This window comes from Amycolatopsis sp. NPDC059027, assembly GCF_042739735.1.
In the GTDB taxonomy this organism is placed as follows: Bacteria; Actinomycetota; Actinomycetes; order Mycobacteriales; family Pseudonocardiaceae; genus Amycolatopsis.
In genome coordinates, this window is the sequence record NZ_JBHYIK010000073.1 from 2,934 (window position 1) to 47,890 (window position 44,957).

Sequence of the window (44,957 nt, forward strand, 5' to 3'; positions counted from 1 at the left end):
GGGGGCGCGCACAGGACGTCGGTGTGGTCGTGGGCGTGCCGGTCGTGCTCGTCGTGGCAGTCACCCGGATGCTCGGTACCGGCCACGGCGGCTACGGCGGACGCCGGGCCCGATTCGCTCAAGCAGCACAGGGAGACGTGGAGCCCGAGGTAGCCGAGCAGCACCAGGAACGCCGCCGTGATCACGAGACCACGGCTTCGCGTCGGGGCTGCCGGTCGCATCCTCATCGTGATCGAATACTACCAGCGGAATCCACGCGCACACGGACAGTCGCCATCTGGTGGGTTACGCGCCGATGAGGTCAAAATGGACGGCGATGAGCGCGATCAAGGCATGGGCGTCGGCACTGGCGGAGTGGGCGATCCCACCGGAAATCCTGGCCAGGGCCGCCGAGACGCCCTGGGTACTGCCTCGCGAGGTGTTCCGCCGCCGTGCGCGCGAACAGCTCGCCGCACCGATCGGCGCGACGTACCGGGAAGCCCTCGCGGCACTGGCGGAACCGGGGACGGTACTGGACGTCGGCGCCGCCGCGGGAGCGACGAGCCTGCCGCTGGCCGCGACGGGCCAGGTCTCCACGATCACCGCCGTGGACGGTGATGCCGCCCTGCTGGAGGAGTTCACGCGCAACGCCGGCGACCTCGGGGTGCCCGTCACGGTGGTGCCCGGTCACTGGCCCGAGGTCGCGCCGCGTACCGGGATCGCCGACGTCGTCGTCTGCGGCAACGTCCTCTACAACGTGCCCGACCTCGAACCGTTCGTGACCGCGTTGACCGGTCACGCGCGCCGCCGGGTGGTCGCCGAGCTGGCGGCCCGGCATCCGCTCACCGAACTGAATCCACTGTGGACACACTTCCACGGGATCGCCCGCCCCGAAGGCCCCACCGCCGAAGACTGCGTCGCGGCCTTGCGCGAACTCGGCGTCGAGCCCGAGGTGAGCCGCTGGCGCCGCCCGCCCGAGCCGGAACACGCGAAGTTCCCCGAACTCGTCGAGGTGACCCGGCGACGGCTCTGCCTGCCGCTCTCGGCCTCGGACGAGGTCCGGCAGGCGCTGCTCGACCTCGGCCACCGTCCGGACGTCCCGCCCGATCTCGGGTCGTCCGGACGTGAGCTGGTCACGCTCGCCTGGGACGCGTGAGCCCGCTCGGGTGCCTCACCACGGGACGGACTCGCCGTGGCGGTCCAGGAACTGCAGGCCGAGTGCGCCTGCCTGCGCTTCGAGGACGTCGGCGACGGCCGGGATGCTCTCCTCGGGGGTCAGCGGCGCGTCGGGCCCGCCGAGTCGCGTCTTGTTGTGGCCGGGGTCGATGAGCAGCTTGGTCTGCCCATCGCCGGCGTAGCGGGTGGCGTAGCTGCGCATCAGCTGGTTGAGCGCGGCCTTGCTGGCCTTGTACAGCTCGTAGCCGTCCTCGGTGTTCTGCGAGATGCTGCCCTGCTCCGAGGACATGACCGCGACGGTTCCGCTGGGCACGACGAGGTCGCGAAGGGCCTCGAGCACACGCAGCGGGCTCAGCGCGTTGGTGATCATCACCTCGGTGAACATGTCGGTCGGGACCTCGCTGATCGGCAGGTCGCCCCGGTCGATCGCGCCGTTGACGAAGAGCAGGTCGAACCGGTGGCCGGACAGCCGCTCGCGCAGCGCGGCCAGCTGCCCGGCGCTGGTCATCTCCAGCGATTCGACCGTCAGCCTGCCGTTCGACGCGTCGGCGTCCGCTTGCAGCTCGCCGCCGCTGGTGCGCGTGGTGGCGGTGACCTGCCAGCCGCGCTGGGCGAGTTCGTTGACGAGGACGAGCCCCAGGCCTCGCGAGGCGCCGATGACGAGAGCTTGACGGGGGGACGTGGTGGACACGGGTGCTCCTTCGTGCGGAAACTCTGTTTAGACGAGACGTTGCGTCTAGACAGTAGCACGCCGCCACGGCCGGGTCACGACTCCGCCGCCGGGTATGGTGATCCGCATGCCCGAGGTGAACTCCCAGCCGCGCCGGACGCGTTCCGGCAACCGGCGCGACGAGGCCGCGCGTCAGGCTGTGCTGCACGCCGCGGACGATCTGCTCGTCGAGAACGGCTTCGGCGGGCTGACCGTCGAATCGATCGCACGTCGCGCCGGCGTCGCCAAGCAGACGATCTATCGCTGGTGGCCCTCGAAGGTCGAGATCCTCCTCGACACGCTCATCGAGGACAGCGAAAAGCGGTTCCCCGTCCCGGTGGACAAGCCCACCGCGGAAAGCATTCGCGGCTACCTGCGGAGCTACGCGCGATTCCTCACCCGCGACCCCGCGGGCAAGGTCCTGCTCGCGCTCATCGCCGAGGCGCAGCACAATCCCGTGACCGCCAAAAGCTTCCACGAGCGTTATCTCGGTCCACGCCGTGACCGGGAACGCGACCTGCTCGCGCGCGCGGCCGACGACGGCGAGATCTCGCCCGAACTCGGCCTCGACGCCGCGCTCGACGCGCTGGTCGGCCCGATCGTCTACTGTGCACTGACCGGGTCGGGCATTCCGCGTGGTCTGGTGAGCACCCTGGTCGAGAACCTGCTCAAGCCCCGGCCCGCCTGACGACCCGGGTCAGACCATCCTGATGTCGTCGAGGCGCCACTGCCCGTCCTGCTTGAGCACCGTCAGCTGCATCCGGTTGCGTTCGACGCGGGGCTGGGGGCTGTTGGTGTTGGTGATCGTCTGATCGACGGCGAGCAGCAGCACCGCGCGGCCGGTGCTCGCGTCGACGACGCCGGACTGCACGAGCTTGCTCTGCGACACCGCCTTGTACTGGGTCAGCACCCCGGTCAGGTTGCTCGTGATCGTCTGGTACTGCTGGGAAAACCCGGGGGTCGAGTTCGCGGCGACGGTCTTGAAGTTCTGGTCGATCTTCGTGTAGTCGTAGGTCGTCAAATCCAGCGCGAACTTCCCGGCGGCCGTGGTCGCGTCGGCTCGCGCCGTCTCCAGTTCCCCGTGCCGGTACCACTGCCAGCCGGTGAACGCGGTGGCCGCCACGAGCAGGACGATGACCACGCCGAGCACTATCCTTTTCGGACTCAATGCCGCGTGTAGCCGCTTGCGCCGGGACGGTTTGTGGTCGGATTCCTCTTGCACCACAGGAGCATCCGGCTCTGCTTCTTCGGGTACGGCGTCCTCCGGCTTCGCTTCGTCGGACACGACGTCGGCAGGTTCGCGTGGCTTCGGTGACGGAACAGGGCGGGGCGGCGTCTTCGTACCCGCCACGGTCACGCGGCGTTTGATCGTCTTCGTCGAACTCTTCATCAGCGTGCTCCTTGCAGATACAGCGAGGGCCAGGAAGCCGTGCCGGGCGGTGGTTCCCGCGGCGGACTCCCGGGAGCGGCCACCGGCGCGGGCGTGCCGGGCGGACGGGGAGCGTTCGCGGCGCCACGGACGCCGAGGCCGCCGGTCTGCCCGCCGGTGCAGTGGAAGTCGAGCGCGGGATCGCGTGGTGTGGTGTCGGTCGGGGGGCGTCGTTCGGCGGGGTAGTAGCAGATTCCGCCCTGTGCCAGCACGAGCGTCATCGCGGCGTGATCGCCCCGGCCCGCCTTGGCGAGATCGCCGAGTCCCTTCGGGACGTCGGTGAGCATGCCTGCCAGCGCGGGGGTGCGGACCGCGATCACGTCCGAAGCGGACACCAGATTCGCCAGCAGGACCGGCAGTCCCGGCGCGTTGGCCTGCACCAGCGGGATGACCTGCTCGACGAGTCCGGGTGCCTTGTCGAGCAGCGGAGCGGCCTGGGGTTCGAGATCGCGCAGCTCCCGTGTCATCCGGCTCAGTGAGTCGACCAGTTTCGGCAGCCGCGCCGAGGTGCCCTCGCCGAGGAAGTCCTTGGCGTCGCCCAGCAACGTCGTGACGGACGGCCGCATGCGGTTCAGTGCCTCGATGATCTCGCTGCCCTTGCCGGTCAGGTTCTCCAGCTGCGGCGCGGTGCCGTCGAGCCCGGCGGACAGTTCGTCGGCGATCGTGGACACGTCGTCGAGGTTGACGCTGTCGGTCACCTTCATGAGGTTCACCAGCACCGTCTGCAGCGGCACCGGCGCGGACGTCTGTCCGGAATGGATGGTCGAGCCGTCGGTGAGGTAGGGTGGGGAATCGGTGCCGGGCCGCAGATCGAGGTGCTTGAGTGCGACGGCGGTGTCCTGCGCGATGACGACTTCGGCGCTCGCCGGGATCTTCAACGCCCCGTCCACGCTGAGGACCGCGTCGACGCCCTGCCCGTCGGCTCGCAGCCGCACCGCATCGACAGACCCGGCACGTACACCGTGATAGGTGACCGGTGCGCCAGGGGAGATGCCGCCCGCGTCGGGGAGTTCGACGGTGACGTGGGTGGCGGCGCGGAACTCGGCAGGGCCGACCGCGGTGACGGCGAGGTAGATCGTGCAGAAGGCGCCGATCGCCACGAACACCAGCAACTGCACCAGGGGAAGGCGACGGCTGAAACGCGTCCTCATCGCGTTCCTCCCAGCAGCAGCTGCCCGAGACCGCCGGGCAGCGGGATGGCCGGGGCGCCGTCCGGCGGAGGCGCGCTGACGATCGGGCTGAACAGCGAGATCAGCGATTTGGGCACGTCGAGGGTGAGGTTCAGGTCGAGGTAGTCGCCGGGGATCGCCTTGCCCGCCAAGGCGGTCACGGATTTGAGCGTGCCCAGCGTGGCACCGAGACTGCCGCTGAACCCGCTGAGCCGGTCGAGGACCGGTCCGAGGTCGCGCGCGATGCCGCCGAGCGTGTCCTTGGTCCGCCCGAGGGTTTCGTCGGCGGACTTCGCGAGCGGTGGCAGGCTCGCCAGCATCGCGGTCAGCGAGTCCTGCTGGCTGCGCAGCAGGTTCACCGCGGGTGTGATGCGGGCGAACGCGGTGTCCAGGAGTTCCTTGTTGTCCGAAGCCACCTTGCTGAGCCGGTTCAGCGAGTCCAGCGTGCGCTTGAAGTCCGCGGTGCGATTGTCCAAAGTGGTCAGGATCGTGGTGGACCTGGCCAGCAGGTCGCGGATCTTGTCCTCGCGCCCGCCGAGGATCGTGTTCAGCTCGGTGATGATCGTGCGTGCCTGGTCGAGTCCGCTGTTGTTCAGCACGGTGCCGAGCACCGCGAGGGTGTTCTCGATGTCCGGGCCGCGCGCGGTGTCGGCGACGGGGATGACTGCGCCCGCGGCCAGGATGTCCGGCCCGGGTTTCGGCGGCGGCTGAAGGTCGACGTACTGATCGCCCAGCGCGGTGCTCAGCTTCAGCTCGGCACGGGTGCCTTTCGGCAACCGGACGTCGTCGCGGAGCCGCAGCACCACGTGGGCCTGGAAGTTCTCCGACCTCGCGGACACGACCCGGCCGACCGCCGTCGGCCCGAGCTTCACCTGCCCGCCGATCGGCAGCCCGGACACGTCGCCGAACACGGCGGTCAGCTCGTACGACGGCCCGTCGACGTCCCGGCCGACGTCGAGGTTCTGCAGGCTGACCCCGCAGCCCGCCAGGAGCGTCGCGGTCAGCGCGAAGCCGAGCCCGGCCTGGAGACGGCGCATCACTTACCTCCCGGCGCGGGCGCGGGCAGGCCGAGCGGATCGGGCACGGAAGGCGGGAAGGCGATCGGGTTGATCAGCCCGGCGCCCGAGCACAGCGGGATCGGGAACTTCTCGCACAGCTGCCGTCCCGCCGCGAACTGGCTGAGGTTGGTGGACACGTCCAGCCGGACGCGCAGCCGGTCGTCGGGCGAGATCGCCTTGCTCAGGTTCTGGCCCGCCAACGGCAGCGTGTCGAGGATTTCCGCCAGTTCTCCCTGCCGTTTCGCGATGTCCCCGGCGACGGTCCCGAGCTGGGAGACGTCCTTGGTGAGCGTGGTTCCGTGCTCCTTCAGCAGTTTCGCGACGTCGTCGAGCACCACCGACAGGTTCTGGATCGTGCCGGTGATGGTTCCCTGCTGCTTGCCGAACTCGTCGGCGGCGACGCGGACCGAGCCGGTCACCCGGTCCACTGTGGCCTTGTTCTTGTCCAAAGTGGAGACAAGGGTGCCGAGCGTGGTCAGCAGGGCCTCGACGTCGGGAAGCTGCCCGGCGAGGAACCCGCTGGCCTGGCTCACGCCGGTGACGGCGCCGCGGAAGTCCTTGCCGTGCCCGCTCAGCAGCTTCGCCGCCGAGTCCAGCAGCTCGCCGATCGGGGCGCCGGACTTCCCGTCCCCCGGCGCGAACGTGGCGAGCAGCCGGTTCAGCGAGTTCATCAGGTCGTCCCATTTCACCGGTGCGTGGCTGCGCCCGAGCGGGATGACGCCGCCGTCGGGGAGCGTTTCGCCGCCGGTGTAGGCCGGGGTCAGCTCGACGTACTGGTCGCTGATCACCGCCGGCGAGAAGACCCACGCCTGCGCTGCGGCGGGAACCTTCGTCCCGGCGGGCAGGGAGAGGGTGACGCGCACCCCGGTGCCGTGCGGGTCGACGGCGGTCACCTCGCCGATCGGCACGCCGAGGATGGCGGTCTTGCTGCCGGGATGGATGCCCTCGGCCTGCGCGAATTCGGCGACCACGGTGGTCTTCGGCTCGGGCCGCAGGTACAGGATCGCCCCGGCCACCAGCAGACCGGCGACGCACAGCAGGGCCACGAGACGGGTGGTCATCGGCATCCCTTCACGAGTCCGGCCAGGCACAGCAGGTTGTCGGGGAGCGGGCCCGCCGGGCCGGTGACGTCGAGCCAGGGACCGTTGCCGCTCGCGTTGGCGAGGTAGCGCCCGGTGGGGGCGAGCATCGTGACCACACGGTCGAGTTCGGCCCGGTGCGCGGTCAGTCCACTCACGACGGTGTCGAGCCGTTGCAGCATCGGGCCGATCAGCGGCCGGTTGGTGTCCACAATGGACCTGATGCGGGCGGCGATGTCCGCCACCTCGGCGATGAGCGTGTTCAGGGTGTTCTTGCGCTGCACGAGCGCGCTGGTGACCAGATCGGTGTCGCCGAGCAGCTTGACGAGGCTGTCCTGCTGGCTCACCAGGCTCCCGGTCACCTGCTGGGCCCCCTTGAGCAGCGCCTGCAGTTGTTCGCGGTACTTGTCGAACACGGCGGTCGCGGTCCCGACGCCTTGCAGTGCCTGGGCCGCCAGCTTCGCGTCGGGGGCGTTGTCCTGCAACGTGGTGATCATCCGGCGCAGCCCGGCGAGGTCGAGCTGCTGGGTGGCGCTCGCCGCGTTGCGGCCGAGATCGTCGAGCGAATACGGCACCGACGTCCTGGCGAGCGGGATCGTGCCGCCACCCGCGAGCCGCCCGGTGCCGCCGGGATGGACGTCGAGATACCGCTTTCCGAGGATGGTCTGGATCTTGACCCCGGCGGTGGTGGCCTCGCCGAGCGGCTGCCCGCCGTCGAGCCGGAAGGCCACGCGCACCCGGTCACCGGCGAGGGTGATCGCGCGGACCCGCCCGGCCGGGACGCCGGCGACGAAGACCTGGTCGTCCGGCCGGAGCCCGGCGGCGTTGGCGAGTTCGGCGGTGTAATCGGTGGTGCGGGTGTAGAACACGACCTGCGGCAGGCCGATCGCGAGCGCGGCCAGCAGCGCGAGCACGAGCGTCCCGGCCAGCGCGAGCTTGAGCGGGTCGCGTTCGCGGAACGGCCGCCTCATCGGCACACCTCCGAATGCGGTCCGGCGCCGAGGTCGACCGTGAGCCCGCCGATCTTGATGCCGAGGGTGCAGAAGTAGACGTTCGTCCAGCTGCCGTAGCTGTGCATGGCGTCGACCTTGCCGAGCAGGTTCGGCAGGTCCTTCAACGCTTCGGTGATCGGCTTTTCGTTCCGTACCAAGCCGTGTGCGACTTCGTTCAGTGCCGAAAGGTCGTGGTTCACCGACGGCTGAACCTGGCGCACGAGGTCGGCGACGGTGCCCGCGAGCCGCGTTCCGCTGTCGAGGGCGTCCATGATGAGCTGCCGGTTCCCGGCCAGCCCGTCGGCCAGCACGCCGAGCCCGGCGATGAGGTCCTTGAAGTCCTGCGCGTGCCCGATCACGCTGTCCAGCACCGGCCGGAGATTCGCCAGCACCTCGCCGATCAGCTTGTCCTGCCCGGAAAATGTGGTAGTCAGCGAGACCACTTTGGACAGCAGCGCGTTGATCGTCGGGCCCTCGCCCTGGAACACCGCGACGATCTCCTTCGCCAGCTGGTTGACGTCGTCCGGGCGCAGCACCTCGAAGATCGGCTTGAACCCGTTGAACAGCACGGTGAGATCGAGGGCGGGTTTGGTGCGGGACAACGGGATCGTCGCTCCCGGCGCGAGCGGGCCGACGGCACCGCCGCCCGGCGAGAGGGCGACGTAACGTGCGCCGAGAAGGTCGGCGTACCGGATCACGGCGGTGGTGTCCGCGGGGAGTTTCTGGTCGTCGGTCACTTCGAACGACACCGAAGCCGTGCCGTCGCGCAGGCTGACGGCGTTCACCTTGCCGACACGGACACCGGCGACACGCACTTCGCTGCCAGGCTTGACACCGAGCGCGTCGGCGAACACCGCGGTGAACCCGGTCGTGGGCCTGCCGAACGGCCGGTGCAGCGTGTTGGCCACGAGCGCGGTGCACAGCAGGCAGAGCGCGGCGAACACACCGAACTTGACCAGGGGCGGGAACACCGCACGGAACGTCCTCACGGCAGCTTCACCTCGCTGCCTCGCAGGATCGGGCCCGCCAGCAGGGAAAGCACGCCCTGGCGGATGCTCTGGCGCAGATCGGGCAGCTCGGGCGCGCCGGGGAGGCGGCTCGCGAACTTCTCCAGCGCGGCGGCTTCCTGCGCGCTGCCGACCGGCCCGGACGTCCCGCCGAACGTGGGCGGCTCGGGCGGGGGAGCGGCCTTCGGGGCGGCAACACAGTTCGGGCCGGTGAGCGAGCCGTAGCGCGGGCACTCGGCGCCGGTGTAGGGGGTGTTCCGGTCGAGGGTGACGTCGAGGTTCACCGGCAGCCGCCCGGTGCGCAGTGTCCCCTGCAGTCCATTGAGGAGTGTGCCGAAGCTGTCGTAGAGGCCGCTGAGCCCGTTCGCGTTGTCCGCCGTGACATCGAGGATCCGGCCGCCGTTGCCGACGAGGTGGATGAGCCGGTCCTTGTTGTCGCCGAGGATTTGCCTGGCCTGGTCGGACAGCGTCAGTCCGCCGCTGAGCAGGGCTTCGAGCTGACCGCGCCGGTTCACCAGATCCTGGCTCAGCGCGGTGGCGTCCTTGAGCGCTTGCACGCCCTGCGGCGCGACGGCGGTGAGCTGGCCCGAGAGGTCGGCGAGGAAGCCGAGCGTGTCGCCGAACGTGGTCAGTAGCGCCGGTGCGCTGTCGGTGAGGTCGTGGACCTGGTCGATCATCCGGCCGAGCCGCTCGCCGTGTCCGGAAAGCGCCTTGCTCACCGCGGACAGCGCGGCGTCGATCTTGGCGGGCCGGACCTTGGTCAGGACGTCGAAAAGGCGTTTGTACGCCGTGTACAGCTCGATGGTCTCGCCGGAGGTGTCCGCGGGGATCGGCGTGGACACGTCCAGGCGCGCGCCGGTCGATTGTGCGGGCGGGACGAGGTCGACGTACTGGTCGCCGAACAGCGTCCGCGGCAGCACCCGGCTGCGCACCCCGGCGGGGATGTTCGTCAGCTGCTCCGGTGCCATGCGCAGGCCGAGCCGCGTGCGCCGCGCGTCGCTGTGCACGGATTCGACGGTGCCGACAACGACCCCGCGATACTCCACAGTGGACCGTTCGGCGACGCCGACGCTCTGCGGCGGGATGTCGGAGGTCAGCTCCGGGTCGCCGCTCAGCGCGCCGCTGCCGTACGCGACGACCGTGACGATCAGCGCGACACTCGCGGCGAACGCCAGGACTCCGCGCAGTACCAACGTGGTGTGGCGGCTCATCGAGCCACCCCCATCCCGGGCAGCTCCGGATAGACACCCCAGAGCGCGAACGTCACCAGGATGTCCGCGATCATGATCAGCACGATGCTGGTGCGCAGCGCCCGCCCCGCCGCCTTGCCGACGCCTTCCGGTCCGCCGGTGGCGGTGTAGCCGTAGTAGCAGTGGACCATCGTCACGATCATCGCCAGGACGAGGGCTTTGACCAGCGAGAGCACGATGTCCTGCGGCGGCAGGACGAGGTGGAAGTAGTAGTCGTAGGTCCCGCCGGACTGGCCGTTCGCGGTCACCACGATGAGCCGGGTCGCCACGTACGAGCCGAACAGCCCGACCAGGTAGAGCGGGATGACCGCGAAGAAGGCGGCGATCATCCGCGTGGTCACCAGGAACCGCAGCGAGCGGATGGACATCGCGTCGAGCGCGTCGATCTCCTCGGCGATCCGCATCGCGCCGAGCTGCGCGGTGAACCCGGTGCCGACCTTGGCGGCCAGCGCGATCCCGGCCACCACGGGAGCCAGTTCGCGGGTGTTCACCAGTCCCGACATCGCCCCGGACAGTGGTGAAAGCCCGACGAGATCCAGGCCGCGGAAGCCCTCCAGCCCGATCTGGGACCCGGTCACGAAGCTCATCGCGAAGACCACGCCGATGCTCCCGCCCCCGGCGAGCAGTGTGGCCGAGCCGAAACTGATCTGCGCGATCAGCCGCAGGATGTGCCGCCAGTGCTTCACCAGCGCGTACGGGATGTCGGTGATGACCCGGAGGTAGAAAGTGAACTGCGCCCCGGCTTCGGCGAAGCCGCGCAGGCTCCGGCGCAGCCGGGGACGGAGGCGCTGGGTGAGCGAGCCGATGACGGGGACGGCCATCAGAAACCTCCGTCCGGCGGCACGGCGAGCGCGTACAACTCGCCGATCCCGACGTTCGCGAAGAACACGAGCAGGAACGCCAGCACGACGGCTTCGTTGACCGCGTTGCCGACGCCGTCGGGGCCGCCCTTCGCGGTGATGCCCTTGAAACAGGCGACGGACGCGGCGAGCAACGCGAACACCGCCGACTTGAGCTGCGAGACCAGGAAGTCCGACAGATGGGCGAAATCGGTGAGGGTGCCGAGGAAACTCCCGGCGGGCACCCCCTGCACCACGACCTGGAACAGGAAGCTCGCGGTGATCCCGACGGCCATCACGAGGCTGTCCATCAGCATCGTGACGACCACCGCCGCGACGATCCGCGGCAGCACCAGCCGCTCCAGCACCGGCAGGCCCATGACCTCCAGCGCGTCGGTCTCCTCGCGGATCGTGCGGGCGCCGAGGTCCGCGCACATCGCCGAACCGCCGACCCCGGCGATCATCAGGGCGCAGACCAGGGGAGCGGCCTGGCCGACGACGAGCAGGCCGACGACCGCGCCGCTGTAGCTCTGCGCGCCGATCTGCCCGGTCAGCGCGCCGACCTGCGCGGCCACCACCACGCCGAACGGGATCATCACCAGGATCGCCGGGACCGCGGTGACCCCGGCCAGGAACCACATCTGCTCCAGCGCCTCGCGCCAGGCGAACCGGCGCCGGGACAGGGTCCGCCAGCCCGCGACCGCGGTGTCGGCGGCGAATCCGAACAGCACCCCGACCTCGGCCACCGATCCCGATCGCCCGCGTCCGGCTGCCGTCATGAGGCCCCCTTGCCTTCGGTCAGCTACCTACTGTGCAGTAAGAACGAGCGTTACGCAACGCTGGTTACGCAACATTCGTTACGTAAGTAGACTGCGGGGGTGGCACGCAGGACCCGAGACCCCGAATGCCGCCGCCGGCTCACCGCCGGGGCGTGGCGGCTGGTCGCCCGGCACGGCGTCGAAGCGACGACCGTGCGCGCGATCGCGGCCGAGGCCGGTGTTTCGACCGGCTCGGTCACCCACTACTTCGAGGACAAGGCCGAGCTGATGTCCTCGGTCCTGCGCTACAACAACAGGCTGGCCACCGAGCAGGTGCTGGCCGCGGTGAGCGACGCGACCGGGCTGGAGGCGGTGCGCCGCGGCGTCGAGGCACTGCTCCCGCTCGACGAGGCCCGGCTCCGGACGTGGACGGTCTGGCTCGCCTTCTGGGGCGACCGCGCCGCGCACGAGTTGACCGCGAAGGAGGGCGGCGGGGCGGGGTACGGCGCGTTGACCGGGTGGCTGACCCAGGTCTTCGCCGACGCCGTCGCCGCCGGTGAACTGCCGTCCACTGTGGACCCGCGGCACGAGACCGACCGGATGCTGGTGCTGCTCGGCGGCCTCGGCCTGCTCACCGGCGGATCACCCGCCCTGCTCGGCCAGGTCGCGCGGCTTTCCCAGCGGATGCTGGCCGACCATCTGGCCCAGCTGTCGCCCGCTTACGTGGCCGGGTGAGCCGGGAGCCGACCTCGGGGGGCGGTGTTGCCCGGAATGTGCGTAAAGTCGGGATCATGTCAGGGGATGAACGGCTGCTGATCCAGGACGTCGAGCGGGGACTGACCGCGGCCGAGGTGGCCGAGCGAGTCGCCAACGGGCGGACCAACGACGTTCCGGCACGGGCCAGCCGCAGCACGTGGGACGTGGTGCGGTCCAACGTGTTCACCCGGATCAACGCGATCTTCGCGGTGCTCGCGGTGATCATCTTCTCGACCGGGTACCTGCTGGACGGCCTGTTCGCCGGGCTGATCGTGGCCAACAGCGTCATCGGCATCATCCAGGAACTCCGCGCGAAGCGCACCTTGGACAAGCTCGCCATCGTCGGCCAGGTCCGGCCGCGGGTGCGCCGCGACGGGAAGACCGCCGAGGTGGCGCCGAACGAGGTCGTCGCCGACGACGTCATCGAGATCGGTCCCGGCGACCAGATCGTGGTGGACGGCGAGGCCCTCGCGGCCGAGGCGCTGGAGGTCGACGAATCGCTGCTCACCGGCGAATCCGACCCGATCGTCAAGAACCCCGGCGACCCGGTGATGTCGGGCAGTTTCGTGGTGGCCGGCAGCGGGGCGTACCGCGCCACGAAGGTCGGTAAGGAGGCGTACGCGGCGAAGCTGGCCGAAGAGGCCGGGCGCTTCACGCTGGTGAACTCCGAGCTGCGCAACGGCATCAACACGATCCTGAAGGTCATCACCTACCTGCTGGTCCCGGCGGGCGCGTTGTCGATCTACAACCAGCTCTCCGGCGACCAGGCGCTGCCGGACGCGTTGCGCGGCATGGTCGCGGCGCTCGTCCCGATGGTGCCCGAGGGGCTGATCCTGCTGACCTCGATCGCCTTCGCGGTCGGCGTCGTCCGGCTGGGCAGGCGGCAGTGCCTGGTCAACGAGCTGCCCGCGATCGAGGGCCTGGCCAGGGTCGACGTCGTGTGCGCGGACAAGACCGGCACACTGACCGAGAACGCCATGCGGCTGACCGAGGTGCGGCCGCTGGGTAACGGCGGCACCGAGCCCGGCGTCGTGCTCGCCGCGCTCGCGGCGGCCGACACCCGTCCCAACGCGAGCCTGCAGGCCATCGCGGAGGCCTACCCGGACAACCCCGGCTGGCAGCACACCGCCGTCGCGCCGTTCTCCTCGGCGCGGAAGTGGAGCGGGGCGAGCTTCGGCGAGCACGGCAACTGGGTGCTCGGCGCGCCCGACGTGCTCCTGCCCGCGGACGCGGCCGAGCGGGCCGAGGCCGAGGAGACCGGCGCACAGGGCCTGCGTGTCCTGCTGCTCGCGCGTGTCGAGCAGCCGGTCGACGCCGAGGGCGCGCCCGGTTCGGTCACGCCCGTCGCGCTGGTGGTGCTGGAACAGAAGATCCGCGGCGACGCCAGGGCGACGTTGGACTACTTCGCCGCACAGGGTGTTGCGGTGAAGGTGATCTCCGGCGACAACGCCGTCTCGGTCGGCGCGGTGGCCCGCTCGCTGGACCTGCCCGGCGCCGACGCCCCGGTCGACGCTCGCACGCTGCCGGAGGATCCCGAAAAACTGGCCGACATCGTCGAGCAGGGAGCGGTCTTCGGCCGTGTCACCCCGGCCCAGAAACGGGCCATGGTCAAGGCGCTGCAGTCGCGCGGGCACACCGTCGCGATGACCGGCGACGGCGTGAACGACGTCCTCGCGCTCAAGGACTCCGACATCGGCGTGGCGATGGGCGCGGGCAGCCCGGCCACCCGGTCGGTGGGCCAGATCGTCCTGCTGGACAACGCCTTCGCCACGCTCCCGCACGTCGTGGGGGAGGGCAGGCGGGTGATCGGCAACATCGAGCGCGTCGCCAACCTGTTCCTCACCAAGACCGTCTACTCGGTGCTGCTCGCCCTGATGGTCGGGATCCCCGGCCTGATCGGCTTCGACGCGCTGCCGTACCCGTTCCTGCCCCGGCACGTCACCATCGTCGGCTGGTTCACCATCGGCCTGCCCGCGTTCGTGCTCTCGCTGGCGCCCAACAACGATCGCGCCCGCGGTGGGTTCGTCGGCAGGGTGATGCGGATGGCCGTACCCGCCGGGGTCGTGATCGCGGTGTCCTCGTTCGTGTCCTATCTGCTCGTGCATCCGGGAGCGAACGCGGGGGAGACCGCGCAGGTCCAGGCCAGCACCACCGCGCTGATCACGTTGATGGCCATCGCGCTGTGGGTACTGGCGATCATCGCCCGGCCCTACACCTGGTGGCGGCTCGGCCTGATCGTCGCGATGGTCGGGATCTCGGCGCTGATGTTCCTGTTGCCGCTGAGCCGGAAGATCTTCCTGCTGGATCCGGGCAACGTCGGGTACACGCTGTCCGGGCTGGCCTGCGCCGCGGTGGGGATCGTGCTGGTCGAACTCGGCTGGTGGATCGACGGCTGGCTGCGTCAGGAGAAGCGGCGGCTCACCGCCTGACCGCTGCTCAGAACCTCACCAGGACACGGCCCTCGTTGGTCGCGTCGGCTTCCACGCTGCGGTAGAGCTTCTTGAGGTGCGGCTGGTTGAGCATGGCCAGCACGCGTTTCTTGAGCTTGCCCGACCCCTTGCCGGGGATGAACTCGACGACCGGCACCCGCTCCTTCGCCGCGCGGAAGATCGTGCGGCGGACCGTGGCGTCGAGGTCCCGGTCGTTGCGGAAGAACGGGTGGAGGTCGACGGTCAGCTTCTCGGGCACGGCACTCCTCGGCTCGGTTCGGCGGGGCCCCATTGTGCCGGTGCTGCTTCGGAGTGTGCTGGTCCGTAGGCCCGAACGGAGCATTTTGGACATCGCCGGATGACCTGACACGCCGTCAGAACTTTACAAGCATCTTCCACTTGTCAAATCCACTGTACAAATCCTATGGTGTTGTAAAAGCACGCTCGTCGAGGAGGACGCAGTGGCCGTCGCAGCCGAGGACACCGGCACGATCCCCGAGGGATCGACCGGGCAGTGGAAGGACAGGAAGCGCTACCTCTGGCTCATCGGCCTGGTAGTGCCCTCGCTCGCGTTCATCGCGGTGGGGATGCGGGAACTCACCGGCTGGGGCGCGTGGTTCTGGATCGGCCCGGTGGTGATCCTGGTGATCGTCCCGGCGATCGACCTCATCGCGGGCCTCGACCGGTCCAACCCGCCGGACGACGTCATCGAGGCGCTGGAGAACGACAAGTACTACCGCTGGATCACCTATCTCTACCTGCCGATCCAGTACGTCGGCTTCATCGGCGCCTTCTGGCTCATCGCGAAGGGCGATCTGTCCCTTGTGGACAAGATCGGGCTCGCCGTCTCGATCGGATGCGTCGGCGGCATCGGCATCAACACCGCGCACGAGCTGGGGCACAAGAAGGAAAGCCACGAGCGCTGGCTGTCCAAAGTGGCCCTCGCGCAGAGCTTCTACGGACACTTCTACATCGAGCACAACCGCGGCCACCACGTCCGTGTCGCCACGCCGGAGGACCCGGCGAGCAGCCGCGTCGGCGAGAGCTTCTACCGGTTCTGGCCGCGCACCGTGTGGGGTTCGCTCAAGAGCGCGTGGAACCTCGAGAAGAAGCGTTACGCGCGCCGGAACCAGCACCCGTTCCGGCTCGGCAACGACGTGCTCAACGCCTGGCTGATGTCCGCGGTGCTGTGGGCGGGGATGATCATCGCCTTCGGCGCCGACATCCTGCCGTTCCTGATCATCCAGGCCGTGGTCGGCTTCTCGCTGCTGGAAGTCGTGAACTACATGGAGCACTACGGGATGCTGCGGCAGCGCACCGGCCCGGACGGCAAGGGCCGCTACGAGCGCGTCGATCCCAGCCACAGCTGGAACTCCAACAACATCGCGACCAACGTGCTGCTGTACCACCTGCAGCGGCACAGCGACCACCACGCGAACCCCACCCGCCGCTACCAGACCCTGCGCGACTTCGAGGAGTCCCCGGTGCTGCCCACCGGGTACGCCGGGATGATCGTGCTCGCCCTGGTGCCGCCGGTGTGGCGCCGGGTGATGGACCGCCGCGTGCTCACGCATTTCGACGGCGACATCTCCCGGGCGAACATCCAGCCCGCCAAGCGCGGCAAGGTGCTGGCGAAGTACGAGGCGGTGGCGTCATGAGCGAAGCTTGCGAGCGAATCGAAGACATCATGCGCCAAAAGGGATTCAACACTGTCTCGCGGAGCGAGGCGATCGCATGAGCCGGTTCGTCTGCCCCGGCTGCGAGTACGTCTACGACGAAGCCGCCGGCGATCCGCGTGAGGGCTTCCCGCCCGGCACCGCGTGGGACGAGGTCCCCGACGACTGGTGCTGCCCGGACTGCGGGGTGCGGGAAAAGGTCGATTTCGCAGCAGCCGAACAGGAATCAAGGAGTCACTGACATGAACATCGTGGTGGATCGGACCAGGTGCGAGGGCCTGGGCATGTGCGAGGCGATGGCGCACGAGTTCTTCGAGGTGCAGGACGACGGCACCATGGTCGTCCTCGACGAGAACCCGGGCGAGGAACATCGCCGGGAGCTGGCCGCCGCCGTGGACGCGTGCCCGGTGCTCGCGTTGACGTTGAAGGGCTGAAGCCGTGGAGCGCCTCGTGGTCGTCGGCGCCTCGCTCGCGGGACTTCGCGCGGTCGAGAGCGCGCGGCGCGGCGGATACACCGGCTCGATCACCCTGATCGGCGCCGAGGAACACCTGCCGTACGACCGGCCTCCGCTGTCGAAGGCCTTCCTTGGCGAGGGGCACGACGGCGTCGTGACGCCGTTCCGGTCCGCGGACGAGCTCCGGGACGACTGGGACGTCCGGCTGTGCCTTGGCGCTCCGGCGCAGGCGCTCGACACCGCCGAGCGCGAGGTGGTCGTCGACGGCCGCCCGGTGCCGTACGACGCGGCGGTGATCGCGACCGGCGCCACCCCGCACGCTTTCCCGGCAGGACAAGGGATCGCGGGTGTGCACCAGCTGCGCACCGTCGAGGACGCGCTGGCGATCCGGGCCGCGCTCGACGCCGGTGCCCGCACCGTGGTGATCGGCGCCGGGTTCATCGGGTCGGAGGTGGCGTCGGCGGCACGTAAGCGCGGGCTGCCGGTCACCGTCGTGGAGGCGCTGGAACTGCCGCTCATCCGGTCCGTCGGACGCGACGCCGGCGCGATCTGCGCCGAACTCCACCGCGAGAACGGGACCGATCTGCGGCTCGGCACGCGGGTCACGGGCGTCGCTTCGCACGCGGGCCGGGTCATCGGCGTCGTGCTGGACGACGGTGACGAGATCGCCGCCGACCTGGTCGTCGTGGGCATCGGCGTGGCGCCCGCGACGGGCTGGCTGCGGGGGAGCGGTCTGGTGCTGCACGCCGTGGACGGCGGAGTGGTGTGCGGCTCGACGCTGTCCACGAACGTGCCGGGTGTCTACGCGGCGGGCGACGTCGCCCATGCGGCCAGCCCGCTCTTCGACGGCGACCTGATGCGGCTCGAGCACTGGACGAACGCCGCCGAGCAGGGAGCGGCGGCGGCGCGCCACGCGCTCGACCCGGCGTCGGCCGTGCCGCTGGAGCCGGTGCCCTACTTCTGGTCGGACTGGTACGGGCATCGTCTCCAGTTCGTCGGCACCCCGCGTGCCGACGAGGTCCGCGTGACTTCCCGCGCCGTCAAGGGATTCACCGCGCTGTACCGGCGGGGCGACCGGCTGGTGGGCGCGCTGACCGTGGACCGGCCCCGCGAGATCATGAAGTACCGGCGGCGCGTCGCCGAGCGCGGCGAGTGGGAGGAGGCTCTCACCTTCGCCGCTCTGGGGCGGAAGATTGGCTAGCATCACGGATATGACTGTCGCGCCGCCGTCCTCGCGGGAGAAGGAGCTGACGCTGCGAAGCCGGATCGTCGGTGCCGCGGCCAGAGCCACCGTCGAGACCGGCTGGTCCTCGGTGACCATGGGCAAACTCGCCGACCTGGTCGGGGTCAGCAGGCAGACCGTCTACAACGAGATCGGCGGGAAACAGCAGCTCGCCGAGGCGATCGTGCTGGCGGAGCTGCAGAACTTCCTGACGGCGGTGGACGCCGCGTTCGAGGCCTATCCCGGTGATCTGGTGAACGCGGTGCGGCGTGCCTGTCACAACGTGCTCGTCCTGGCCACGAAAACCCCGTTGCTGCACGCGATCGTCAGCGCGTCGCACGGCGCGGGCCACGATCTCCTGCCGCTGCTGACCACCCAGTCGCGGACCCTGATCGAAACCGCGAAAACCGTGCTGCGCGAGCATGTCGAGGCGACGGCGCCCGCGCTGCCCGCCCGCGAGCTGGACGTCGCCATCGACACCGTCGTGCGGACCGTGCTGAGCCACATCATGCAGCCCAGCGCGAGCCCGGACCGCACCGCCGACGACATCGCCCTGCTCGTCGAACGCTTCCTCGCCGGGGTCGCCTCGTAACCGGTTTCAGCCGAACAGCGGGGCGATCTCGGTGACGACGTCGTCGAGCGGGACGCTGCTGCGTTCCGCCCGGCACAGGATCACCGCGCCCTCGATCGCGGCGACCGCGAGGGTGGCGAGCCGCCGCGCCCGGTCGGTGGGTACGCCTTCGCCGACGAGCAGGTCGCGGAGTTTTTCGTGCCAGCGCGCGAAAATCTCCCGGACCAGCTCGGCCGCCTCGGGCAGGTCTTCGCGGTTGTCGACGGCGAGCGCGACGATCGGGCAGCCCGCCCGGTAGCCGCTGTCCAGCAGAGACCGCTTCCAGAACGCCACGAACCCGTCGAGCACCGCGCGGGGATCGCCGTCGGCCACCGCCTGGTCGATCAGCGCGCCGATGAACTCGCCCGCCTGGCCGACCGCGCTGGTGATCAGCTCGTTCCGGCCGCCGGGGAAGTGGTGGTACACCGAGCCGCGGGGCGCGCCACTGCGTGCGAGGACGGCGTCGATGCTCACCCCCGAGGCACCCCGTTCTCGCAGCAACGCGATCGCGCTGTCGAGCATGCGCTGACGGCTCTGTCCTGGCCTTCGCCCCAACTCCGCATCCTCCTCTTCGGTCGGACCCGCTTGACTCAGCATTATGACAGAGTCCATAGTTACTCGACAGTAGCCCTATGTCGCCCCCTGGAGGCCGTCATGCCGCTGATCGACATCACCGTTCCCGCCGGCGCCCTCGGCGACGCCGCGGCCAAGTCCCTGCCGGACGAGCTCGCGACGATCCTGCTGCGCTGGGAAGGCGCCCCGGACACCGAGTTCTTCCGCGAGATCACCTGGGTCTACCTGCACGAGATCCCCGAGGGGGGGCTCGCCGTCGGCGGACGTCCCGGTGGCACGCCGCGTTACCGCGTCGACATCACCGTGCCGGAAGGCGCGTTGTCGCAGCGGCGCAAGGACGGTCTCGTCGCCGACGTCCACGCCGCCGTCACCGCGGCCGCCGGGCTCGACCCCGCCCAGGCGCTGCACGTGTGGACGTTGATCCGCGAAGTCCCGGAAGGGAACTGGGGCGCGGCGGGACAGACCATCCGCTTCGCCGATCTGAAGAAGTCGGCCGCGGCCGAGCGCGAGCGCACTGCGGCGTCCTGAACCGGCGACAGGGAGCGGGAGTCATGACCGACCAGTGGCGCAAGTCCGCGTGCATCCTCTGCGAGTGCAACTGCGGCATCGAAATCAAGCTCGACGGCCGCCGCTTCGACCGGATCCGCGGCGACAAGGAACATCCGGCGTCCGCGGGGTACACCTGCGAAAAGGCGTTGAGGCTCGACCACTACCAGAACGGCAGGCACCGGCTGAATTCCCCGCTGCGTCGTCGCGAGGACGGGACGTACGAGGAAATCGACTGGGACACCGCGCTCCGCGAGATCGCGGAACGGCTTTCGGCCGTACGTGACGCCCACGGCGGCGACAAGATCTTCTTCTACGGCGGGGGCGGCCAGGGCAACCACCTCGGCGGCGTCTACAACCGGGCGCTGCAGGCCGCGCTGGGCGCCAAGTACTTCTCGAACGCCTTGGCGCAGGAGAAGACCGGCGAGATGTGGGTCGACGGCAAGCTCTACGGCGGGCACACCAAGGGCGACTTCGAGCACGCCGAGGTCGTGGTGTTCGTCGGCAAGAATCCCTGGCAGTCGCACAGTTTCCCGCGGGCGCGGCCCACGTTGCGCGAGATCGCGAAGGACCCCGGCCGGACGATGATCGTGCTCGACCCGCGGCGCAGCGAGACCGCGGCGATGGCCGACATCCACCTCCAGGTCAAACCCGGCACCGACGCGTGGTGCCTCGCCGCACTGCTCGGCGTGCTCGTCCAGGAAGGCTTGCTGGACAACGACTTCTTGGCCGAGCACACCACCGGCGCCGAGTCCGTGGTGGCCGCGCTGGCCGAGGTCCCGGTCGCGGTGTACGCGCGGCGGTGCGGTGTCCCCGAAGATCTGCTCAGGACGGCGGCGCGGCGCATCGGGACCGCGTCGAGCGCCACCACCTACGAGGATCTCGGCGTGCAGCAGGCACCGAACAGCACCTTGGTGTCCTATCTGAACAAGCTGATCTGGATCCTCACCGGCAACTTCGGCAGGCCCGGCACGATGTTCCTGCACTCGAGCTTCGCGGCGATCGCGGGTGCCGGGACGGGCGGCAGCGGGAAAAGTGTGCGCGGCAAACGGACCCCGGTGACCGGGGCGCGCATCATTTCCGGCCTGGTGCCGTGCAATTCCATCGCGGAGGAGATCCTCACCGATCATCCCGACCGCTTCCGCGCGATGTGGATCGACAGCGTGAACCCGGCCCATTCACTGGCCGATTCCCGGACTTTCCGCGAGGCGCTGGACGCACTCGACCTGGTCGTGGTCGTCGACGTCGCGTTCACCGAAACGGCCCGGCACGCCGATTACGTGCTGCCCGCGTCCAGTCAGTTCGAGAAGTGGGAAGCCACGTTCTTCAACGTCGAATTCCCGCACAACACCTTCCAGCTGCGCCCGCCCGCGCTCGATCCGCTGCCCGGCACCCTGCCGGAGCCGGAGATCTACGCCCGCGTGCTGCGGCATCTCGACGTCGTCGATGCCGAGGTGATCGCGAAACTCACCGCGGCGGCCCATGCGGGACGCGCCGAGTTCGCGGCCGCGTTCTTCACCGCCGCGGGTGCCGACCCCGCGCTCATGGGCCTCGCGCCGTACGTGCTCTACGAGACGCTGGGCGCGGCCCTTCCCGCCGGGCAACGGGGGACCGCCGCGGTGTGGGGGCTGGCCCAGCTGTGCGCGATGACCCAGCCCGAAGCGGTGCGCCGCGCCGGATTCGCCGACGGCAACGAACTGTTCGAGGCCATCGTGTCGACGCCGTCGGGGGTGACGTTCACCGTCGACGAGTGGGAGGACGTGTGGACCTACGTGCGCCGTCCCGACCGCCGGTTCACCGTCGGGATCCCCGAACTGCTCGGCAAGCTCGGCGAACTGCGGGACGCCGAACCCGGCTGGGTCAGCGAGGAGTTCCCGTTCGTGCTGTCGGCGGGGGAGCGGCGTTCCTTCACCGCCAACACGATCTACCGCGATCCGACCTGGCGGCGCCGGGACGCGGCGGGCGCGCTCCGCGTCAGCCCGGACGACGCGGCGCGGCTCGGGCTCACCTCCGGCGGCCCCGCGCGCGTGGTGACCGAACGCGGCGCGGCCGAGGTCGTCGTCGAGATCACCGACATGATGCAGCCCGGTCACGTCTCGCTGCCCAACGGCCTCGGCGTCGATCACCCCGAACACGGGATCGCCGGTGTGGCCCCGAACGAGCTGACCTCGCTCGGGCATCGGGACTGGCTGGCGGGCACGCCGTGGCACAAGCACGTTCCGGCCCGCGTGGAGGCCGTCGCGCCGTAGTGTCCTTTGTAGACTCAAGTGGGTCCGGGCCCCGCGGTGGCCGTCGTCACCCGGGTACCCGGGCCGCGCGTCCGGCCTCGGGTATACGGTGGGAGGACGGTGCCCAGGGGAGGGCACCCCGGGGGAAGGCGAGGAAGCACATGTCCGGAGCGAATCGGTCCAGTGCCGTCGTGCCCGCGCTGGTGACGGCGAGCGCGGCCGTGCCCGCGGCGCTTCTGTTCGTGCTCAGCGCGGTGCTCGGCATCGGCGGTCTGCCGCTGGCCGCGGCCACGCTCACGCTCGTCGGCGCCGCGCTCGGGCTGATCTGGCTCGGCCAGTCGATGCGGGAGCGAAGGGCCCTCGCGCGCGGCTGACCGGAGTCAGTGCCCCGGCCACACGGGTGCGATGCCGCCGTCCGGGTCGATCGGCCAGGTGTCGTCGTTGAGGAGCCGCTTGAGCACCTTGCCCGTCGCGTTGCGCGGTAGCTCCGGGACGAAGTAGACGTCGCGCGGCACCGCGAACCGGGCCAGCCGCTGGTGGATGTAGGCGCGGATGTCCTCGGCGTGCAGCCGCGCGTTGCGCCGGGGCACGATGTAGGCCGCGAGCCGCTGGCCGTACTCGTTGTCCGGCACCCCGACCACCGCGACCTCGTAGACCCCGGGCAGCGCCATCAGCGCCTCCTCGACCGGCCGGGGGAAGACGTTCTCGCCGCCGGAGACGATCATCTCGTCGGCCCGTCCGGTGACGAACAGCCTGCCGTCCGCGTCGACGTAGCCGACGTCGCCGGTGGCCATCAGGTCGTGGGCCCTGGGCAGGCTCCCGCCGTCGGTGTAGCCGTCGAACAGCATCTCGTTGCCGACGAAGATCTGGCCCTCGCCGCCGGGCGGGACGGGACGGCGGTCCTCGTCGAGGATCGCGACCCGCGTGCCGGGCGGGCAGCGGCCCGCGGTCGTCGGCGCGGCACGCAGGTCGGCGGGGTCGGCGATGCTCGCCCAGGACACCTCGGTCGAGCCGTAGAGGTTGTAGAGCACGTCGCCGAAGGTTTCGGTGAACTCGCGGACGAACGAGCCGGACATCGCCGAGCCGCTGCTCGCCACGATCCGCAGCGAGGACAGGTCGTAGCGGCCGCGGATCCGGGACGGCAGGTCGAGGATCCGCTGCAGCATGATCGGCACCGCGAACAGCGCATGGCACCGCTGTTCGGCGATCGTCCGCAGGGTCTCCTCGGCGTCGAACCGGCGCACCATCGACAGCGACGCCCGCAGCGCCATCCCGATCTGCATCGCGGCCAGCCCCCAGGTGTGGAACAGGGGAGCGGCCACCACGATCCGGTCGTTCGCGCGCAGCGGGATGCGGTCCAGCAGCGCCGCCGCCGCGCCGACACCCTTCGGGGTCGGCCGCCGGGCCCCCTTCGGGACACCGGTGGTGCCGGAGGTGAGCACGACGATCCGGCCGGGCCGGTCCACCGGTTTGCGCCGGGTGGCCTCCGCGCCCGCGATCAGCTCGTCCACAGTCGGGTATCCCGCCTCGGCCTCCGGCCAGGTGCTGACCCGGAGGAACTCGCCGCGGACGTCCTTGATCACGTGGGCGAACTCGTCGTCGGCGAGGACCGCGACCGGCTGGTGCGAGGCGATCACCTTCGCCACCGCGCTCGCCGACAGCCCGGTGTTGAGCAGCACGACGTCGGCGCCGAGCTTGCCGCAGGCGATGAACGACTCCACCATCGCGGCGTGGTTGCGGCACATCAGGGCGACCCGGTCGCGGGCCTTGACCCCGCGGTCCGCGAGCGCGTTCGCCAGGCGGTTGCTGCGTTCCTCGGTCTGGCCGAACGTGCGGACGCAGCGTTCGTCGTGCAGGGCGAGCTCGTCCGGCCCGCGTGCCGCCGCGGCCTGGTACCCGCCCGCCACCGTGGCGCCCCACTGCGCGAGCGAGGTCAGCTGCCGGGCCACCTTGTCGGGCCGTCCAGGGGACAGGACCCCGGCCCGTACCAGCGTGCTCGCGGTTCTCAGCGTCGTGGCTCTGTTGTCCTGCGCGCGGTCCGGCGGGGCGGGGCGGCCGGACAGGTGCAGGTCGATGCGCTGCGCGATCTCCTGAACACTGCGCCGGAGCGCCGCCGAGGACATCTCGCCGCGGGGTGAGGGCAGCATCAGCCGCGCCACGAGTTCGGTGCGGCTGTCCGGGAGCGGGTGTAGTTCGACCGAGACCCAGCTCCGCTCGTCCTGCACGCCACGCCATACGACGTGCTCGCCCGAGCGGTGCACCACGGCGTGGATCTGTTCCTCGACGAGTTCGCCCCGGCGCGGCCGGAGCCGGATCAGGCAGCGCGGGCCGCGGCCGAACGAGGCCGGTTCGACCACCTCGCACCAGCTGATCTCCGGCACGAACCGCGAGTAGCGCTCGGGCGAGCCGACCACTTCCCACACCCGCTCGGGCGGGTGTGCCAGCACGGAGCTCGCCTGGACCACATCGTCACGCATCTGAACCTGCCTCACACCGCGCGCTCGGGCGTTCCCCGGCAAGAACTGACGCCTCCGCGAGCTCAGGATCTGGGGACGCTATCAGCAAACGGGGGTTACCGATACTCCGAATGATCGACTTCGACCCGTCCTGGCGACACCGGCGGTGGGTCCGGGGCGGCGGTCACCGCACCGGGGTGGCAGCGCTTTCCGTGTTCTTCTCGTTCTCGTCACTGCGCGCGTTGGCCTCGTCGATCTCCGCCATGTGCTCCTCGGCCCACGCGCGGACGGCGGCGAGCGGCCCGTCGAGGGAGCGGCCGAGCGGGGTGAGCCGGTAGTGCACCCGTGGCGGCACGGTCGGTTCGACGCGGCGGGCGGCCAGGCCGTCCCGCATCAGGCTGTGCAGGGTCGTGGACAGCATCTTCTGCGACACGCCGGGCATCCGGCGCTTGAGCTCGGCGAAGCGCACTTCGGGCGGATCGGCCTCGGCGAGGACCTTGACGGCCATCGACGTCCACTTCGTGCCGATGCGGTCCAGCAGCCGCCGGGCCGGGCACGCCGGGTCGAACACGTCACCGCGCGGGGCCGGTCGGGAGGTCACCTCGGGCTCACCACCTGTCGGGAAAGTGCCGTCTTGGCGAAGCCTTGACGGTTACCTACGTTGATCTGGTCACCAATGGTAACCACTATCCGGGAGAAGTCATGACCACCACCGTCGAAGGGGTTACCCTGCGGCGCGTCGCGACCAACGGCATCGAGACGTCCGTCGCGGTCGCCGGCACCGGCCCCGCCGTCCTGCTGCTCCACGGCTTCCCGCACACCTGGCGGCTGTGGAGCGCGGTCATTCCCGTGCTGGCGCGGCATTTTCGCGTGCTCGCGCCGGACCTGCGCGGCCTCGGCGCCGGCACCAGGCCGCCCGACGGCTACGACGCGGGCACGCTCGCCGATGACGCGGAGGGGATCCTCGACGCGCTGGGGGAGCCGTCCGCCGCGGTGGTCGGCATCGACGCGGGCACACCGCCGGCGTTCCTGCTGGGCCTGCGTCGCCCGGAGCGGGTCCGGCGGCTCGTGCTGATGGAGTCGCTGCTGGGCGTCCTGCCCGGCGCCGAAGAGTTCCTGGCGGGCGGGAAACCGTGGTGGTTCGGCTTCCACTCCGTGCCCGGGCTGGCCGAGACGGTACTGACCGGGCACGAGGCGGAGTACATCGGCTGGTTCCTCGACTCCGGGACGCACGGCCGTGGTGTGCCCGAGCCGATTCGTGACGCGTTCGTCAGCGCGTACACCGGATCCGACGCACTGCGCGGCGCTTTCGCCCACTACCGCGCGATGCCCGCGAACGCGGAGCTGATCCGGGACGCCGTCCGCGACCGGCGGCTCACCGTGCCCACGATGGCCGTCGGCGCGCACCCGGTCGGGCGGAGTCTGGAACGGCAGCTGCGGCCGATCGCCGACGACCTCGAAGGTCATCTCGTCGAGGACTGCGGGCACATCATCCCGCTCGACCGGCCCGAGGCCCTGCTCGGCCGTCTGCTTCCGTTCCTGGCCGCCTGAAGCGGGCGGCGGCGCGAAAAACTGTCACGGCCGTGCGGGTTCCACATTTCGATATTCACCGGAGGAAGCGTCGAAATCCGCAGTCGGATGACAATGAATGCCGGATTGTTTCGTGCCAGTGTGATGAATAGGAAGATATCTCGTTAAAGTCACACGGCCCGGTTGTCGGGGCCATTATTTACCCACTACCGTTGCCATCGAGCGGCCGGGCACCCGGCCTGCCATTCATTATCCCCCAGTTCAGTATTCGTTCAACGAAGAAGGAGCTGAATGTGACAGCGACCAAAACGCGTACCCGGCTCGCCAGGGCCGGGATCGTCGCGGTGGCGGCGGCCGTCGTCACGGTGTGCGGCGCGGGCGCGGCCAGCGCCGCGGACAAGCCGCTGACCTGGAAGGGTGGCTTCCCGATCATCGGCGACCAGCAGGTGAAAACGGTCGTCCACGTGGACATCCCGGCCAAGGCGACCCCAGGGCAGCCCGTTTCGGTGCCGTTCACCCTCGACGTGGACACCGGGGACGGCGTGGGCGACGGTCTGCGTCTCGTCGGCGGGAAGAAGATCGGCGGCTCGATCGACGCCGCGGTGGCGATCAAGGTCAGCGACGGGAAGTCCATTTCCCTGAAGGTGAACCTGCCCATCCCGGACACGCAGGTTCCGCCGAGCGGCCCGATCAAGTTCACCTCTCAGGGCAAGGTCGATTTCACCGTCCCGCAGGGAACCCCGACCGGGAAGGCGACGATCTCGGTCGACCCGAAGGCCGTCACCCACGTGACGACCGACGTTTCGGACCCGTCGCTGGCGAAGTTCGACGTGAACCTCGCCCTCGACCCGCCGGACCAGGACGCGGTGCTCGGCAGCACCGACGTCGGCTGACGGAAGCACACGACGGACGCTTTCCGCCCGCCCCCCACGGGAAGTGTCCTTTGTGGATTCCATAGCTGTGAAGGCCTCCTTGCCCGCCTTGAGCGCCGGTAAGGAGGCCTTCACGGCATGGGACCGCTTTTTGTCATGCCGATGCGTATTCCGGGTTCCTGTTTTTGTCACTCCACAGTGGACTCCAAGCCTGGCAGGGGTCGTGCTAGGGTTTCGCGGTGAGCGACTTTCCGCCCGTCCCGTTCGGTTCGCGGTTGCTCGGTCCCGCCGGGCAGGATGGGCAAACGCTGCGGATCCGGATCCAGGTGCTGCTCACCATCACCCTGATCGTCGCGAACCTGATCGGCGCCGGAGTCGTCGTGGTGCTGTCGGTGCTCGTCGTGCCGAGCGCGGGGATCGAAAGCCGGACGCTGTCGGTGTGGGCCATCGCGACCCCGGTCTACATCTGCGCGGCGGTGGCGGTCGGCGCCGTCTGGGGCACCCGTGACGCGTTCCGTGCGCTGCGGTGGGTCACCGAGCAGCGGGTGCCCGACGCGGGCGAACGCCGCGCCGCGCTGCGCGTACCGCTGCGGCTGACGCTCGTCCAGCTTTCGCTGTGGGGGCTGGCGACGGTGCTGTTCACCGTGCTGGCGGCGATCCTGCAGCCGAACCTCGTCGCGGCGATCGGATTCACCGTCGGCTTCGCGGGGATCGTCGTCTGCGCGAACGCCTACCTGCTCGGCGAGTTCGCCCTCCGGCCCATCGCCGCCCGCGCGCTCACCGGCGCGGCGTGGCACTCCGCCGGCGCGGGGATCGGGCTGCGGATGCTGCTGTTCTGGTGCCTCGGCACCGGCGTCCCGGTCGCCGGGCTGGTGACGGTCGCGGTGTTCGCGCTGGCCCGCCAGGACGTCTCGGCCACGAAGCTCGCGGTCACCGTCGTCGTGCTCGGCGTGGTGGCGATCGTGTTCGGCATGCTGCTCACGGTGTTCACCACGCGCGCGACGGTGGCGCCGATCCGCTCGGTCCAGGCGGCGTTGCGCAAGGTGCGGCACGGCGAACTGGACGTCGAGATCCCGGTCTACGACGGGACGGAGCTGGGCCTGCTGCAGGCGGGGTTCAACGACATGGTGGCCGGGCTGCGGGAACGGGAACGCATCCGCGACCTGTTCGGCAGGCACGTCGGGCAGGAGGTCGCCCGCGCCGCGGTGGACCGGTTCGCGGAACTGGGCGGCGAGGAACGCGAAGTGTCGGTGCTGTTCGTGGACGTCGTCGGGTCCACCACCATCGCCGCGACCCGCCCGCCGACCGAGGTCGTCGACCTGCTCAACCGCTTCTTCGCCGTCGTCGTCGACGAGATCGACCGGAACCACGGGCTGGTGAACAAGTTCGTCGGCGACGCCGTCCTCGCGATCTTCAACGCGCCCGTCGCCCTCGACGACCACGCCGGGGCGGCACTCGCGGCGGCCCGCGCGATCGGGTCCCGGTTGGCGGCCGAGGTGCCCGGCTGCGCCGCGGGTGTCGGGGTCGCCACCGGGCAGGCCGTCGCGGGCTATGTGGGGGACCGGCGCCGGTTCGAGTACACGGTGATCGGCGACGCGGTGAACGAGGCGGCCCGCCTCACCGACCTCGCGAAGGACGTTCCCGGCAAGGTGCTCGCCTCCTGGCACGCCGTCGAGTCCACTTCGGACGGTGAGGCCGCCCGATGGCGCCCGGCGGGCGAGGTGACGCTACGCGGCCGTCTCGAAGGCACCACGCTGGCGGTCCCGAGCTGACGCCGAGCCGGGTCAGTTCTTGCGGCTGCGCGAGCCGAGGATCATCAGCGTTTTCGTGCCGGTCACCGCGCCGGACCGGCGCAGGTGGTCGATGACCTGCTGCAGGTGGTCGATATCGCGGGCGCGCAGGTGGATCAGCGCGTCGGGGTCGCCCGCGATGGTGAACACCGTCTGCACCTCGGGCAGTTCGGCGGCGTTGCGCATGATCTCCTCGACGCCGGTGGTGCCGACGTACCGGATCTCGGTGAACGCCTCGATGCCCCAGCCGAGCTTGGCGTGGTCGATTTCGACGGTGAACCCGGTGATCACCCCGATGTCGCGGAGACGGTCTACGCGCCGCTTGACCGCGGCGACCGACAGCCCGACCTCCTGGGCCATCTCGGAGTACGTCCGGCGGCCGTCCTCCCGCAGCAACTGCAGGACCCGCAGGTCCGTCTCGTCCACTTCGGCCACTCCGCGCCTCCTCGCTCCGACACGCAAACAATAGTCGCTGAATCAGCGTTCATGAATAGTTCTTTGCGTGTTGCGCTACGCTTCGCGGGACTTGCTTGCGCGAGGGGTCGCGCTTCGGCTGTGCTGTGGCGTAGCCCACCACGAACGACCCTGGATGGAGGCTCCCCGTGAGCGTCGACCTTGCCGCCGTCTCCCTGGACGACCGCTACACGGCCGAACGCGGCAGGGTGCTGATCTCCGGCATCCAGGCGCTGGTCCGGTTGATGCTCCAGCAGCGGAAGCTCGACGAGTCCCGCGGCCTGGACACCCGGGTGTTCGTCAGCGGCTACCCCGGTTCGCCACTCGGCGGGCTGGACATGGAGCTGGCCAGGGCCGCGCGGTTCACCGAACCCGCGGGCATCGTCTTCCAGCCGGGCCTCAACGAGGAACTCGCCGCGACGGCGGTGGCGGGCACCCAGCTGCTCGGCGAGACGCCCGGCCGCCGCCACGACGGCGTCACCGGGTTCTGGTACGGCAAGAACCCCGGCCTCGACCGGGCCGCCGACGCGATCCGGCACGGCGTCGTCGCGGGCACCGCCACGCTCGGCGGCGCGGTCGCGCTCATCGGTGACGACCCGGACTGCAAGTCCTCGACGCTGCCCAGCGCGAGCGAGCAGCTGTGCCAGAGCCTGTCGATGCCGCTGCTCGCCCCCGGCTCGATCCAGGAGATCGTCGACCTCGGCCTGCACGCGGTCGCGATGTCACGGGCCAGCGGGCTGTGGACCGGACTGAAGATCGTCGCCGACATCGCCGACGCGTCGGCCACCGTCGACGTCGCCGGGCTGGGCCACGAGATCCCCGAACCGCCGAAGACGCCGCGGCCCGCGCCCGGCGCGCTGGTCGGGCCGGCCGCGGTCGACGCCGAACACGACGTGCTCACCCGGCGGCTCAACCTGGCCCGCGCCTACGCCAGGGAGGCCGGGCTGAACCGGGTCACCTTCACCGCCGAGCGGGCCACCTTCGGCGTGCTGGCCTCGGGCATGGCTTACTCCATCGTTCTGCGCGCGCTGGCGGACCTCGGCATCGACGAGGCCGCGATGGACACGCTCGGCCTGCGGCTCATCCGCCTGTCCATGCCCTTCCCGATCGACGCGGACGAGCTGGCCGCGATGACCGGCGACCTCGACGAAGTCCTTGTGGTGGAAGACAAGACGCCGTTCCTGGAGGACGCGCTCAAGGCCGCGTTGTACCGGCGGCCCGGCGCGCCGAACGTGGTCGGCCGCCACGACGAGACCGGCAGGCCGCTGTTGTCCGCGCGCGGCACGCTCGGCGCGGACGAGGTCGCCCGCGCGCTGGCCGCCCGCCTCGGCGCCGACCGGTTGCCCCGCGCCGCCACCACGCATCTGAAAGCGCTTGCCCCGGCCAGGGTCTCGCGGATCACTCTGCCCACTGTGGACGCCCGGACGCCGTACTTCTGCTCGGGCTGCCCGCACAACACCTCCACCCGCACCGGCGACGACACGCTCGTCGGCGTCGGCATCGGCTGCCACGCGATGGTCGCGCTCGACACCGCCGGGCGCGGGCACCAGATCGGGCTGACCCAGATGGGCGGCGAGGGCGCGCAGTGGATCGGGCTCGCGTCGTTCACCGACGACCGGCACTTCGTGCAGAACCTCGGGGACGGGACGTTCCACCACTCCGGTTCGCTGGCGATCCGCGCCGCCGCCGCGGCCGGCGTCACGATGACCTACAAGCTGCTCTACAACGACGCCGTCGCGATGACCGGCGGGCAGCAGGCCGAAGGGCGGCTCGGTATCCCGTCGCTGACCCGGTGGCTCGCGCTGGAAGGCGTCCGCCGCATCGTCATCACCACCGCGGAGCCCGAGACGTACCGCGGGGTCGCGCTCGACGAGATCGCGTCGGTCCGGCATCGCGACGACTTCGCCGACGTCGAACGTGAACTCTCCACTGTGGACGGTGTCACGGTGCTGATCCACGACGACCGCTGCGCGGCGGAGGAACGGCGCCTGCGCAAGCGCGGGCAGCTGCCGACCCCGGCCGAGAAGGTCGTGATCAACGAACGGGTCTGCGAAGGCTGCGGCGACTGCGGTGACGTGTCGACCTGCCTTTCGGTGCGTCCCGTCGAAACCGAGTTCGGCCGCAAGACCCGGATCCACCAGGCGTCGTGCAACTCCGATTTCAGCTGCCTCAAGGGCGACTGCCCGTCGTTCCTGCTCGTCGAGCCGGGTACGAAGCGCAAGCGCGCGGTGCCGTCCCTGCCGGTCGAGCTGACCCCGCCGCCGATCAGGTTCACCGGGGACGGCACGTTGCTGCGCATGCCGGGGATCGGCGGCACCGGCGTCGTCACCGTGTCGCAGATCCTGCAGATGGCCGCCCACCTCGACGGCCTCTACGCCGCCGGGCTGGAGCAGACCGGTCTCGCGCAGAAGGGCGGCCCGGTGATCAGCGACGTCCGGATCTCGAAGCAGCCCATCGACGGCGCCCTGCGCGCGACGAAGTCCATTGTGGACGTCCTGCTCGGCTTCGACCTGCTCGGTGCCGCCGCCGACGTGAACCTGGCCGCCGCCCACCGCGAGCACACCGTCGCGGTGGTCAACACCAGCGTCGTCCCGACGGCCGCGATGGTGACCAACAGGGTGGTGGTGCCGGGGACGCCGGACGACGCGCTGGAACGCGTCGAATCCGTCACCCGGGGCGCGGACAACTTCTATCTCGACGCGCTCGCGCTGTCGGAGGCGTTGTTCGGGGATCACATGCCCGCCAACATGCTGCTCGTCGGTGCCGCGTTCCAGCACGGCTGCGTCCCGGTGTCGGCCGAGGCGATCGAGCAGGCGATCCGGCTCAACGGGGCGGGTGTCGAGAAGACGCTGGCCGCGTTCCGCTGGGGCCGCGCGGCCGTTCTCGACCGGGACGCGGTGCTGGCCGCGACGTCGTCGCCGGAACGGGCGACCGTGGCGGTCGACGAGGTCGCCGTCGCGATCGCCGCCACGCACGCCCCGAGCGGGGAACTGGGCCGAGTTCTCGCCACTCGCGTCGCGGACCTCGTCGGGTTCCAGAACGAGGACTACGCCCGCCGCTACGCCGAGGAGGTCCGGCGCGTCGCCGACCTCGCCACCGAGCGGGCGGGCGCCGAGGCGGAGCGGGTCGCGGTCGCGTATGCCAAGGGGCTGCACAAGTTCATGGCGTACAAGGACGAGTACGAGGTCGCGCGCCTGCACCTCGACACCGTCGAAAGGGCAAGGCGCGACGACGAGTTCGGGCCGGACGCCTCGGTGTCGGTACTGCTGCACCCGCCGGTGCTGCGGGCGATGGGCATGAAGCGCAAACTGCGGCTGCGGCGTTCGGCCGAGCTGACGTTCAAGGCGTTGCGGGCCGCGAAAGGCTTGCGCGGCACGCGGTTCGACGCCTTCGGTTATGCCAGGGTCCGCCGCGTCGAGCGCGCTCTCATCGGCGAGTACCAGCGTCTGGTGCGGGACGCGCTCGCGCACCTGAAGCCGGGCACCGTCGACGCCGTCACCGCGATCGCCGAACTGTCCGACGTCGTCCGTGGCTACGAGGACATCAAGCTCGCCCGCGTCGAGGAGTTCCGCGCCCAGGCCCGCGAGTCGCTGGCGAACCTCCGCGCGGACGCGGCGGCGGTGGCCGCGGGGCGGTGAACCCGGGCGGTGTGAGGCCGTCCGGCTACCGCGGCGTGGTTTGCTCCGGCGGTGCGGGATCGAGGTTCGGCCGGGTGTTCAACGGCGTGTGGATGGGCGCGTCGATCCGCAGGACGCGGGTGCGGGCCGCGTTGATGAACTGAAGACGTTCGTGTTCCATCGTGTCGCGCACCTGCCGCCAGAGGGGATCCGTGTAGGGCTCTCCCCGCTGGATCATGCGGTTCGTCCGGAAGAACGTTTCGTCGCACCGGGCCGCGGCGTCGACGAGGTCCTGGTGGCCGAACAGCCACAACGACGCCAGTGCCTGGTTCCAGCCGGTCCAGTCGATCACCTCGCCTTCGTCCCAGAACCGTTTGAGCGCACGCTGGTTCCGCGTCGATTCGTGGATGACGTCCCGGCACGCGTCCGCGAGCTTGTCACGTGACCACTGTCGTTTCTGGGTCCGGCTCGTCAGCACGGCACCCGCGAACACGCCCGCGAGTGCGATGAGTGATCCGGCCGCGCTCGAAGTGGCTATCTGCCACGGGAACGCCATGACACCATCCTCCGGCGGTGGGAAAAGCGGGCGTGCCGGGGCAGATATTAGGGGAGTTCGCCGTCGTAGTCGGGCAGTTTGAAGGTGCGTTCGGAGTGGCCGCCGGCGAGGTCGGAGGCGCTGTTGCCGATGTTCGCGACGATCGTGTAGCCCTTGGCCTCGATGTCGGCGCGGGCGGTGGTCTTGAACTTCTGCAGATCGAGCAGGTCCGGGAGGTCCGTTTGGTAGAGACCCGCGTACCGGTAGCCCGCCTCGTCCAGATTGTGCCGGGTCACCGCGTCACCCAGCTTCGGCCTGCCGGTCACGAAGAACACCGTGGCGCCGCGCTCTCCGGCGAGCCGGGTGACCCGCAGCGTCGGGGCCAGCGCGGGAACGTCGGCCAGTGACGGGTGGTAGGTCGATTCCAGCGACGTGTTGTCGATGTCCAGGACGATCGCGGGACGGCCGGAGCCGGGGAGCCGCTGGGTCAGGTAGCTCGCGGCCTGGTCGGTGACCGCGGTGACGTCGGCGATCCACGTCGCGTACGGCGGGAGACCCGCCTGTGCCGTCGTCGGGGCCGCGGAGGACGTCGCGGGCGTGGCGAGCAGCCCGGCCACCGCGAGGGTGGCCACGAGGGGAGTCCGGACGCGCTTCATGCGAGCCTCCTCGACCGTCGGCAAATGCCGAAGCAGTTTCATGTTCAATCGGAAGATACTGCGCGACACCGATTCGCGCGACCCGGTCAGGTGATCGTCCGCGCGACGGGCTGACATCCCCTGGTGCGGCGGCCCGCGGTGCGCTGAACTGGGTCCGTCGCGCGAGAGTCGCCGCAGACAAGAGGAGGATCGATATGGCCGTATGGACGAGATGCGCGGTCGCCATGGCCGCGACGGGGCTGGTTCTCTGCGCCCCGGCCGTGGCACAGGCGGCTCCCGGCGGTGTCGACGGGGGAGAGTCGGCCGCGGTCGCCGCCGAGGCCGCCCCGGCGGTCCCCGCCGCGCTCACCGTCAGCCGCGGCGAGATGATCAAGCGGGCCACCACCTGGCACCCGCACACCGCCGAGCGCGTTCGCTATGACCAGAACAAGACGCACAACGGCTACCGCACCGACTGCTCCGGCTACGTGTCCATGGCCGCCGGGCTGGCCAAGCCGGGACCCAACACCGTCGCACTGGCCGGGAGCAAGGTGTCGGTCCCGATCAACAAGAACGACATGAAGATGGGCGACCTGTTCATCGACGCCATCGGCGACCACAACACCCGGCACGTGGTGATCTTCGAGAAGTGGTCCAACGCGCAGCACACCAAGTACTGGGCGTATGAGCAACGCGGCGGCTACGGCACCGACCACCGCGAGCTCACCTACGGGCTCGACGCGGGCAGTCAGTTCAAGGCCCACCGCCTGAAGAACATCACCGGCTGACCTCCGCGGGCCTGCCCGGCCGATGGGGACCGGGCAGGCCCGCGGACCGTTCACGGCGCGGCGACAGCGGTGTCCCGGCCGAGCCCGTCGCCCTGCCGTCCGGCACGGCCGAGCCGGAACTGCTCGGGCCGCTGCGGGACCCAGAAGGCGAAGATCGCCGCGAGCGCGGTGGTGGCGATCAGCAGGCCGAACGCCGCGGTGTAGGAGAACGTGTCGGCGAGCCAGCCCATCAGCAGCGGCGAGCTCGCGCCCGCGACCTGGCCCCCGAAGTTCAGCACGCTCATCCCGGTCCCGGTCAGTGCCGGCGGCAGGACCCGCAGCGGCAGGCCGAAGACGCACATCGTGCTCAGCCCGGACAGCCCGATCGCGAGGGTCTCGTACACGGTGAACTCCACCGTGGTGCCCGCGGCCGTCATCAAGCCCAGCAGCACCGCGGTCCCCAGCGTGATCGAGGCGAGGAACCACCGCGTGCGGTGGGCGAAGAACCGGTCGAACAGCCAGCCGCCGAGGATCGTGGTGACCACGGTGACCAGCATCGGGATCGCCGAGAGCACCCCGGTCTGGGCCATCGACACGTGCCGGGCCTCCAGCAGGTAGCTCGGCACCCAGGTGATCAGGCCGTAGGCGAGCATGTTCATCGAGCAGAACAGCACCGCGAACTTCCACAGTTGCAGCGACCGCAGCACCTCCCGCCGCGACGCGGAGACCGGCGGCGCGTTGTCGACAGTGGCGTTGAGCCGGGCGGGCAACGGCTTCGGCAGCAGGCTCCACAGCAGCACGCCGATGAGGACCCCGCCCAGCGCCAGCCAGAGGAACGTGTGCCGCCAGCCCACCGCGGCGATCAACGGGGCGACGATGAGCGGCGCGATGCCCGGCCCGACGCCGCTGGCGGCCAGCATGACGCCGGTGACCGTCGCCCGCCGGTCCGGGGTGGTCCGCTCGGCGACCGCCTTGAACGACGCGGCGGGGAAACAGCCCTGCGAAATCCCGAACAGCGCCCGCATCGCGAGTAGAACGCCGAACGTGCCGGCGAGGCCGGTCAACGCGGTGAACCCGGACCACAGCACGAGCGTGACGAGCATCGGCTTGCGGGACCCGAAGCGGTCGGCGAGGAACCCGGCCGGGACCTGACAGGCCAGGTAGACCACGGCGAACGTGGTGACCAGCAGCCCCTGCAGGGTTTTGCTCAGCCCGAACTCGGCGCCGATCGAGGGCAGGGCCATGCCGATCGCGAACCGGTCGATGTAGTCGATCGACCAGGCGAGCAGCAGGATGATCATGGTCAGGGTGGCGGTGCGGCGGATTCTGCTCCGCGTCCAGTCCTCGATGACGGGCGCTGGATTCATCGGTGAACCTCCGGATTTCGGTGTGGCGCCCCCCTTCGTTCGCGGTGCCTTCAGTCCTCCGTCTCCAGTACGTACTTCCCGTCCTTGGTGAAGCCGGTTATCGCGGCGCCCCCGGCCATCCGGCCGCTCAGCGCCGCGCGCATCCGTTCCCGCCACAGCGCGGCGCACGCCGGGTCTTCCAGGCGCAGCCCTTCGATGTCGGCCGGGGTGTCCACCAGCACGACGGACGCGCCGGTCGCCCTCGGCTCCGGCCTGCCGTCCTCGTTCGCCAGCGCGCATTCGGCGTGGGGGACCGGCTGCGCGAAGCACGGGTGCCCGGTCGCCGCGGCTTCGACGTCCAGGGCGGCCAGCTCCCACGACATCAGCAGCCGGTCGGTGGCGCCGCCGCCGTTGATGTGGTCGTCCATCGGGCCGTAGAAGTCAGGCAGGTACTCCGCCGGGCGGGCGCCGAGCTTGACGAGGTTGAAGTGGGCGTTGCGGCGGACCAGCGGGTCGAACGTCCAGGTGATCCGCGCCAGCCCGCGCTCCAGCGCCCACGCCCGCTGGTGCAGTTTGAGCGCGAAGCCGACCGAACGTCCCCGTGCCAGGGCCCCGACGCCGGTGATGTGCGAATGCAGTGCGTACCCGGCGGGTTCGGCGAACAGGCCGATGGCGGCGCCGACGAGCCTGCCGTCGAGGAACGCGCCGCCGACGTAGTTGCCGGTGTGCGCGAGCACCCGCAGCAGTTCCTCGGTGATGGGCGGGTTGCGGGGGTCGGGCCGCCAGATGCCCCGGAACAGCTCGTTCAGCTCCCGCAGTTCGGCCGGCTCGCCGAGTTCCCGGATCCGGATGCCCGCCGCGGCCGCCGTGTCGGCCGCGACCTGCTTCGCGTCCCGGTGTGCCACGGTCATGCCACGGCCTCGAAGTCTACTGTGGACACCTTGCTCCCTCCGGCGATGTGCTGAGCACGCTACGAGGCGGAACCGGGGGAATGGGTCGTGCGCCGCCACGAATGTGGCCGGCGATTCTTGTGCCGCTCCACGAAGGGTTCGGCGGCACCGTGTGACACCGTACGAACGGCGGGTCCCCGCGGAGCCACGAAAACCCGGTGAGGAGAAGGATGACTGACCGAGTTACCAATCCGGCCAAAAGTAGGCCGACCCCCGCGCGGCACGTAACCGTTGCTACGAAGTCATTCGGCCGTGACTGTGGTCGGATTGGTAATGAACGGCACAGTACGCCGGAGGTGTTCCGGCACGCGCTGCCCGCGATGCTGGCCGACCTCGAGCGGCTGGTGTGCCGCGAGTCCCCGTCCGCCGACCTCGGCGCCGTGGCGCACAGCGCGGAGCTGGTGGCCGAGCTGGGCGACAGGCTGCTCGGCGTCCCGGCCGAACGCATCGTCGTCGAAGGGAGAACGCACCTGCGCTGGCGGCTCGGCGACGGACCGCCCAGGGTGCTCGTGCTGGGCCATCACGACACCGTGTGGCCGCTGGGCTCGCTGCGGACCCATCCCTTCGGCGTCGAGGACGGGATCCTGCGCGGCCCCGGGTGTTTCGACATGAAGGCGGGCGTGGTGATGGGCTTCCACGCCGTCGCTTCGCTGCCTGACCCGTCCGGGGTGACGGTGCTGGTGACCGGCGACGAAGAACTCGGCTCGCCGTCCTCGGAGAAGCTGATCCGGGACGAGGCCACCGGGTGCGCCGCCGCGCTGGTGCTGGAGGCCGCGGCTGACGGTGGCGCCTTGAAGACGGCGCGGAAAGGCGTGTCCCAGTACGAAATCCGCGTCCGGGGGCGAGCCGCCCACGCCGGGCTCGAACCCGAGCGCGGGATCAACGCGACCGTCGAACTGGCCCATCAGATCCTCGCCGTGGCCGCGCTCGCCGACCCGGCCGCGGGCACCACGGTCACCCCGACCGTGCTCGGCGCGGGCACCACCGGCAACACCGTCCCTGCCGACGGCGCCTGCATGGTGGACGTGCGGGTGCGCGAACCGGCCGAACAGTCCCGTGTGGACACCGCGATCCGCGCGCTGCGACCGGTGTTGCCGGGTGCGGAGGTCGAAATCGTCCCCGGGCCGCGTCGGCCGCCACTGCCGCTGTCGGCGTCGGAGGAGCTGTTCGCCCGCGCGGTACGGCTCGGCGGGGAACTGGGCATCGGGCCGATCACCGGGGTCGCGGTCGGTGGTGGCTCGGACGGGAACCTGACCGCCGGGGCGGGCACCCCGACGCTGGACGGGCTGGGCGCGGTCGGCGGCGGCGCGCACGCCGACGACGAACACGTCGTGGTCTCGGCACTGCCCGAACGGACCGCGCTCGTCGCCGCGCTTATCGCGGAAACACTCGAAACACAGGAGGACGCGTGAAACTCACCGGGATCGAGTTCCGGCGGGTCCGGATGCCGTTGGTGGCGCCGTTCCGGACGTCGTTCGCGACGGAGACCACCAAGGAGGTGCTGCTGCTGCGGGTGGTCACCGACGAGGGTGAGGGCTGGGGCGAATGCGTCGCGATGGCCGAACCGCGTTACTCCTCCGAGTATCTCGACGGCTGCGCCGACGTGCTGCGCCGGTTCTTCCTGCCCGCGCTGGCGGGCCGGGACGTCACGGCGGCAGGGGTCGCGCCCGTGCTCGAGCCGTTCCGCGGGCACCGGATGGCGAAGGCGGCGCTGGAAATGGCCGTGCTGGACGCCGAACTGCGCGCACGGGGCGTGTCGCTCGCCGCGGACCTCGGCGCGGATCGCGAGCGGGTGCCGTGTGGCGTTTCGGTCGGGATCATGGACTCGATCCCCGAACTTCTGGAGGCGGTCGACGGCTATCTGGACACCGGCTACCAGCGGATCAAGCTGAAGATCCAGCCCGGCTGGGACGTCGAGCCGGTGCGGGCGGTGCGGGAGCGCTTCGGCGACGACGTGCTGTTGCAGGTCGACGCGAACACCGCGTACACCCTCGCCGACACCCGGCAGCTCGCGAAGCTGGACGCGTTCGGGCTGCTGCTCGTCGAACAGCCGCTGGACGAGGAGGACGTGCTGGGCCACGCCGAACTCGCGCGGCACCTGGAGACCCCGCTCTGCCTCGACGAGTCGATCACCTCGGCACGGGCGGCCGCCGCCGCGATCAGCATGGGCGCCTGCCGGATCGTCAACATCAAGCCCGGCCGTGTCGGCGGGTACCTGGAGGCGAAGCGCGTCCACGACGTCTGCGCGGCCCACGGCGTCGCGGTGTGGTGCGGCGGGATGCTGGAGACCGGGCTGGGCCGGGCCGCGAACCTCGCGGTCGCCGCGCTGCCGGGCTGTACCCTGCCGGGCGACACGTCGGCGTCGGATCGGTACTTCCGCACGGACATCACGACGCCGTTCGTGCTCCAGGACGGGTATCTGCCGGTCCCGGCCGCGCCGGGCATCGGCGTCGAGCCGCTACCGGACGCGCTGGCGGAGTTCACCACCGGGACAGAGTTCGTGTCCTTGTAGGGCAAACCGCGCGGTGCCCGACGTTCGCCGGCGTATGTTCGGAGCATGACTTCGGCTTCGCCACTGGACAATCCGACCTGGGCGTCGTTGACCGGCCCGCACGCCCGCTTCGCGCAGCGGCACGGCCAGGCGCTGCGGTACCCGGCCGACATCGTGCCGTTCTACGCGGTACCCGGCGAACCCGGCGAGCGGATCTGGCACGACCTCGCCGGGCTGGCCGGGCCCGGCCAGGTCGCCGCCATCGCCTTCCCCGACGGGGAACTGATCCCGCCCGACGGCTGGGAGGTGGTCGACCACATCCACGGGGTGCAGCTCGTCGACGCCGGCCTGACGCCCGCGGAGGATCCCGAGGCGATCCGGCTCGGTCCCGCCGACGTCCCGGAGATGCTGGACCTGGTCGAGCGCACCCAGCCCGGCCCGTTCCTCCCGCGCACCGTCGAACTCGGGACGTACCTCGGCATCCGGCATCGCGGGGCGCTGGTCGCGATGGCGGGGGAGCGGCTGCACCCACCGGGCTGGACCGAGATCAGCGCGGTCTGCACCGATCCGGCGTACCGCGGCAAGGGCCTGGCGACGCGGCTCGTCCTCGCCGTCGCCGCCGGGATCCGCGGCAGGGGCGAAACCCCGATGTTGCACACGACCGCGGCCAACACCACCGCGATCCGGCTGTACGAGTCGCTCGGGTTCGCGGTGCGCCGCAAGGCCGAGGTCCTGGCGGTCCGGGTACCACCTTCGGCGTAAGGCACCGCCCGCGATATGAGATCACCGGTCCAGGCGCCGGGGCGGGGCCTACGCTCGGCAACGTGACCGCGCTGCCGTTGATCGACATCTCGAAGTTCCGCGATCCCGCCGCGGATCGCGCCGCCTTCCTCGACGAGCTGAGGCGTGCCGCCCGCGAGGTCGGGTTCTTCTACGTCGTCGGGCACGGTGTGCCTGAGACGCTGACGACCGGCATTTTCGACGTGGCCAAGCGGTTCTTCGCGTTGCCGGTCGAAGCGCGGCTGGAGATCGAGAACGTCCATTCGCCGCAGTTCCGCGGTTACACGCGCACCGGGCACGAGTACACCGGCGGCTCCCCGGACTGGCGCGAACAGCTCGACATCGGGCCGGAGCGGGCGCCGGTCGAGCCGGGGCCGGGCGAACCGGCGTGGCGCGGGCTGATCGGGCCGAACCAGTGGCCGGAAGCGTTGCCCGAACTCCGGGAGACGACGCTGGCCTGGCAGGCCGAGGCGCTGCGGGTCAGCCGTGAGGTCCTGCGCGCGCTCGCCGCCGCGCTGGGCCAGGAGGAGAACTACTTCGACGCGTGGTTCGACGAGGAAGCCGCGACCCACGTGAAGATCATCCGCTACCCCGGCCGTCCCTCGGAAGACGCCGACCAGGGCGTCGGCGCGCACAAGGACTACGGCTACCTGGCGCTGCTCCAGCAGGACGAGGTCGGCGGCCTGCAGGTCCAAGCGGCCGACGGCAGCTGGATCGACGCGACCCCGATCCCGGGCAGCTTCGTGGTCAACATCGGCGAAATGCTGGAGATCGCGACGCGGGGCTACCTGACGGCCACCCGCCATCGGGTGGTGAGCCCGCCCTCCGGTGTCGAGCGGTTCTCGGTGCCGTTCTTCCTCGGCCCCCGGCTGGACGCGGTCGTCGAACCGTTGCGGTTGCCGCCGGAGCTGGCCGCCGGCGCTCGCGGGATCAGTGACGACAAGGACAATCCGCTCCTCGCGGCGTACGGGGAGAACGCGCTGGTCGGCTGGCTGCGTTCACATCCGAAGGTCGCCGAACGCTGGTGGGGCAATGTCTTGGCCGACCGCGCATGAGCGACGCTTGCGAGCGAATCATGGTTATCATGCGCCAAAAGGAATCAGACACTGTCTCGCGGAGCGAGTCGATCGCATGAGCGACGACTGGTCGTTCGAGACGCGGCAGATCCACGCCGGTGCCCGGCCCGATCCGACGACCGGGGCCCGTGCGACGCCGGTGTATCAGAGCACGTCGTTCACTTTCGCGGATTCGCAGCACGCCGCGGACGCCTTCGCCTTGCGTGATCTCGAATCGCACGCCTACACCCGGCTGTCCAATCCGACCACCGCGGTCGTCGAGGAGCGGCTGGCCGATCTGGAGGGCGGTGTCGCGGCGGTCGCGGTCGCCAGCGGCCAGGCCGCGTCGACGCTGGCGTTGCTGAACCTCGCGCGAGCCGGTGACCACGTGGTCGCCGCCTCGGCACTCTACGGCGGGACGTACAACCTGCTCGCGTACACGTTCGCCGAGCTCGGCATCGAGGTCGGCTTCGTGCGCGACCCGGACGACCTGGCCGCCTGGCGTACCGCGATCCGGCCGGACACCAAGGCGCTCTACGCCGAGAGCGTCGGCAATCCGCTGGGCAACGTGCTCGACGTCGCCGCGGTCGCCGAGGTCGCGCACGCGGCGGGTGTGCCGCTGGTGGTCGACAACACCGTGCCGACGCCGTATCTGGCCCGGCCGCTCGAACACGGCGCGGATATCGTGGTGCATTCGACCACGAAGTTCCTTTCCGGACACGGAACCGGCATCGGCGGGATCGTCGTCGACGGCGGGAAGTTCGATTTCGCCGCCGAACCGGACCGCTGGTCGCAGCTCACCCGGCCGGACCCGAGCTACCACGGCCTGGTCTTCGCCTCGGAGTTCGGCGAACTCGCCTACAGCCTGCGGTTGCGCACCAAGCTCGTCCGTGACCTGGGGCCCGCGGTGTCCCCGTTCAACAGTTTCCTGCTGCTGCAAGGGATCGAGACGCTCTCGCTGCGGATGGAACGGCATGTCCGCAACGCCGCCGAGGTGGCCCGATGGCTGGCGGAGCACCCCGCGGTCGAGCAGGTCCACTACGCCGGGCTGCCAGGGAACACCTGGTACGACGCGGCGAAGCGCTATCTCCCGCTCGGTGCCGGTGCGGTGGTGGCGTTCGAGCTGAGCGGTGGTGTCGAGGCCGGACGCCGGTTCGTCGACCGGCTGTCGTTGTTCAGTCATCTCGCCAACATCGGCGACGTGCGCAGCCTGGTGATCCATCCGGCCTCCACCACGCACGCGCAGCTGGACGAACGGCAGCAGCGCGAGAGCGGGGTGACGCCGGGCCTGATCCGCCTGTCGATCGGCCTGGAAGGGGCGGGCGACCTGATCGCCGACCTCGCGCACGCGCTGGCCGCCTGAAGCTCCACTGTGGACATGAGTGTCCACAGTGGAGTCGCACGGTCACTGCGCGGCGGCGGGCGTGAGGACGCCGTCGAGCACGCCGGACTTGATGTCGGCGACGAACACGTCGAGCTGCTCGCGGCTCATCTCGACCTTCTGGCCGAAGTCGTCGGTGAGCACCACCGCGCGCTCCGGTGGCGCGTCCTCGGCGAGGAACAGCTCGGGGCAGCCGCAGTCACACTTGCCACAGAACGTCGCGATATGCCGCACGGTAGCACTCCTTGATACGGGAACGGGTTTCGCGTCGGTAGTCGGGCGTGGCGGTACCCCGGTTCCCTGGTGATCCCGGCGTCGCTCGATGGGGCGAAAGCGCTCTCTCGGCTTGACGGCGGATTCCGCATGATGGAACGTCGAGGTAAGGCGGACCACTGTGGACCGTGAAATAACAGGCCCGTAGCGCGCTCGTAACGAATGGCCACTATGGTCCCCTAGTCATGTCGGTAGGGCAGGCGGCCGGGGCGATCGCCGGTGGCGCCACACAGCGGAAAACGCACGTCAGCGAGGAAGATCTTGCCGGTGCTCATGCCGCGACAGCCGTGGGCCGGTGGCTCCCGGTGGTCGCCGCGTTGCTGGGCGTCGTGACTTTCCTTCTGGTACGCAGAAGTTTGACCGACGACGCGTACATCACCTTGTCCTACGCCAAGAATCTCGCCATGCACGGCACATGGGGGCTGGTTCCCGGCGAACCGGCCAATTCCGCCACCTCGCCGCTCAACGTGCTGCTGCTCGGCGCGCTGACGCTGGTGACAAGGATTTCCGGCGCGCCGCATCCGGTGCTCGCGCTCGGTGCGCTGACCGTCGCCGCCGGTGCTTCACTCGGCTGGTCGTGGCTGCGTCTCGTCCGCGCGCTGCGGATCCCGCCCGCGGCCGGGCTGCTCGGCGTCGTGCTGGTGCTGGTCAACCCGTTCCTGTTGTCCGCCTTCGGGCTGGAAGTGCTGCTCATCCCGGCCGTGCTGATGCTGCTCACGGTCTTCGCCGTCGAGGGCAGGCCGATCCTCTACGGCGCCGCCGCGGGTCTCGCCGTGCTCACCCGGCTCGACCTGGTGGTGTTCGTCGTGCTCATCGCGGCGAGCGCGGCATCGATCCGGCGGCGTGCCTGGCTCGCTTTGGTGGCCGCGGTCGCCGTCGCGGCGCCGTGGTTCCTGTTCAGCTGGTTCGCCTTCGGTTCGTTCGTCCCGGACACGCTGGTCATCAAACAGTCGCAGGCCTCGTTGTTCGCCCCGTGGAGCTATGTGAACGGGCCGGTCATGTACGCGCTCGGCCGGCCGATCGTGGTGCTGCTGACCTTCGCGCCCGCCGTGCTCGGCGTGCTCGCGCTCGCCGCGTGGGCCGCGGCCCGGTTCGCCGTGCGCTGGCCGGAGGTGCCGCCACTGGGCCCGGTCGCCGCGCTCGGCGCCGGCGGCGTCGTCAGCTACGTGGTGTACTCGCTGCTGGATGTCGGTCCCTACCACTGGTATTACGTGACCCCGGTGGTCGCGACGGGCGCGTTCGCCGTGGCGGCGTTCGGGGTGTGGCAGGGCCGGGCCAGGGAACGTCCGACGCTGCGGCGCGGACCGCCGCTGGCCGCGCTCGGCCTGGTCGGCGTGCTGACGCTGGCGCTGGCCGGGGTCGACGGCGCACAGGGGGTGCCGTGGCGGTCGCCGGTCATCTTCGGGAACTGGGCGAGCGCCCAGGACTACGCGAGGGTCGGCCAGGAACTGGGGAAGCGGCTGAACGGCGCGACCGTCGCGAGTCCCGGGGAGATCGGCACCCTCGCCTACTACTGCGACTGCGCCATCCTCGACGTGTTCTCCGACCGCGGGCAGGTCGTCGGGCTGGTGAACGACCAGATCGCCGCGGCGGGCCCGGTCATGCGGACGGCGTTGCGGGTGAACTACCACTGGTTCGACCGCTCGCACACACCGCGGAAGGTCGACTACCGGCTGCGTTACGAGTCGGGCCCGGCCTCCGGGCCGGACAGCTGGCAGGTGTACTCGGCGACCAAGGGCGTCGGCCATTTCACCCTGGTTCGTGAGGTTTGACGGCCTTGACCGATTTCGCCGCAGCCGCCACGAGAACCTCGCCCCCGGCCGGACGGGCCGGGGGCCGACCTGTCGACGTTCCCGAACCAGCCGCACCGAGCAGCGTACGAAGGGCCCAGAAAACCATGCGTGGCAACGCTTCCCTCATCACCGAGAGCGCGGGCGAGCCGCGACTGACCGAGCGCGCACCGCAGGGCAGGTTGACCGCGCAGCGTGGGTTGTATGCGGGTCCGGCTCCGATTGTGAGCAAGGATTTGTATGCGGAGCTGGAGTGGGGCTCGGCGGTGCGGGATCGTGGTGGGGTGACGGTGGAG

At 70.4% G+C, this 44,957-nt stretch carries 43 protein-coding genes and 1 pseudogene; 23 read left to right on the plus strand and 21 right to left on the minus strand.

Annotated features, from left to right (window positions below; translation table 11 throughout):
• The coding region (locus ACFWY9_RS36345) for a hypothetical protein (protein WP_378341020.1) at positions 1-227 on the minus strand (227 nt) is incomplete at its 3' end.
• Positions 228-316: 89 nt separating this feature from the next.
• Between ACFWY9_RS36345 and ACFWY9_RS36350 the strand changes: the two genes are divergently transcribed.
• A complete protein-coding gene (locus ACFWY9_RS36350) occupies positions 317-1,135 on the plus strand; it encodes a class I SAM-dependent methyltransferase (RefSeq protein WP_378341021.1) in 819 nt (272 codons plus the stop codon).
• 15 nt (positions 1,136-1,150) lie between these two features.
• Here the strand turns inward: ACFWY9_RS36350 and ACFWY9_RS36355 are convergent, their stop codons facing one another.
• Entirely contained in the window at positions 1,151-1,846 is a 696-nt protein-coding gene (locus ACFWY9_RS36355; RefSeq protein ID WP_378341022.1) for an SDR family NAD(P)-dependent oxidoreductase, read from the minus strand.
• Between the two features lie 106 nt (positions 1,847-1,952).
• On the opposite strand from ACFWY9_RS36355, the gene ACFWY9_RS36360 reads away from it, so the two are divergent.
• Positions 1,953-2,552 (plus strand): TetR/AcrR family transcriptional regulator, encoded by a 600-nt coding sequence (locus tag ACFWY9_RS36360; RefSeq protein ID WP_378329401.1) that lies wholly within the window; start codon positions 1,953-1,955, stop codon positions 2,550-2,552.
• A 9-nt stretch (positions 2,553-2,561) separates the two neighbouring features.
• Here ACFWY9_RS36360 and ACFWY9_RS36365 read toward each other — a convergent pair whose 3' ends face one another.
• The 9 genes from ACFWY9_RS36365 to ACFWY9_RS36405 are packed head-to-tail and all read right to left on the minus strand — an operon-like array spanning position 2,562 to position 11,466.
• The gene (locus tag ACFWY9_RS36365) at positions 2,562-3,254 is read right to left on the minus strand and encodes a hypothetical protein (protein WP_378341023.1); all 693 of its coding nucleotides are present in this window, start codon (positions 3,252-3,254) and stop codon (positions 2,562-2,564) included.
• A complete protein-coding gene (locus ACFWY9_RS36370) occupies positions 3,254-4,444 on the minus strand; it encodes an MlaD family protein (protein WP_378329399.1) in 1,191 nt (396 codons plus the stop codon). Before ACFWY9_RS36370 ends, ACFWY9_RS36365 begins: the two co-directional genes overlap by 1 nt.
• Positions 4,441-5,499, minus strand: a complete 1,059-nt coding sequence (locus tag ACFWY9_RS36375; RefSeq protein WP_378329398.1) for an MCE family protein — start codon at positions 5,497-5,499, stop codon at positions 4,441-4,443. The genes ACFWY9_RS36370 and ACFWY9_RS36375 overlap by 4 nt, the downstream gene beginning before the upstream one ends.
• Complete coding sequence (locus tag ACFWY9_RS36380; protein ID WP_378341024.1) at positions 5,499-6,581, minus strand: MCE family protein; 1,083 nt, start codon at positions 6,579-6,581, stop codon at positions 5,499-5,501. The genes ACFWY9_RS36375 and ACFWY9_RS36380 overlap by 1 nt, the downstream gene beginning before the upstream one ends.
• Positions 6,578-7,570 carry an MCE family protein gene (locus ACFWY9_RS36385; protein WP_378341025.1) on the minus strand — a complete coding sequence of 331 codons (993 nt, stop codon included), beginning with the start codon at positions 7,568-7,570 and terminating at the stop codon, positions 6,578-6,580. Before ACFWY9_RS36385 ends, ACFWY9_RS36380 begins: the two co-directional genes overlap by 4 nt.
• On the minus strand, positions 7,567-8,580 hold the full coding sequence (locus ACFWY9_RS36390; RefSeq protein ID WP_378341026.1) for an MCE family protein: 1,014 nt from the start codon (positions 8,578-8,580) through the stop codon (positions 7,567-7,569). Before ACFWY9_RS36390 ends, ACFWY9_RS36385 begins: the two co-directional genes overlap by 4 nt.
• Positions 8,577-9,809 carry an MCE family protein gene (locus ACFWY9_RS36395; protein WP_378341027.1) on the minus strand — a complete coding sequence of 411 codons (1,233 nt, stop codon included), beginning with the start codon at positions 9,807-9,809 and terminating at the stop codon, positions 8,577-8,579. The genes ACFWY9_RS36390 and ACFWY9_RS36395 overlap by 4 nt, the downstream gene beginning before the upstream one ends.
• A complete protein-coding gene (locus tag ACFWY9_RS36400; protein ID WP_378341028.1) occupies positions 9,806-10,669 on the minus strand; it encodes an MlaE family ABC transporter permease in 864 nt (287 codons plus the stop codon). Before ACFWY9_RS36400 ends, ACFWY9_RS36395 begins: the two co-directional genes overlap by 4 nt.
• Positions 10,669-11,466, minus strand: a complete 798-nt coding sequence (locus ACFWY9_RS36405; protein WP_378341029.1) for an MlaE family ABC transporter permease — start codon at positions 11,464-11,466, stop codon at positions 10,669-10,671. The genes ACFWY9_RS36400 and ACFWY9_RS36405 overlap by 1 nt, the downstream gene beginning before the upstream one ends.
• Before the next feature lie 99 nt (positions 11,467-11,565).
• On the opposite strand from ACFWY9_RS36405, the gene ACFWY9_RS36410 reads away from it, so the two are divergent.
• Complete coding sequence (locus ACFWY9_RS36410) at positions 11,566-12,180, plus strand: TetR/AcrR family transcriptional regulator (RefSeq protein ID WP_378341030.1); 615 nt, start codon at positions 11,566-11,568, stop codon at positions 12,178-12,180.
• A 56-nt stretch (positions 12,181-12,236) separates the two neighbouring features.
• Positions 12,237-14,630 carry an HAD-IC family P-type ATPase gene (locus ACFWY9_RS36415; RefSeq protein WP_378341031.1) on the plus strand — a complete coding sequence of 798 codons (2,394 nt, stop codon included), beginning with the start codon at positions 12,237-12,239 and terminating at the stop codon, positions 14,628-14,630.
• A 7-nt stretch (positions 14,631-14,637) separates the two neighbouring features.
• On the opposite strand, the gene ACFWY9_RS36420 is transcribed toward ACFWY9_RS36415, so the two are convergent.
• Entirely contained in the window at positions 14,638-14,889 is a 252-nt protein-coding gene (locus ACFWY9_RS36420; protein ID WP_378329389.1) for a Smr/MutS family protein, read from the minus strand.
• A 202-nt stretch (positions 14,890-15,091) separates the two neighbouring features.
• On the opposite strand from ACFWY9_RS36420, the pseudogene ACFWY9_RS36425 reads away from it, so the two are divergent.
• The 4 genes and pseudogenes from ACFWY9_RS36425 to ACFWY9_RS36440 all read left to right on the plus strand — a co-directional run bounded on the left by ACFWY9_RS36425 (position 15,092) and on the right by ACFWY9_RS36440 (position 18,575).
• A pseudogene (locus ACFWY9_RS36425) lies at positions 15,092-16,547 on the plus strand (fatty acid desaturase).
• A 1-nt stretch (position 16,548) separates the two neighbouring features.
• A complete protein-coding gene (locus ACFWY9_RS36430) occupies positions 16,549-16,740 on the plus strand; it encodes a ferredoxin (protein ID WP_378329388.1) in 192 nt (63 codons plus the stop codon).
• A 4-nt stretch (positions 16,741-16,744) separates the two neighbouring features.
• The gene (locus ACFWY9_RS36435; RefSeq protein ID WP_378329387.1) at positions 16,745-17,962 is read left to right on the plus strand and encodes an NAD(P)/FAD-dependent oxidoreductase; all 1,218 of its coding nucleotides are present in this window, start codon (positions 16,745-16,747) and stop codon (positions 17,960-17,962) included.
• 10 nt (positions 17,963-17,972) lie between these two features.
• Positions 17,973-18,575: a TetR family transcriptional regulator gene (locus tag ACFWY9_RS36440; protein ID WP_378329386.1), complete on the plus strand. Its 603-nt coding sequence runs from the start codon at positions 17,973-17,975 to the stop codon at positions 18,573-18,575.
• A 6-nt stretch (positions 18,576-18,581) separates the two neighbouring features.
• On the opposite strand, the gene ACFWY9_RS36445 is transcribed toward ACFWY9_RS36440, so the two are convergent.
• Positions 18,582-19,148: a TetR/AcrR family transcriptional regulator gene (locus tag ACFWY9_RS36445; protein WP_378341032.1), complete on the minus strand. Its 567-nt coding sequence runs from the start codon at positions 19,146-19,148 to the stop codon at positions 18,582-18,584.
• 99 nt (positions 19,149-19,247) lie between these two features.
• Here ACFWY9_RS36445 and ACFWY9_RS36450 point away from each other — a divergent pair, with 99 nt between their 5' ends.
• The 3 genes from ACFWY9_RS36450 to ACFWY9_RS36460 all read left to right on the plus strand — a co-directional run bounded on the left by ACFWY9_RS36450 (position 19,248) and on the right by ACFWY9_RS36460 (position 22,314).
• Complete coding sequence (locus ACFWY9_RS36450; RefSeq protein WP_378341033.1) at positions 19,248-19,694, plus strand: 4-oxalocrotonate tautomerase family protein; 447 nt, start codon at positions 19,248-19,250, stop codon at positions 19,692-19,694.
• 23 nt (positions 19,695-19,717) lie between these two features.
• Positions 19,718-21,961 (plus strand): molybdopterin-dependent oxidoreductase, encoded by a 2,244-nt coding sequence (locus ACFWY9_RS36455; RefSeq protein WP_378341034.1) that lies wholly within the window; start codon positions 19,718-19,720, stop codon positions 21,959-21,961.
• A gap of 140 nt (positions 21,962-22,101) precedes the next feature.
• Positions 22,102-22,314 carry a hypothetical protein gene (locus tag ACFWY9_RS36460; RefSeq protein WP_378329382.1) on the plus strand — a complete coding sequence of 71 codons (213 nt, stop codon included), beginning with the start codon at positions 22,102-22,104 and terminating at the stop codon, positions 22,312-22,314.
• Between the two features lie 6 nt (positions 22,315-22,320).
• On the opposite strand, the gene ACFWY9_RS36465 is transcribed toward ACFWY9_RS36460, so the two are convergent.
• Together ACFWY9_RS36465 and ACFWY9_RS36470 are read right to left on the minus strand one after the other, a co-directional pair.
• The gene (locus ACFWY9_RS36465) at positions 22,321-24,417 is read right to left on the minus strand and encodes an AMP-binding protein (protein WP_378341035.1); all 2,097 of its coding nucleotides are present in this window, start codon (positions 24,415-24,417) and stop codon (positions 22,321-22,323) included.
• 163 nt (positions 24,418-24,580) lie between these two features.
• On the minus strand, positions 24,581-24,997 hold the full coding sequence (locus ACFWY9_RS36470; RefSeq protein WP_378341036.1) for a winged helix-turn-helix transcriptional regulator: 417 nt from the start codon (positions 24,995-24,997) through the stop codon (positions 24,581-24,583).
• A gap of 101 nt (positions 24,998-25,098) precedes the next feature.
• Between ACFWY9_RS36470 and ACFWY9_RS36475 the strand changes: the two genes are divergently transcribed.
• The 3 genes from ACFWY9_RS36475 (at position 25,099) to ACFWY9_RS36485 (ending at position 28,570) form a co-directional block, all read left to right on the plus strand.
• Positions 25,099-25,947, plus strand: a complete 849-nt coding sequence (locus ACFWY9_RS36475; protein WP_378341037.1) for an alpha/beta fold hydrolase — start codon at positions 25,099-25,101, stop codon at positions 25,945-25,947.
• A gap of 272 nt (positions 25,948-26,219) precedes the next feature.
• Positions 26,220-26,819, plus strand: coding sequence for a DUF6801 domain-containing protein (locus ACFWY9_RS36480; protein WP_378329378.1), 600 nt, complete (start codon positions 26,220-26,222; stop codon positions 26,817-26,819).
• 218 nt (positions 26,820-27,037) lie between these two features.
• Positions 27,038-28,570 carry an adenylate/guanylate cyclase domain-containing protein gene (locus tag ACFWY9_RS36485; RefSeq protein WP_378341038.1) on the plus strand — a complete coding sequence of 511 codons (1,533 nt, stop codon included), beginning with the start codon at positions 27,038-27,040 and terminating at the stop codon, positions 28,568-28,570.
• A gap of 12 nt (positions 28,571-28,582) precedes the next feature.
• On the opposite strand, the gene ACFWY9_RS36490 is transcribed toward ACFWY9_RS36485, so the two are convergent.
• Positions 28,583-29,023: an Lrp/AsnC family transcriptional regulator gene (locus tag ACFWY9_RS36490; protein ID WP_378341039.1), complete on the minus strand. Its 441-nt coding sequence runs from the start codon at positions 29,021-29,023 to the stop codon at positions 28,583-28,585.
• A 167-nt stretch (positions 29,024-29,190) separates the two neighbouring features.
• On the opposite strand from ACFWY9_RS36490, the gene ACFWY9_RS36495 reads away from it, so the two are divergent.
• Positions 29,191-32,679 carry an indolepyruvate ferredoxin oxidoreductase family protein gene (locus tag ACFWY9_RS36495; RefSeq protein WP_378341040.1) on the plus strand — a complete coding sequence of 1,163 codons (3,489 nt, stop codon included), beginning with the start codon at positions 29,191-29,193 and terminating at the stop codon, positions 32,677-32,679.
• A gap of 25 nt (positions 32,680-32,704) precedes the next feature.
• Here ACFWY9_RS36495 and ACFWY9_RS36500 read toward each other — a convergent pair whose 3' ends face one another.
• Together ACFWY9_RS36500 and ACFWY9_RS36505 are read right to left on the minus strand one after the other, a co-directional pair.
• On the minus strand, positions 32,705-33,214 hold the full coding sequence (locus ACFWY9_RS36500; RefSeq protein ID WP_378341041.1) for a hypothetical protein: 510 nt from the start codon (positions 33,212-33,214) through the stop codon (positions 32,705-32,707).
• A gap of 47 nt (positions 33,215-33,261) precedes the next feature.
• On the minus strand, positions 33,262-33,849 hold the full coding sequence (locus ACFWY9_RS36505; RefSeq protein ID WP_378341042.1) for an HAD family acid phosphatase: 588 nt from the start codon (positions 33,847-33,849) through the stop codon (positions 33,262-33,264).
• A 194-nt stretch (positions 33,850-34,043) separates the two neighbouring features.
• Here ACFWY9_RS36505 and ACFWY9_RS36510 point away from each other — a divergent pair, with 194 nt between their 5' ends.
• Positions 34,044-34,616 (plus strand): hypothetical protein, encoded by a 573-nt coding sequence (locus ACFWY9_RS36510; protein ID WP_378341043.1) that lies wholly within the window; start codon positions 34,044-34,046, stop codon positions 34,614-34,616.
• Between the two features lie 50 nt (positions 34,617-34,666).
• Here ACFWY9_RS36510 and ACFWY9_RS36515 read toward each other — a convergent pair whose 3' ends face one another.
• Together ACFWY9_RS36515 and ACFWY9_RS36520 are read right to left on the minus strand one after the other, a co-directional pair.
• Positions 34,667-35,962, minus strand: a complete 1,296-nt coding sequence (locus ACFWY9_RS36515; RefSeq protein WP_378341044.1) for an MFS transporter — start codon at positions 35,960-35,962, stop codon at positions 34,667-34,669.
• A gap of 50 nt (positions 35,963-36,012) precedes the next feature.
• The gene (locus ACFWY9_RS36520; protein ID WP_378341045.1) at positions 36,013-36,852 is read right to left on the minus strand and encodes a GNAT family N-acetyltransferase; all 840 of its coding nucleotides are present in this window, start codon (positions 36,850-36,852) and stop codon (positions 36,013-36,015) included.
• A 359-nt stretch (positions 36,853-37,211) separates the two neighbouring features.
• Between ACFWY9_RS36520 and ACFWY9_RS36525 the strand changes: the two genes are divergently transcribed.
• The 5 genes from ACFWY9_RS36525 to ACFWY9_RS36545 all read left to right on the plus strand — a co-directional run bounded on the left by ACFWY9_RS36525 (position 37,212) and on the right by ACFWY9_RS36545 (position 42,580).
• Positions 37,212-38,303, plus strand: a complete 1,092-nt coding sequence (locus ACFWY9_RS36525; RefSeq protein WP_378341051.1) for a M20/M25/M40 family metallo-hydrolase — start codon at positions 37,212-37,214, stop codon at positions 38,301-38,303.
• Positions 38,300-39,403, plus strand: coding sequence for an o-succinylbenzoate synthase (gene menC, locus ACFWY9_RS36530; protein WP_378329370.1), 1,104 nt, complete (start codon positions 38,300-38,302; stop codon positions 39,401-39,403). The genes ACFWY9_RS36525 and menC overlap by 4 nt, the downstream gene beginning before the upstream one ends.
• A 45-nt stretch (positions 39,404-39,448) precedes the next feature.
• Positions 39,449-40,144, plus strand: a complete 696-nt coding sequence (locus tag ACFWY9_RS36535; RefSeq protein ID WP_378341046.1) for a GNAT family N-acetyltransferase — start codon at positions 39,449-39,451, stop codon at positions 40,142-40,144.
• A gap of 62 nt (positions 40,145-40,206) precedes the next feature.
• Positions 40,207-41,217 (plus strand): isopenicillin N synthase family dioxygenase, encoded by a 1,011-nt coding sequence (locus tag ACFWY9_RS36540; RefSeq protein ID WP_378329368.1) that lies wholly within the window; start codon positions 40,207-40,209, stop codon positions 41,215-41,217.
• Positions 41,218-41,293: 76 nt separating this feature from the next.
• Complete coding sequence (locus ACFWY9_RS36545; protein ID WP_378341047.1) at positions 41,294-42,580, plus strand: bifunctional o-acetylhomoserine/o-acetylserine sulfhydrylase; 1,287 nt, start codon at positions 41,294-41,296, stop codon at positions 42,578-42,580.
• A 42-nt stretch (positions 42,581-42,622) separates the two neighbouring features.
• Here ACFWY9_RS36545 and ACFWY9_RS36550 read toward each other — a convergent pair whose 3' ends face one another.
• The gene (locus tag ACFWY9_RS36550; RefSeq protein WP_378329366.1) at positions 42,623-42,832 is read right to left on the minus strand and encodes a hypothetical protein; all 210 of its coding nucleotides are present in this window, start codon (positions 42,830-42,832) and stop codon (positions 42,623-42,625) included.
• Positions 42,833-43,056: 224 nt separating this feature from the next.
• On the opposite strand from ACFWY9_RS36550, the gene ACFWY9_RS36555 reads away from it, so the two are divergent.
• Positions 43,057-44,643: a hypothetical protein gene (locus ACFWY9_RS36555; RefSeq protein WP_378341048.1), complete on the plus strand. Its 1,587-nt coding sequence runs from the start codon at positions 43,057-43,059 to the stop codon at positions 44,641-44,643.
• Positions 44,644-44,768: 125 nt separating this feature from the next.
• The coding region (locus ACFWY9_RS36560; RefSeq protein ID WP_378341050.1) for a hypothetical protein at positions 44,769-44,957 on the plus strand (189 nt) is incomplete at its 3' end.

Excerpts from the sequence above, each read along its gene's own strand:
- ACFWY9_RS36350 (WP_378341021.1), top strand. The coding sequence starts at position 317 with ATGAGCGCGATCAAGGCATGGGCGTCGGCACTGGCGGAGTGGGCGATC.
- ACFWY9_RS36360 (WP_378329401.1), top strand. The coding sequence starts at position 1,953 with ATGCCCGAGGTGAACTCCCAGCCGCGCCGGACGCGTTCCGGCAACCGG.
- ACFWY9_RS36365 (WP_378341023.1), bottom strand. The coding sequence starts at position 3,254 with ATGAAGAGTTCGACGAAGACGATCAAACGCCGCGTGACCGTGGCGGGT.
- ACFWY9_RS36370 (WP_378329399.1), bottom strand. The coding sequence starts at position 4,444 with ATGAGGACGCGTTTCAGCCGTCGCCTTCCCCTGGTGCAGTTGCTGGTG.
- ACFWY9_RS36375 (WP_378329398.1), bottom strand. The coding sequence starts at position 5,499 with ATGCGCCGTCTCCAGGCCGGGCTCGGCTTCGCGCTGACCGCGACGCTC.
- ACFWY9_RS36380 (WP_378341024.1), bottom strand. The coding sequence starts at position 6,581 with ATGACCACCCGTCTCGTGGCCCTGCTGTGCGTCGCCGGTCTGCTGGTG.
- ACFWY9_RS36385 (WP_378341025.1), bottom strand. The coding sequence starts at position 7,570 with ATGAGGCGGCCGTTCCGCGAACGCGACCCGCTCAAGCTCGCGCTGGCC.
- ACFWY9_RS36395 (WP_378341027.1), bottom strand. The coding sequence starts at position 9,809 with ATGAGCCGCCACACCACGTTGGTACTGCGCGGAGTCCTGGCGTTCGCC.
- ACFWY9_RS36400 (WP_378341028.1), bottom strand. The coding sequence starts at position 10,669 with ATGGCCGTCCCCGTCATCGGCTCGCTCACCCAGCGCCTCCGTCCCCGG.
- ACFWY9_RS36405 (WP_378341029.1), bottom strand. The coding sequence starts at position 11,466 with ATGACGGCAGCCGGACGCGGGCGATCGGGATCGGTGGCCGAGGTCGGG.
- ACFWY9_RS36415 (WP_378341031.1), top strand. The coding sequence starts at position 12,237 with ATGTCAGGGGATGAACGGCTGCTGATCCAGGACGTCGAGCGGGGACTG.
- ACFWY9_RS36430 (WP_378329388.1), top strand. The coding sequence starts at position 16,549 with ATGAACATCGTGGTGGATCGGACCAGGTGCGAGGGCCTGGGCATGTGC.
- ACFWY9_RS36440 (WP_378329386.1), top strand. The coding sequence starts at position 17,973 with ATGACTGTCGCGCCGCCGTCCTCGCGGGAGAAGGAGCTGACGCTGCGA.
- ACFWY9_RS36450 (WP_378341033.1), top strand. The coding sequence starts at position 19,248 with ATGCCGCTGATCGACATCACCGTTCCCGCCGGCGCCCTCGGCGACGCC.
- ACFWY9_RS36455 (WP_378341034.1), top strand. The coding sequence starts at position 19,718 with ATGACCGACCAGTGGCGCAAGTCCGCGTGCATCCTCTGCGAGTGCAAC.
- ACFWY9_RS36460 (WP_378329382.1), top strand. The coding sequence starts at position 22,102 with ATGTCCGGAGCGAATCGGTCCAGTGCCGTCGTGCCCGCGCTGGTGACG.
- ACFWY9_RS36465 (WP_378341035.1), bottom strand. The coding sequence starts at position 24,417 with ATGCGTGACGATGTGGTCCAGGCGAGCTCCGTGCTGGCACACCCGCCC.
- ACFWY9_RS36475 (WP_378341037.1), top strand. The coding sequence starts at position 25,099 with ATGACCACCACCGTCGAAGGGGTTACCCTGCGGCGCGTCGCGACCAAC.
- ACFWY9_RS36500 (WP_378341041.1), bottom strand. The coding sequence starts at position 33,214 with ATGGCGTTCCCGTGGCAGATAGCCACTTCGAGCGCGGCCGGATCACTC.
- ACFWY9_RS36505 (WP_378341042.1), bottom strand. The coding sequence starts at position 33,849 with ATGAAGCGCGTCCGGACTCCCCTCGTGGCCACCCTCGCGGTGGCCGGG.
- ACFWY9_RS36510 (WP_378341043.1), top strand. The coding sequence starts at position 34,044 with ATGGCCGTATGGACGAGATGCGCGGTCGCCATGGCCGCGACGGGGCTG.
- ACFWY9_RS36515 (WP_378341044.1), bottom strand. The coding sequence starts at position 35,962 with ATGAATCCAGCGCCCGTCATCGAGGACTGGACGCGGAGCAGAATCCGC.
- ACFWY9_RS36520 (WP_378341045.1), bottom strand. The coding sequence starts at position 36,852 with ATGACCGTGGCACACCGGGACGCGAAGCAGGTCGCGGCCGACACGGCG.
- ACFWY9_RS36525 (WP_378341051.1), top strand. The coding sequence starts at position 37,212 with ATGCTGGCCGACCTCGAGCGGCTGGTGTGCCGCGAGTCCCCGTCCGCC.
- ACFWY9_RS36535 (WP_378341046.1), top strand. The coding sequence starts at position 39,449 with ATGACTTCGGCTTCGCCACTGGACAATCCGACCTGGGCGTCGTTGACC.
- ACFWY9_RS36545 (WP_378341047.1), top strand. The coding sequence starts at position 41,294 with ATGAGCGACGACTGGTCGTTCGAGACGCGGCAGATCCACGCCGGTGCC.
- ACFWY9_RS36555 (WP_378341048.1), top strand. The coding sequence starts at position 43,057 with ATGTCGGTAGGGCAGGCGGCCGGGGCGATCGCCGGTGGCGCCACACAG.